The sequence below is a fragment of the Acinetobacter sp. YH1901134 genome (assembly GCF_013416965.1).
GTDB classification, from domain to species: Bacteria; Pseudomonadota; Gammaproteobacteria; order Pseudomonadales; family Moraxellaceae; genus Acinetobacter; species Acinetobacter amyesii.
Genome location: NZ_VPEW01000004.1, coordinates 115,344 through 173,014, shown reverse-complemented (window position 1 = coordinate 173,014; position 57,671 = coordinate 115,344). Strand labels below are relative to the sequence as shown.

Here is a 57,671-nt window from a genome sequence, read left to right as displayed (position 1 = left end):
AACACCAAAGAATGAAAATGCTGAAATCAATATTGCTGAAAGTACACCACCCAGGCCATTTGGCATAAATCCATCATTTTTAAACAGATTTTCTACACCACTTACATTAGGTGCTAAGGGCCAAAACCCCAATATGGCGGTGAGTCCAATGGCGATAAAAATTACAATAGCCAAGACTTTTATCAGAGAAAACCAAAATTCAAACTCACCAAAACTCCGAGTACTAAAAAAGTTCGCTAAACTGAGAAGCACAATAAAGAATGTCGCAAATACAGCACTTGATATTGAAGGAAACCATGCATGCAGAATTTCTGCACCAGCGATTGCTTCAATTGGAATAACTAAAACCCAAAACCACCAATATAACCATCCGATGGTAAAGCCCGCCCAAGGCCCAATGGCTTTTCTTGCATAGGTTGAAAATGAGCCGGTGTCAGGTTGAGCTACAGCCATTTCTCCCAACATTCGCATGATTAAAAAAACCAAAATACTGGTAGTAATATAAGCAAGAACGGCGGCAGGCCCTGCTTTTGCGATAGCAGCAGAAGATCCAACAAACAGTCCAGCACCAATTACCCCACCGATGCTGATCATCGTGATATGCCGATTAGATAGCCCTGCACCCAGTTTTGCAGTTGAATTATGTGTGGCTAAGCTATCATCATGCATCGATTAGATTCCCTGTCTGCACGTTCAGTCGTACAAATCATTATTTCCAAGATCATTAGGAATAAAAAAGGGAAAACGCTGTGTTCTCCCTTGTTTTGTAACAATTTAATCTAGAAAATGAGTTTTTCATAGTTCTAATCAAAACTTTAAGATGCAGCTTAATACCATTTTTTTATCTAATTCACTGTTATTACTTATATAATTTATATTTATTTAAAAACTTATTTGACCATTTTCTAGATACAAAATATGGGCTTTTAAATAATCTAACTCATCGCCATGATGCGTAACATATATCATCGGCAGCGCCAACTGTTCTTTCACCGTGTTTAAAAATGGCAATATTTGATCTTTCAGCCTGCGGTCCAGTCCTGTCAGCGGTTCATCTAACAGCAGCAGATCAGGCTGTGACAGCAATGCGCGTCCTATGGAAACGCGCTGCGCCTCTCCGCCAGAAAGTTCATGCGCCCGCCGTTTGAGTAGTGGCTGCAACTCAAGCAGATTAGTCACTTGCTCAAATTTAAATTTCGTATTTTGCTGAGCGCCTAGGTTCTCCGCATATTGTAAATTTTGCTGCACATTCATATGCGGGAAAAGCCATGCTTTTTGGAAAATCAGCGCAATACGGCGTTTATGCATTGGCAAGTTAATCTTTTGCGCCGTATCGAACACATCACGCTGATTCAGCGATATATAACCTTGCTGCGGCTGCAGCAGACCGGCCAAACTTTTCAGCAGCGTAGATTTCCCACTACCAGATGGCCCCATAATGCCAAGCAGCTGATCTTGCATTTGCAGCCGAGCCTGCAATTGAAAATCTGCATATTGAAACTGAAAATCACACTGAAGCATGGCCGGCTCCGAGTTTTCGCTGATAGCGCTGTAAAATATAATAATTGGCAATCAATGCGCCAAAAGCCGCCAGCAGTGAAAGGATCACTAAACGCATTGCGGATTCTTCGCCATTGGGCTGCTGTATCAGCGAATAGATAGCAATTGGAATGGTTCGGGTTTCATCAGGAATATTACCCACAAAGGTAATGGTTGCGCCAAATTCGCCTAAACTTCGGCTAAATCCTAAAATGCTCCCGATTAAAATGCCCGGCAATGCCAGCGGCAGGCTAATTGATGCAAATACCCGTAACGGATGCGCGCCTAGTGAGCCTGCAACCTGCTCCAGCTGCTGATTAATCATTTGAAAAGACAAACGGATCGGCTGCACAATCAGCGGAAATGACACAATCATGGATGCTAAAACGGCGCCTTTCCAATTAAAAGCCAGTTGAATGCCCCATTCATTGAGCAGCTTGCCGATCCAGCCATTTGAACCAAACAGCACCAATAGCAGATAACCTAAAACCACCGGCGGCAGCACCATCGGCATTTGTAACAGCGCTTCGACTAAAAATTTCAAATGAAACTCATAGCGCGCCAGCACCCAAGCCAGCCCAATAGCAAATGGCAAGCAAAATACAGTGGCGCAAACGGCAACCTTAGCCGACAGAAACAAGGCGCTCCACTCTTCTGGGCTGAGCATGCTTTAGCCTTTCACACCAAAGCCATAATGCTTAAAAAGCATTTTGCTTTGCGCATGGTCTTTAAGATAACGGTAAAACTTCACGGCCTCAGGTTTAGCTGCGCCTTGATGTGTTAAAGCCAATGGATAAATGATCGGTTGATGAGTATGATTTGGAAAAATCCCGGCTATTTTAACTTTAGAACTGATCAGCGCATCGGTACGGTAAACAATCCCCGCTTGGCACTCACCGCGTTCAACAAAAGCCAAAGCCGATCGTACATCATCTGTCCCGACAATCCTTCCATTCAAACTTGATAGCCAGCCCAACTTGGTTAGGCTTTGTTTGGCATATTTTCCAGCAGGTACAGACTCTATTTGCCCTGTACATAAGTGACCTTTGAATGCCTTGGCAAAATTAAACTGCGGCACGGCTTTAAATTGCATATTCACCGCTTTAGGCGTAATCAGCACCAAATCATTGCTTAGCATGTTGAATACTTGCTTTGCAGGTATTTTCTGTTTTTGCACCAAATAATTCATCCAGTCCACATCTGCTGAAAAATACAAATCACTTGGCGCACCGGCTTCAATCTGTTTGGCTAAAGCAGATGACGCGCCAAATACCGGTACAATTTTGATGTCTGGATTTTGTGCCTGATATTGCTTTGCAATATCGCTGATAGCATTGCTTAAACTGGCTGCAGCATAAATTTTGACTGTTTCCGCCTGAGATGCGCCAGCAATGAAGCTCAGTCCTACTGCTAAAATAAATTTGAATCGCATAGCAAACTCCTAATGCTGAATAAATACGCCTTGAAGAATTTGTCCTGCTTGCACAGACTGCCCTGCAGGAATCCGAACAATGCAATTAGCTTGCATTAAATTGCTCAACATATGCGACTGCTGTTTAGACAGGCTGGTTAGTTGAAGCTTGCCTTGCTTATCAAAGTGCGCCGACATTCTTAAAAACCGCTCACGTGCATCTGCTTTTAGGTCATGTGTCATGACTGCGCTGAACCAGTCCAGCGCAGGTGTTTGACCTTGTAGGGCTTTCAATAATCTATCTGTATAAATTTGCATGCCGACATAGACTGCAGCGGGGTTGCCCGGCAGTCCGAGTAAATAACAGGAACTGCTGTCAGGACGTCGATATTGTGCAAACAGCATCGGTTTGCCGGGTTTTTGTTTCACTTTCCAGAAAATTTGCTGAAAACCGATGTCCAAGGCTGCCGGCCGAACAAAATCATAATCACCGACAGATACGCCGCCAGTCGTTAAAATTAAATCAAAGCTGTCTTTTAAACGGTTGAATAAATCTAAAACCGCCTGTTTTTCATCTGCAATATGAATCACTTCAACTTGGACGTGCTGCGACTGAAACCATACTAAAATCAGCGGCGCATTGGCATCAAATATTTTACCAGCACGGTAATCTTCTATATTTTGCGCAACTTCATCACCTGTAATTACGACCGCAATTTTCGGATAGGCAAAAACTTCGCAGTGTGAAATACCAGCCATACTGAGCGCTGCAATTGTTCCAACCGTCAGCTTTTGACCACGCGCTGCTAAACATTGTCCAAATGAAATTTCCTCACCTGCATCTCGAATATCTGCATGCGGGCTTAAGGCTGCAGTCAGTTCAATCTGCTGTCTATCCGCCTTTACAATTTCTTGCCGCGCTACAGTTGCCGTGCCTTCAGGTATCGGCGCGCCGGTAAATATGCGGACAGCTTGCCCTGCTTTTAAGCTTATTTCAGCCGTTTGCCCTGCACGGATTTCTCCAATCAGCTTAAATTGCGCGCCGGGTTTAATTTCACCCGCTGCGCAAATGGCATAGCCATCCACTGCGCTTTGCGCAAATAAAGGCAGCTGAATTGGTGAATGCACATCTGCCGCCAAATAACGGCCTAAAGCGTGCTGAAGCGCCAAAGTTTCATGCGCTAAACTTTGCGTATGTGTCTGAATCAGCGTAAGCGCTTCGTCCACTGAAATCAGTCCAGCCTCGGCCCCGCAGCCTGCGTGCAATACGGCTTGGTTCATTGGTAGCCTCCTGCATGCGGAATATTCTTCTGCACATCAAATAGATGCACCAAGGCAGGTAAAATGGCAATCAATGATTCTTTTGCGCCTTGTCTGCTGCCCGGCAGTGTAATGACTAAACTGTCATCAATATAGCCGGCAACACCGCGGCTGAGGGCCGCATAAGGGGTGCGTTTCTGCCCAAAACTGCGGGATGCTTCCATCAGCCCTGGAATTTCCCGTTTTAACAGCGGCTGAATGGTTTCAACGGTTAAATCTTTCTGGCCTAGACCTGTACCGCCCACGGTCAAAATCAGCGGATATTGCGTCTTATGCTGTTCAATAAGAGCCAAAAGCTGTTCAGGACTGTCCGGTATCACTTGATAGCTGATGTTGCTGAAGTTTGCTTCTTCTAAAATTTCGAGGACATTTTGCCCTGCAGTATCTGATTTTTTACCGGCAGCAACCGTATCTGAAAGCACAATAATCGACGCCGATAAGCTTTCTTTCAATACACGGGTAAAATGTGATTTACCGCCTTTTTTCTTTTGCAGTTTCACCTGATCTAGGCATAAATCTTCAGGCTCACAGTGCGGTTTCAGCATGTCATACAGCGTTAAACCGGCAAGACTGACCGCAGTTAATGCTTCCATTTCCACACCCGTTGGGCCAATGGTTTCGACCACAGCACTGATTTCGACATGCGCCTCAAATAATTCATATTCGACATCTGCACGGTAGATCGGCAGCGGATGACACAGCGGAATGAGTTCATCCGTGCGTTTTGCGCCCAATATACCTGCAATCCGTGCGGTTTTCAGCGCATCGCCTTTTTCTGTATTGCCATTACGCAGCAGTTCAATGCAATGTGGCGGCGCATGCAGAATTCCAGTTGCAATGGCTGTACGGTAACTTTCCGCTTTCATGCCCACATTTTTCATTGCTTTGTCCTTATCTTATTCATTTGTGTCTACAGTATTAAATTTGGAGTTTTATAGGTGCCATTGGTAAATATTGGCGTTCAAATGCATGGTCTGATGGCTGTTTTGATGTGCATGTTCACATGACTCGCCATGAATATGAGCATGCTGCGCTGCATGACTTGTCGCCTTGGGCACATGATCTTTACGAATACAGCAGCCCTCTACATATTGGCTGCTGCCGTCCATATAAAACTCTTCTTTCCAGACCGGAACTTCATGCTTAACCCGCTCAACCGCTTCTTCGCAGGCAGCAAAAGCCTCACGTCGGTGCGGCGCATAGGCCATGGCGATAATGGCGGTATCACCGACCTGCAGCGCGCCAATACGGTGTACAACCCGTACATATGACACGCCGTATTTGGCTTGAATTTCCTGTTCAATTTGCCGGATCATTTTTTCAGCCACAGGCGCATAAGCGGTATATTTCAAAGCTTTTACCGCTTTGCCTTCATGGTGATTACGCACCGCGCCTATAAATACACCTATACCGCCGCATTCAGGAAATGCCTTAATACTGTCAAAATCGGCTTGGCTGAATACCGTGTCTTGTATGCGTGAAATATGCTTGAGCTCCATATTCAGCCTCCCGCCACAGGTGACAACAGCACAACGGTACTGTCCTGCATCAATGCGGTTTGCCTTGGCACAATGTCTGCTCCCATAGCGCAGGCGCAGCGTTCAAGCATGTCGAATGACTGCGGAAATTGATCTGCGACCTGCAGCAAAACCTCTGCAATTGACTGCTGTTCGAAGCAAGTCAGACTCAAATTCTCTGGCAGCAGGCGTTCAATAGCGCCAAAAGATTCTATTTTGATGGTGATCTGACTCATCATTAACCTCCAATCATATGCATGCTGATTTTTCTAGATGGGCTGGATTGGGCAGTTATGGCATGAAAGCCTTGCTCCTTCTGCCAAATATAACTGCCTAATTTTTGCTGCAAAGCCATTGCATCGAGCGGCATTAACTCTGTTGTTTTACTGCTTTTCAGCTGCTGAATTTCATGGCTGAGATTTAAACCTTTTCGGGCAAACAGGCAGTTAAAAAACTCGCCTTGCGCATTCAGTCTCAAACGGTCGCAGCTGCCGCAAAAAGAATTGCTGATGGTTGAAATAATGCCTATAGGCAAGCCGTTGATTAAGTATGATCTGGCTGGCGATGTGCCTTGACCATGCAGTGTTTGCACTTCAAAAACAGTATTGAGTTTATCCAGTATGTCTTGTTCGGTAACGACCGCAGCTTTAGACCAGTTTTGATCACCATCCAGCGGCATAAACTCGATAAACCGCAGTTCGAAACCTTGTTGCAGCGCCCATTTTGTTAATGGAATGATTTGCTGTTCATTTAGAGCTTTCATTAACACGGTATTGATTTTTATTTCAAAGCCCGCTTGCTGAGCCGCTTCAATCCCGTCTAGTACAGGCTGTAATTGTTTTTGTGTCAGCTGGAAAAATTGCGCTTCATCCAAACTGTCCAAGCTGATATTTATGCCATCTAGGCCAGCTTGTTTTAGGGCCTGTGCATATTGCTTCAGATAATGTCCATTGGTGGTCATGGAAATACGTTTAAGGCCTAGCTTTCTGAGGTGCTGCAGCTGTTCAATAAAATGTACAACGCCTTGACGCATGAGCGGTTCACCACCGGTGATCCGGATTTGATCAATCCCGCGCAGCACCATAAACTCACAAAAATTGTAAAGTGATTCAAAACTAAGAAGATTATGTTTTTTCATCCATTCAGGATGTTCAGGCATACAATAGACACATTTAAAATTACAGCGGTCTGTCACTGAAATGCGCAATTTGCGTTTTTCACGGCCAAACTGATCCTTAAAAATGGTCGCTGGCTGTAATTGTGTCATGCTGTTCATGTTTATCTTCCATGGTGCTGTCATTTGCCCTGTCTTAGCTCAGTACAAATTTTGCGCCCTCTTTTCTTGCAGTAAAAATTGCAATAAGTGTTCCAACTTTGCGCTTTTTTGAATATTTATTTCAGAGGATTTGGTTTGTTTTTTTGACACACAAAATCAATAACTTATAAATAACTAATAGCAATTAAAAATATAAATTGCCGTTAAGCCCATTATCTAAGGTATAAAAGCAGTCTGTTTTATCTCTAGATATCATGCTCAAAAGCTTCATATTGGCTGTAGATTTTCTCTCTGGGTTCAAAAACAGCACATTAGGCTCATTATTTGAAATGAAAGCTCCGCAAAAGGTACAGCTTTTAGAGAAAATTCAGCTGACGGTGCTGCTGCAGCTCATCTAGAGAGTTAATGCTGTGAAAAAAGAGTGCATTATTTTGAAAGCGTGCAACTTGCATGTGCATTTTACTAAAACACCCCTTCAAACTGCGCTGTTTTTGATCAAGATGCACCTGCAGCATTGTGAGACTGCTTCGTTTCAGCAAACAAAATGGATACAGCGCTTTGCCATTAATTTCCACTACAGCTACTTCACACAAGGGATCCCGCTGCATGGCCTGATGCAATCTCGAAAGCACTTTCTTCGGGATATAGGTCACATCGCACGGGACAAACAAAACATAATCAGACTCAACATGTGACCACGCGCTTTTCATCCCCATCAATGGCCCTAAAAATCCGGCTTCATCATCTTGATAAAAGCGGATCGAGGGAATGAGCCGTTTATAAATCGAATGATCGCGATGGCTGTTGATCCAGACATTTTCAGCCCGTGATTTCAACTGCTGATGGATCTTAATCAGCTGAATTTCATTATCAAATTTTTGCAGCACTTTATTCATGCCGTTCATTCTGCGGGCCTGACCGCCCGCCAAAATAACCAAGTCTGTTTCTGGATAGCCTATTGATTTGGTGATTTTCTTCATCATTCTGCGTACTCCGTCTGACAGGCTTTAATTAAGCCTCGAATTTCTGATAAGCACGAACCGCAATTGCCGCCAGCCTTTAAACATGCAGTAACTTGTTTTTCATGGGTAATATTCTTTTCTTTAATGGTTTCGATAATGGTATTTTTACCGACTTTAAAGCAGCTGCACACCAGCGGACCTGCACTGTTGGTCATGTTCATCGGCTGACCTGCAAGCAGCGCTTTGCGGTGCATTGCGCTTAGTCGTTCACGCTTAAACATGCCAGCAATCCAATCACGGTCTGGCAGCATAGAGCGTTGCGCAATATATAGACTGGCAATTAAATGCCCATCTTGCAGCACCACGGTATGACTCAAATCGGCAGTTTGATCTTCCAAATTCAGCCATTCAAAACTTTCATCGGTAAATGGCAGTAATGTTTTCAGCTGCTGAACCGTGTTTCTAAATTTTTTACGATCTGCCAACTCAAAACGTGTCGCTTTCGCTGTTTTAATTTTGGTCCACCACACCGTGTTTTGAATGGTGTTTTGCACCATTTGCTCAAAGCCGTCACGTACATACAGTACACCTTGCCACTGTGTATAAAATGGCTGTACAAATACAGGTGTATGTTTAAATTCAGGCTCACCAGATAGTGCATCGACCACAGGATTCACCACTTTGCCAATACGCGCATCCGATGCGACTTGGTCATTCCAATGAATTGGCGCAAAAATTTGACCGCGTCGAATTTTACTGCTGACCTGTGCACGTAAAATACATAAGCCCCAGTTAGATTTCACCTCAACCAGTTCACCATCTTTAACACCAAACTTCAGTGCATCTTGCGGGTGTATTTCACAAAATGGTTCGGCGATATGTGCACTCAAGTTTGCAGATAAACCCGTACGGCTCATGGTGTGCCATTGATCACGGATACGGCCAGTATTTAAAACCAGCGGATATTCGCCGCAAATCTTGTTCAAAGGGTCAATAGCGGTTGTTGCTACAAACTTAGCTTTGGCATCGGCATGGCTGAATTGGCCTGCTGCAAACAAACGGCTGACTGCATCAGCGCTCTGATCTAACTGCCAAACTGGCCATTGCACGGGCTTTAATTCAGCATAATCTTGTGCAGATAACTTACTTAAACCCTGCAAGTTAAAGTAGCGAAAAGACTCAGTGGTATCACGTTGATCTAAAGGCGCATTTTGATAAGCAGATAATTTTGCATGTTCAATAAATATGTCATAGCTGCTGCTGTAGTCAAAACCGCTATAACCCATCTTTTTCGCAACTTGTGCAATAGACCACCAGTCTGCTCTGGCTTCACCCGGCGCATCTAAAAAAGCAGTTTGACGTGAAATACGGCGTTCAGAATTGGTAACGGTTCCGTCTTTTTCACCCCAGCCCAATGCAGGTAAAAGCACATCTGCATATATTGCTGTGTCTGTGTCTTTGCAAATATCCGACACCACTACAAACTCGCATTGCTCTAAGGCACGTTTGACTTGATCTGCATCTGGCAAGCTAACTACAGGATTAGTAGCCATAATCCAGATGACTTTTATTTTGCCGCTTTCAACCGCCTGAAACAGATCAACCGCTTTTAATCCCGCTTTATTGGCAATAAATGGACTTTGCCAAAACTCTTGTACTAATGCCTGATGCGCTGTGTTATCGACATCTAAGTGCGCAGCCAGCATATTGGCTAAGCCGCCAACCTCGCGGCCACCCATTGCATTGGGCTGACCTGTCATAGAAAAAGGCGCTGCTCCTAATTTTCCGATTTTGCCAGTCAGCAAATGGCAGTTAATAATACTGTTGGCTTTGTCTACACCGCGCGAAGACTGATTAACCCCCATCGAAAATAGCGACATAACTTTGTCAGTTTGCGCAAATTTTTCAAAAAATAGCTGTAATTTTTCTAAAGAAATACCTGCACGCTCAGCAACTGCTGTCATAGAAGCTTCTGTTTTACTTTGCTCCAGCGCTTGCGCCAAACCTTGAGTATGTTTGGTGATAAAATCTACATCACTATGATTATTTTGTACTAAATACTGCAGCAAACCGTTGAACAGTGCGACATCTTGCCCCGGTAAAATTGGCAAATGCAAATCTGCAGCCTCACAGGTACTGGTAAAGCGCGGATCAATGACCACCACGAACAAATCACGTTCTTCTTTGGCTTTCATAATGCGCTGATACAGCACGGGATGGCACCATGCTGTATTGGATCCGACCAGCACCACCATATCTGTATGCTCAAAGTCTTCATAGCTTGCTGGTACAAGGTCTTCACCAAATGCACGCTTATGTGCCGCCACAGCCGATGACATGCAAAGCCGTGAATTGGTGTCAATATTTGCAGTACCTAAATAGCCTTTGACAAATTTGTTAACGGCATAGTAATCCTCCGTCAGCAGTTGGCCCGACACATAAAAAGCGATGCTTTCACGTCCGTAAAGATCTATACATTGCTGAAATTTTTCGGCAATCAGTGCTGTTGCTGTGTTCCAATCTGTAGCCTGACGAGTATGAAATGGTGATGTTTGACGCCCAAGCATCGGCTGTAAAACACGTGTTTCTAATCCAATCGTATCGGCTAAGTTACTGCCTTTAATGCACAGCTTGCCATAGTTTGATGGATGGTTCGCATCGCCAGTCACGCTCACTCTTTGCCCTAAAGCTGTCTGTTCAACTGTTGCGCTCACGCCGCAGCCGACACCGCAATATGGACAAGTGGTTTGCGTTGTTTTAATTTTATTTTCTGTGGAGCTATGCAGTTCCACTATCGGGATGCTATTCACTTCTGCTGGCTCCTTTTCCAATTCTAACGAGGTATTGCAATAATTTTTAATATTAGACTACTTGCATAAGTAGATTTTTAATCAACACTTAATTCATATAGGAAGTTCCCTCTCCTTTTAAAGGATGAGGAACATAGTTCCGCAAGTGGGAGAGGATTTATATGAAAAGCCCCCTCATCCTAACCTTCTCCCAGTGGGAGAAGGGACTTTCAAAATTAAAGACGCATTAGCCTGCTTTCTTTAATGCAAAATCCTTACCAAACAGCAATTTGTTTCGGATACTTGAAATTGGAGTTTGATCTGAAATCAATTCTGCATACCATGCCCCATCTTCAGTATCGCCAAACAGCACAGCACCAATCACTCTATCTTTTTGAATAATAATGCGTTTATAGATTTGGCGTTTTTCATCATTCAAAATAATGTCTTCAAAATCATCCAACGGTTCAAAGTTGCCTGCAGAAAAAACATCACAGCCACTGACTTTTAACTGCGTCGGAACCGTAGGCGCTTTGAAGGTTAAGCTGCCATGTTCGGCCAAATGCGATGCACAAATGAATGCCTGTCCCCAAAGCGGTTCAACTAAACCGAAAGTTTGGCTTCGGTGTTCAATACATTCACCCACCGCATAAATACTCGGATCAAAAGTTTGCATGGTGTCATTCACCATGACACCGCGGCCGCAGCGCAGTCCTGCACTTTGCGCAAGCTCAATATTCGGACGAATACCCACCGCAAAAACCACAAGATCTGCATCTAAAACAGTACCGTCTTGCAAACGCAGCTGCTTCACATGGCCATCTTCACCCATCAACTCTTGGGTATTTGCTGCGGTCATGATTTTTATACCTTTTTGTTCAATCGCATGATTGAGCATTAAGCTGGCTTTTTCATCTAACTGACGGTCCATAATACGATCCATCAAATGCAGTACTGTAACATTCATGCCACGCTGTTTCAGGCCATACGCAGCCTCTAGGCCAAGTAAACCGCCGCCAATCACCACTGCATTTTGCTTAGATTTACAGTAATCCAGCATGCGGTTTACATCATAAATATCACGGAAGCTGAGAACACCTTTTAAGTCAGTTCCCGGTATAGGCGGAATAAATGGCTTAGAACCTGTCGCTAAAATCAGACGGTCATAATCGATGACCAAGCCTTTTTCTGTGTATACCTGCTTGCGCGGACGGTCTATGCGTACCGCCGCATCACCTGCTACAAAACGGATATTTTTGTCTTTATACCAAGCATGTGAATGCAGCATGATATCTTCAATGGTTTTATCACCTGAAAGCACAGGTGAAAGCATAATTCGGTTGTAATTACCCCAAGGTTCTTCACCAATGACCGTAATTTCATAACGCTCTGGCGCCATATCCAGCAGATCTTCTAAGCAACGCATACCTGCTAAGCCATTGCCGACCAAAACAAGTTTCATCAACTCAGACGATGGCGCGTTATTGGTAATATAGGTTTTTTGAGCAGTTGGACTAATCAGCACACGGCCATTTTCAATTTTGCTTGGAAAAACCAGGAGTTTTTGGTCTTTATCTTCTAAGCAGCGTCCAGTAGCAAGGCTGAAATGCTGTTTATAAATGGGTGATGCCACAACACGCTCACCCTGCAAGTCACCAATAATACCGCGGGACATAACATAGGCTTGGCTAAATGGGTCCTGATTGCTGAGCGCATAAACCCGCTTTTCTTCACCGACACGGAATATCGCAATTTGCTGATTTTCAATCAGTGCGCCCACACCTGTATTTGGCGTAATATCATCTAATGCACAAATATCAAACCAGTCTAAATCATTCATTTCTTTTAAAACTGTCATCTTTAAGTTCCTCTTATCATTCTTTAGCTTTATTAGATCTCTTACAGAAGTTCTTTTTATCCATAAATTCATTTAGATCTAAATTCCCTCTCCTTTTAGGAGAGGGTTAGGGAGAGGTATTTGTTAAAACTCTTCATCCTAGCCTTCTACCTGAGCCATATAAGGTCTAAGTAAAGGAATTTATACTTTGAAAAATAATGGAAAATTTTAATTTTAACTTTCTTAAGATCTCTATTGCTGTGATTAAGCTTCAACCACTGGAATGCGTGACGAATCGCGTTCAGCTTCTGTTTTGGGTCTGATTTGACCGCGAACGGATGCAAACTGAATATGCGGATCATTTTGCTGTTCTGCTTTTGCATTCACGAAAGTCACAAAGCGTTTACGTACTTCAGGATCTTCTACAGCAGTACGCCATTCATCTTGATATGTACCCACAACATGGCTCATACGGCGTTCAAGTTCACCCGCTACGCCAAGCGAATCATTCACAACGACATCTTTCAGGTAATCTAAACCGCCTTCCATGTTGTCGCGCCATACAGAAGTACGCTGCAAACGGTCTGCTGTTTGAATGTAGAACATAAAGAAACGGTCAATGTATTTGATCAATGTTTGCGTATCTAAGTCTGATGCCAAAAGCTCTGCGTGACGTGGCTTCATACCGCCATTGCCGCATACATAAAGGTTCCAGCCCTTTTCTGTCGCAATCACGCCCACATCTTTACTTTGCGCCTCAGCACATTCACGGGTACAGCCCGACACAGCCATTTTCAGTTTGTGCGGTGAGCGAAGGCCTTTGTAGCGGTTCTCTAAATAAATCGCCAAGCCGACTGAATCGTCCACGCCATAACGGCACCAAGTACTGCCGACACAAGATTTCACCGTACGCAGTGATTTGCCGTAGGCATGGCCAGACTCAAAACCAGCAGCAATTAATTTTTCCCAGATTTCAGGCAGTTGATGCACTTGTGCACCAAACATATCAACACGCTGACCGCCTGTAAGTTTGGTATATAGACCATATTCTTTGGCAATTTGACCCACGGCAATTAATCCGTCCGGAGTAACTTCACCGCCCGCCATACGAGGTACTACTGAATATGAACCGTCTTTTTGAATATTGCCGAGGTAGTAGTCATTACTGTCTTGCAGGCCCGCATGGCTCGGTTTAAGTACAAAGTCATTCCAGCATGAAGCTAGGATATTGGCTGCCGTCGGTTTGCAGATATCACAGCCTAAGCCATGGCCATGCTGCTGAATCAGGTCATCAAAAGTTTTGATTTTATTCACACGTACCAAGTGATAGAGCTCTTGGCGTGAATAAGCAAAGTGTTCACATAAATGGTTATTTACCGTTACACCTTGACGCTGAAGCTCCGATTTAAGTACTTGAGTGACTAATGGCGCACAGCCGCCGCAAGCTGTTGCAGCTTTAGTACATTTTTTCAATGCGCCTAAAGAAGTCGATCCGTCAGCAATGGCTGAACAAATATCTGCTTTAGAGACGTTGTTACATGAACAAATCGTTGCGCTGTCTGGCAGCAGATCGACACCGCTTCCGCCCGATTTACCTGCAGATTGTGCATAGCCAGGCATGATTAGGCTTTCTGGGCTTTCTGGAACTTCTAAGCCATTCAGCATCATTTGCAGCAGGTCATTGTATTCTTTAGCACAGCCCACCAATACTGCACCTAGCAGCTTAGTTTTCTCTGCATTCACGACAATTTTTTTATAAACCTGAGCTGCTTCATCTGCATAGAAATAGCTTAAAGAATTTGGTGTCATTGCATGCGCATCGCCTACAGATGCAACATCAACTCCCATCAGTTTCAGCTTGGTGCTCATATCTGCACCAGCGAAAAGCGTGCAGTTTTGTTCCATCACATGCTTTGCTGCAATACGTGCCATGTCATAGCCCGGCGCAACTAGGCCATAAATTTTATTTTGCCAAAGCGCACATTCACCAATGGCATAAATGTCAGGGTTTGAAGTTTGGCAATAGTCATTAATCGCAATTCCGCCACGCTCACCAATGGCTAAACCGCTTTGGCGCGCTAATTCATCGCGTGGGCGGATACCTGCAGAGAATAAGATGATGTCGGTTTCCAGTTCAGAACCATCACCAAACTTCATTACATGCTTCGAATTTGCACCGTCTTCAATGCAAGATGTTGCTTTTTGCGTATGGACTTTAACACCTAGATTTTCAATTTTTGAGCGTAAAACTTTACCGCCTAGATCATCAATCTGAACTGCCATTAAGCGTGGTGCAAATTCAACAACATGGGTTTCTAAGTTTAAATCACGCAGCGCTTTTGCTGCTTCCAGACCCAATAAACCGCCGCCGATCACCACACCTGTTTTAGCATTCAAGCTTGCGGCACGGATGGCATCCAAGTCTTCAATGGTACGGTACACAAAGCAGTTTTCACGTTCATTGCCTGGAATTGGTGGCACAAAAGCGTATGAACCTGTTGCGAGCACTAGCTTGTCAAAAGAAAGAATATCACCGTGATTGGTTGTGACCGTTTTATTGCGCTGATCAATTTCAACCGCTTTGGTGCTAAGGCGTAAATCTATACCGTATGCATCGGCAAAGTCGCTGCGGCATAGGGTTAAATCTTTAGCCGATTTACCGCTGAAATATTCAGTTAAATGCACACGGTCATAGGCTAAACGCGGCTCTTCAGCCAAAATGGTTAATTCAACATCATCACCTGCGTGTTCCAGTACAGATTCGATAAATTTATGGCCAACCATGCCATGTCCAATCATGATGATTTTCATATTCTTTCTCCGCAAGATTTTTTTATTTGCCCCTAAATCGCGATGTTTAGAGGCAACTTTTCAGTATTAGTTTTGAGCTTCAGCTAAATTTCGTTCATTTACAGCTTGTTCAAATAGGCGCTGTTCTTTTTCTTTATGCTCTACAGAGAAGCGGATCATCAGTACACAGCTGGCTGCAATCACCACCAAACCGCCAAGCACCATGAGCGTGGTTTGAATATCCAACATGCCTTTAAGCAAAAAACCTGCAGCTACCGCACCAACGTTACCGCCTGCGCCGATAATGCCTGCCACGCCGCCTAAAGCATCACGGTCAATGAATGGCACCAGCGCATAGGTAGCACCGCAAGCCATATGTGTGAAGAGTGCAAAGACTGTCATGGCAAGAATGGCGAAGATTGGCGTGCTCATTTGCGAGAACAGTATTAAAAACAGTCCTTCGAGCAGAATCATCGCAAACAGAACTTTGGTACGGCCATCCAAGCCTTTGGTAGTCGCGACTTTGTCTGAAACAATGCCGCCAAGCGCACGGGCAAACAGTGCCAATAGACCGAAGATCCCTGCTGCCATACCCGCTTCTTTTAATCCAAATTGGAAGTTGTCGACGTAATACAGCGCAATAATGTTGTGAATAAAGATTTCAATGCCGAAGCAAGCTGCATAAGCGCCAAATAGAATCCATACACGGTAATTGCGTGCTGCATGCATGAGAATGGCTACACCGCCTTTTTTATCTGAACCGACTGCAACACCTTGTTCACGCAGTTCTTTAAAGTTGCCTTGCGGGCAGTCTTGGGTAAATTTCCAATACAGCGCGCCTACGATCAACATCATCACACCAGGAACGATTAACGCTATGCGCCAGCCCATCGCTTGCTCTACACCAAACATAACGAGTGCGCTAAGCAATAAAGGCATGAGGGCTTGAGTTGCACCGCCGCCTGCATTACCCCAGCCTGCGGTTGCCGCATTGGCTGTACCCACCACATTAGGCGCAAACATAATGCTGGTATGGTATTGCGTGATGACAAAGCTTGCTCCGATCGCACCGATCAGCAAGCGGAAGAAAAGAAAGGATTCATAGCTATTTGCAGAAGCAACACCAAAGACTGGGATGCTGCCGACAATTAATAATGCTGTATATGTTTTACGCGGGCCGTATTTATCACATAAAGGCCCAACGATCAGACGAACTAAAATGGTGATTGCAACCGCAGCAATATTAATATTAGCGATTTGGTCTTTTGTTAGATTAAATTCACCTGCAATCACTGGCATCAAAGGCGCACAGGCAAACCATGCAAAGAAGCAAACAAAGAATGCGAGCCAACTCATGTGGAAGGCCCGCATTGCTGCTGAAGAAAAATTAAATAGACTTATTTTTGTGGCTTTTTTGGCATTTAAATTTGAAGACATAACCTTCTCCTGACTGAACTGAACGCATGAATTACTCGGTTATGTCGCTAACACATAACAGAGTCGATCAGAACGGACGTCGTTGGCCGTCTAACAAATTTTTAGAGTCTTCATTGACTCAACAAGTATTAAGCACGAGCCATGCCAAGTTTTTATTTTCGACTTCAATTCATCTTTACATTGCGGCTTTGAACGCCGACTTGTCAGAAATTAAGCGAATTAAGGTGAATAGATAGTCAATGTGCCTATAGAGATGCAGCTAAATGTTCAAGCGTGGTTCAGCCCTGCACAAGATCAGTGCATGGAAATGGTTCAATTTAAAAATGCGCACATAACTATGCTCAAACATAGAAGCAGATTTATATTTTGTATTGCCTTTAGATTTGGCATCTAATTTGCTTAGCAAGCTCAATACGTATCTGTTTGGCTCTGTCTGAGTGTTTGCATGCCAAAACTAAAAATAGCCCTGATTGATGATGATCAAGAACGCGCTGAATTTATTCAAGCCTCATTAATTCAGCATGACTTTGATGTGGTCGCCAGTTTCATGATTAATCATTTAAATATGTCATATCTGCAAAATATTCATGCAGATGTGATTTTATTGGATATGGATCATCCACATCGCGATGTCATTGAAAGCTGTGTCAGCCAATTTGACTTACCGACTGTTCTATTTACTAAAAATTCGAGTCTCGAAATTATCCGAAGCGCGATTGATGCAGGTGTGACGGCTTATATTGTCGATGGCATTGACCCTGCACGTTTGAATAGCATTTTAGAAATTTCAATTGAACAATATAAAAAGCATAAAAAACTGCTGAATGATTTGGCTGAAACCAAGTGCAAATTGGCCGATCGAAAAGATATTGAAAAAGCCAAAGTGCTTTTAATACAAATGCATGGATTAACCGAAGATCAAGCATTCAATTTGCTGAGAAAAAATGCCATGAGTCACCGTATGACAATGGGTGAAATGGCGCGTCGGCTGCTTGATGCGCAAGCGTTGTTACAGTCTCAATTTAAGGAATAAACCATGCAAAAGCTTGAAAAAACAGATATTCAATTGGGCTATATTCCTTTACTCGACTGTGTTGCTTTGCTCTGGGCAGAACATCAAGGATATTTTGCTGAACAAGGGTTAAATGTCACACTGACTCAAGAACCATCTTGGGCAAGTTTACGCGACCGTCTAGCTTTTGGTTTTTTAGATGCTGCCCATTGCTTATCGGCCATGCTGCCTGCGTCTGTGACAGGTAAAGACCATCTCGGCATTCCCTTACAAACCTCTCTTACACTCAGTACTAATTGTGCTTATATTAGTTTGAGTCAAAAGCTGTGCTATGAATTAAATATCCATGCTTTGGATCTTCCAAAAAATTCAGCAGAGAAAATCGTATCTGCGGTAAAACAGAATCAAACGATTCAGTTGGCGCATGTTTTTCAGCATTCGATTCATCATTATATTCTAAGAGAATGGCTGGCACTTGCAGACACAGAAATTGCTCAAACGCAAACGTTTTCAACTTTACCACCGCCTTATATGGTCGAAGCAATATCAACGCAACGAATTGATGTATTCTGTGTCGGAGAGCCGTGGAATACGCAAGCTGAAATACAAGGCTATAGTCGTATTATCGTCAATAGTCAAGATATTATTGATCATATTCCAGATAAAGTTTTGGCTTTTACCCATGATTGGGCAGAAAAACATCCTAATACCTTAAACGCAATCAATCTTGCCATCCAAAAAGCCCAAAACGATCTGCTTCAACAAACGCATTTTTCTGAAATATTTTCTTTGTTAAAGCAATATCACATCATCCGTTTTGATTGTTCTGAGCAGATTCACGTCGAGGCTTTTCATCGGATCAAAAGAATCATTCAAAATTTTGGTAAGACCCAAGCGCCACAAACTTCAGATTTTGAATGGATGATTCAAAAAATGCAGCAATATGATCAATTGAATATTGAAGATGAAAAGGTTTTTGAAATAGCTCAGTCTTGTATTTATCAGGATGCTTTGGGCTGAAGTGATTGATATTCCATAAGACCCTATCATCTGAATAGTGGATCTTGTGTTACATCGACCATGAAACCTTGACTTAGTTATGCATCTGCATCGATGGCGCGCAGATCGATATTTTCTTCAACAAAGACTTCACGAATGCAATCCAGTATCTTTGGAATGTAATTACTATGATCCATATTGCGTACCGACAAAGAGATTGGACTATAGGCTTCCAAATCTAAGATTGGGATATACATCAAATTTTTCATGCCAATATCACTGGCACTTTCAGGGATCAGAGAAATGCCCTCTCCCGACGCCACCAAGCCCAAAGCCATATGAATTTCACGCACTTCGGTTAAATGTTTAGGTACAAGTCCTAATTCGGTAAAAATGGATTGGATGAGGGTGGAAAAATTCGGTTTAGGTGTTGTTGGGTAGGCAAAAATTGGTTCATCTAAAATTTGAGAAAGATAAATGCCTTTGTCTTTAAATTCAGCCAAATGATGGTTTTTATGAATAGCTAAACGTAGCGCTTCTTTTCTTAATAAAACACGTTTAATGGACGGATCGGTTAAGCGAAGTCGTCCAAAACCAATATCAATTCGACCGGTTTTTAAGGCTTCAATCTGGTCGCGTGTACCACATTCTATGAGTTCAACATGAATATCTGGGTTGCGTTGTCGAAATAAATAAATAATTTGCGGCAATAATGCGTATAAAAGCGAACTGACATAACCAATACGGACAGTTTTATCGACGGCATTAATTCGCTGTGCCATGGTTGTGGCCTGGGCGGTATGCGTCAATATCTGTACAGCATGCTCATAAAAAAACATACCTGCTTCTGTGGTTTTCACGGGTCTAGAACCACGCTCAAACAACGTAATCCCCAGCTCTTCTTCAAGTTTTTGAATTTGGCGGCTCAAAGGTGGCTGAGCAATACATAATTTTTCTGCTGCCTTGGTAATACTTTGCTCTTCAACCACGGTGACAAAGTAACGTAAGTGCCTTAATTCCATTTATATACCTTTTAAGTATCTAAAAATACCAAAATCGCTCTAGTTAAAGATATTACATTAAATTAGGGTATATAAATAGTTGGATAGATAAGAAATATGCAAGATGTATAAGTCGATTGAAACCCTGCTCGTGGAAATCCCAACAATCCGTCCGCACAAGATGGCTGTTGCAACCATGCAAACGCAAACCCTTGTTTTGATTAAAATCACTACCGAAGATGGTTATATCGGTTGGGGTGAAGCGACGACGATTGGTGGTCTAGGCTATGGTGAAGAAAGCCCTGAAAGCATTCGTACCAATATTGAAACTTATTTTAGTCCTTTACTGAAAACCCTCACTGGTTTGAATGTTGCTCAAACCATGCAAGCCATTAAACGTAATATTAACGGCAATCGCTTTGCTAAATGTGCCATTCAAACGGCGCTACTCGATATTTTGGCGCAGCGTTTAAATTTGCCTTTAAGCGAAGTATTGGGCGGGCGCTTACGTGACAGCTTACCTGTTCTTTGGGTACTTGCGTCTGGCAATACAGAAAAAGACATTGCCGAAGCACAAAAAATGATTGCGGCAAAACGACATAATATTTTCAAACTTAAAATCGGTTCACGCCCCGTTGAAGCTGATGTTGAGCATGTATTAGCCATAAAAAAAGCGTTAGGTTCGGACATTTCTATTCGTGTGGATGTCAACCGTGCATGGTCTGAACTAGATGCCATTAAAGGCATTCAATTGTTACAAGATGGTGGTGTTGATCTGATTGAGCAGCCTTGCGCGATCGATAACATTGACGCGATGCGCCGTTTAACTCGTCGTTTTGATATAGCCATTATGGCAGATGAATCACTGATGGGCCCGCAAACGGCATATCAACTTGCGCGGCACAATTCTGCATCTGTTTTTGCAGTCAAAGTTGCACAGTCTGGCGGTTTAATCGAAGGCTGTGAGGTTTCTAAAATCGCCAAACTTGCGGGTATCGATTTATATGGTGGAACCATGCTTGAAGGCCCTGTGGGCACTATTGCATCGGCACATGCATTTTCTACATTTGACAATTTAGCTTATGGCACAGAGCTTTTTGGTCCATTGCTGCTAACTGAAGAAATTTTAAAAACCCCACTTCAATATCAAGATTTTGAACTCAAGATTCCGACCACAGCGGGTTTAGGGATTGAAATTGATGAAAACAAAATTGATGACTTACGTCGTAAATAACATTTAGCTAGGAGTGAGAAATGCTTTTCCAAGTACGCATGGATGTCAATATTCCATTAGATATGCCAGTAGAAAAAGCCAATGAAATTAAAGCTGTAGAAAAAGCTTATTCACAAGATCTACAACGTCAAGGCAAATGGCGTCATATCTGGCGCATTACTGGTCAATATTCAAATATCAGTATTTTTGATGTTGAAAGCAATGAAGAGTTACACAACATCTTACAAGGGTTGCCCCTTTACCCGTATATGAATATTGAAGTTATGGCTGTAAATCGTCATCCCTCTTCTGTTCGTAGTGATGATAGCTGATGCGATTGGATTCCAATTGTGTAGCACATGATTGGAGTCCATTGATCTGCATTTTTAAGTTTGTAAATATTTGAAATAAAAGATTATCTGCCTTACATGACTGAAGTGGTTAGTCAGGTAAATAGTTTTATCGTTCTTGATGAAGGATCGTAGCATGATTGATAAAAGTACCGCTTCCTTAACAGAAGCACTTTCTCAAATTAAGGATGGATCAACCATTATGATCGGCGGCTTCGGTACGGCTGGTCAGCCTGCTGAACTGATTGATGGATTGATAGAACTTGGCATCAAAGATCTCATCATCGTCAACAACAATGCAGGTAATGGTGACTATGGACTTGCTAAATTACTCAAAGCTGGTGCTGTCCGTAAGATGATTTGTTCTTTCCCTCGCCAATCGGACTCTTGGGTATTCGATAAGCTATACCGTGCAGGAAAAATAGAACTTGAGCTTGTACCACAAGGTAATTTGGCTTGCCGTATTCAGGCGGCAGGCATGGGTTTGGGTCCAATTTATACACCAACAGGTTTTGGTACGTTGTTGGCAGAAGGCAAACCTACACTCAATTATGAAGGCAAAGATTTTGTTCTCGAAAATCCAATTAAGGCCGATTTTGCTTTAATCAAAGCACATCAGGGCGACCGCTGGGGCAACTTGGTTTACAACAAATCAGCGCGTAACTTTGGCCCCATTATGGCCATGGCGGCAGATGTGACGATTGCTCAAGTCTCAGAAGTGGTTGAACTTGGTGCATTAGACCCAGAGCACATTATTACCCCTGGTATTTTTGTACAACATGTCGTGGCTGTTCAATCTGCACAGCTTGAGCAATCTGCATAAATCACGTGAGGAAAGAACCATGAGCTATACCAAATTAACCCGTGATCAAATTGCAGAACGTGTTGCACAGGATATTCCAGATGGTGCTTATGTCAATTTAGGCATTGGCTTACCCACTAAAATTTCAAATTATTTACCAACAGACAAAGATGTATTTCTACATTCAGAAAATGGACTTTTGGCTTTTGGTCCTCCTCCGGCTAAAGGCGAAGAAGACCCTGAATTAATTAATGCAGGAAAAGAGTTTGTCACTATGCAAACGGGTGGCTGCTTTTTTCATCACGGTGACTCTTTTGCCATGATGCGTGGCGGTCATTTAGATATTGCAGTATTAGGCGCTTTTCAGGTTGCCCAAAATGGTGACTTAGCAAATTGGCATACTGGTGCGCCAGATGCAATTCCTGCTGTAGGTGGTGCAATGGATTTGGCTGTTGGGGCGAAAAAAGTCTTTATTACTACAGACCATGTGACCAAAAAAGGTGAACCGAAAATTGTCGCCGAATTGTCATACCCTGCGACAGGCCTGCAATGTGTCGATCGTATTTACACAGATTTGTGCGTGATTGATGTAACAGTTGAAGGCATGAAAGTGATTGAAAAAGTTGAGGGTCTGAGCTTTGACGAATTACAGTCAATGACCGGTGCAAAGCTGATAGATACGACAGCATAAAGCAAAAAGTCTCTCCTTGATTAAAGGAGGGATTTTGGGAGGATTATTATTCAAAAATTAACTTCCTGTAAATCCCTCCCAACCTCCCGTTAAAAGGGAGGAGCTGAGTTTTTAGGATTTATAAAATGAAAAATGCCTATATTATTGATGCAATCCGTACACCTTTCGGTCGCTATGCGGGCGGTTTAGCAGCAGTACGTACCGACGACCTAGGTGCCTTACCTATTAAGGCACTGATGCAGCGAAATCCAAGTATTGCTTGGGAGTCTGTTGATGACGTGATTTACGGCTGTGCGAACCAAGCCGGTGAAGATAACCGTAATGTTGCACGAATGTCGTCGCTACTCGCAGGTGTACCTTTTCAAGTTCCTGCTACAACTGTGAACCGACTTTGTGGTTCATCACTTGATGCAATTGCGATGGCAGCCCGTGCAATTAAAGCAAATGAAGCAGACTTAATTATTGCTGGCGGTGTTGAAAGTATGTCCCGTGCGCCCTTTGTTATGGGTAAATCGGAAAGTGCTTATGGACGCAGCCAAAAGATAGAAGACACCACCATGGGTTGGCGTTTTATCAATCCAATCCTCAAACAAATGTATGGCGTGGAAACCATGCCTCAAACCGCTGAAAATGTGGCAGAACAATTCAATATTAACCGTGCTGATCAAGATGCTTTTGCCTTAGAAAGTCAGCGCCGTACAGCTGCTGCACAAGCCAATGGTTTTTTTGAGAAAGAAATCATCCCTGTAATCATTCCACAGCGTAAAGGCGACCCACTGATAGTCGATACAGATGAGCATCCACGTGCATCAACGACAGCAGAAGGTTTAGCAAAACTCAAACCTGTGGTGAAAGCAGATGGGACGGTAACTGCGGGCAATGCCTCAGGGATCAATGATGGTGCAGCTGCACTACTGATTGCTTCAGATGATGCTGTTAACAAATTTAAGTTAAAGCCACGGGCCAAAATTATTGCGGCAACGGTGGTGGGTGTTGAACCCAAAATCATGGGCTTTGGTCCTGCGCCTGCCATCAAAAAGCTATTAGCTCAAACAGGTCTAAGCCTTGAACAAATGGATGTGATCGAGCTGAATGAAGCTTTTGCGGCTCAAGCCTTAGCGGTTACCCGTGAACTAAGTTTGGAAGATGGCGCTAAACATGTCAATCCAAACGGTGGCGCTATTGCTTTGGGGCATCCTTTAGGTGCATCTGGAGCCCGTTTAGTTACGACTGCGTTAAATCAACTTGAGGCAATTTCAGGTCAATATGCCCTCTGTTCGATGTGCATTGGTGTCGGTCAAGGCATCGCTTTGATTATTGAACGTGTTTAATCCTCAATAAAAGTCCTCCTTCTGATAGGGGGATTTAGGGGATTTATAAAATTAAGGATTCAAAACATGCCTACATTTATATCCAATGATGCAACGATTAATTACGCAACTTTTGGTGACCACACACAACCTGCGATTGTCTTTTCTAACTCTTTAGGCACAAAGTTCAACATGTGGCAGCCTCAGATAGAGGCGCTGCAGCAGGATTATTTTGTCATTTGTTATGATACACGTGGTCATGGTGCATCTTCTGCCCCTCAAGGGCCTTATAGCCTTGATCAATTGGGTACAGATGTCATCCATTTATTGGATCATTTAAGTATTCAACAAGCCGCATTTTGTGGAATATCGATGGGTGGTTTAACAGGTCAATGGCTTGCAATACATCATCCTGAACGCTTTAACCATGTCATTATATGCAATACCGCTGCAAAAATTGGGCAAGAATCAGCTTGGAATGAACGTGCGCAGTTAGTCCGTCAACAAGGTTTGAAACCAATTGCAGAAACAGCAGCATCACGATGGTTTACAGAACCCTTTATCCAAAGTAACACGGCAACTGTACAATCTTTGAGTAACGACCTCGGAGCTGGCAGCCCAGAAGGTTATGCAAGTTGTTGTGAAGCTTTGGCTAAAGCGGATTTACGCAATGAAATCTCGTCTATTCACATCCCAGTATTGATTATTGCAGGTCAACAAGACCCTGTAACTACAGTTGCAGATGGTCAATTCATGCAAGAACGCATTGCAAATAGCCAATTATTTGAAATTAATGCATCGCATATTTCAAACATCGAACAGCCAGATGCATTTAATCAGGCTTTGCAGAATTTTATACAGCAATAATAAGCAGCTGAACAAATTCAATGTAATGTTATTAAAATAGAGCCTTGCCATTGTGCAGGGCTTTATTTCGTTTGAAGACTTATACTCTCGCCAATGGAGGTGGTATCGAGATCTTTCTGTGCAATTAGTAGACTTGAAAAATAGGCATATAAATGCTTATTGCCTGCAGCATTGCGGAAATTAGTTTGTGGATTCCAGAATTTTAAAGTTATAGCTTAAAGAAAAAATATCAAGGCGCAAAAGTATGGACATCTCTTTCATACGAAAAAATAAAGACCGTATTGCAGGCCCAAGCTTTAATGAATAATTATACTTTATCTAGAAAATTAACATTAAAAGCACTCCGTAAATGAATATTGATATTGAAAAAGACCGAAGTATTGGAGTCCTTCGGTCTAAACTTTTAACTCCACTCATTCCTCATAGGTGTTTAAGACCAGATATTGAAGAATAGTTTGAAGAATAATCCCATGAAATTTTAAGCTGCAGGATGATTGAGTTGATCAATGATACCTTGTGCAGCCAATTCATTTAATTCAGCTTCAGTTTTAAATTGGGACAAAATTTCGATTGTGTGCTGCCCTAACTGCGGCGGTGCATGACGGTATTCTACAGGCGTATCAGATAATTTCATCGGTGATCCAATCACTTTAAAATCATGATTTAAAGCATGTGGAATATTCACCACCATTTGACGATGTTGAATTTGCGGTTCATTTAATGCGTCTTCTACAGAGTTGATTACACCCACAGGCACTTTTACCGCATGAATCGCATCAACCCAAACTTGAGCATCTTGAGTCAGAAAATAGGCACTCAATAATGGAATTAATTCTTCACGGTGCTTCACTCGATCTTGATTACGTAAATAGTTTGGTTGATCTAGCAGTTCTGTATAGCCAATCGCAATACACAAATCTTTAAATTGTTTGTCATTACCACAGGCAATAATAAATTCTTTATCTTTAGCTTTAAAGGTTTGATACGGTACAATATTCGGGTGATTATTTCCCATGCGCTTGGGTGCTTTGCCCGAAGTCAAATAGTTCATACCTTGATTGGCTAGCGCCGCCACCTGTACATCGAGTAATGACATATCGATATATTGACCGCGTCCTGTATGCTGCCGCGCCAACAATGCCGCCTGAATGGCAATCGTTGAGTACAGTCCGGTCTGAATATCGACCACAGCGACCCCCACCTTTTGTGCGCCACCACCGATTACATCATCAGATTCACCAGTAATACTCATCAAACCGGAAATACCTTGAATAATAAAGTCATAGCCTGGTTCTTCCGCACGTGGACCATCCTGACCAAAACCTGTAATTGAGCAATATACGATATTGGGATTTAGTGCACTGAGCGATGCATAATCCAAACCATATTTTGCAAGTGAACCTGCTTTGTAGTTTTCAATCACGACATCTGCCGTCTGGGCAATTTCACGGACTAGGGCTTGCCCTTCTTCACTGGCAATATCAATGGCTACAGAATATTTATTACGGTTCGCACATTGGTAATAGCCTGATTCTCTCGTCGCTTGACCTTGCTGATTTGGCATCCAAGGTGGTCCCCACGTACGGGTATCATCACCCACTTTTGGACGCTCAATTTTGATTACCTCTGCACCTAAATCAGCCAAAATTTGACCGCACCAAGGACCTGCCAAAACACGGCTTAAGTCCAATACACGAATTCCTTTTAATGCACCCATAGTTCACTCCAGATGTGCCATAGTATTGAGCTATGGCACAGGTCTTTTTATTTATTTTACTGTTGCAGTTTTTGCAGATGCTTTTTGTTCTGCATCATCAACATATGTATCTACACTTGCCAGTTTTTCTTTTTCCGCATCTGAAGAAAGTGATGCTTGCTGGGGATCATATTGACGTTCACGAATGAACAAGCCCGGAATAACACCTGCAATAAAGTACGCAGCACCCATTACAATAAAGGCCATGGTGAATGATCCGCCAGCGGCAATCATACCAATGGTTGCTGGTGCTATGGCTGCGCCTAAACGTCCCATATTGTAAGCACCGCCAATAGCCGTACCGCGTACATCCGTCGAGAAGCTTTCTGCCATATAAGTTGCATTTACACCGTATGGAATACCGTATAAGAAACCGAAAGTTACGAGTAAATAGGCGATGTTGGTTGGTGTGTTATAGAAAATGATGATCGGTAAGAATGCTGCCGTAGCTACCGTACCAAACACAAAGGTAATACGACGTCCGAACTTGTCAGCGGCATAGCCTGCTAAAATTTTACCCAGAATCATGGCGGTATATGCGCCTACCATATAGCCTGTCATGGCTTTAAAGTTCATGCTGAGTTCGGTTTCTAGATACGTTGGCATCCAGTTGTTGACACCGTAGTAACCGAATTGTAGAAATGCAGCGGTCGACATCCAAAAGAAGAACATTTTACGATGATTGGTATGCCCAAAAATACGTTTATAAATACTTTCAGAAGGTGCATTTTGATTGACTGCAGCATGTTGCTGTACAGGTTCAAGTTTTAATTCACGGCGTTTTAGCTGCTCAATTTTTGCTTCCTGCCAAGATTTTGGTTCAGGAACAAAACGCATAAAGATCAGGGCAAAAGCAGCAGGAATAATGGTGACATAAAATAGCATGCGCCAGCCGTGATCTGGAATAATGGCACCCGCCAACAGCGTTGCAACGATATACCCCACAGTTTGACCCGTTTGCAAAGTCCCAAGTACTGTTGTGCGGTATTTGGTTGGTACATATTCTGCCATCAGCGTATTACACGCCATATAAAGTGAGCCCAGACCAAATGCGCCAATAAAACGTAAAATTAAAAATTGTTCATAGCTTTGGGTAAAGCCTAAAATACAGGTCATGATTGAGAAAAATACGACCGACCAAGCAATAGTTTTCACACGGCCAAATTTATCGCACGCCCATCCACCCGAAATACCACCCAGCGCCATCCCTGCTAAAGAAGAACTACCGAGCATTCCGGCTTGAAATGTACTTAAACCAAATTCAGCCTTTAAACTGGTCAGGCTGAATGACAGCAACATGATGTCTACACCATCAATCACCAAAGAAATAAAGGCAAAAATAAAAGCCATTTTCCAAGTGTTGCTGGTAATCCGATGCATCGTGCCCACGTTAGAAGGCAATTTGAGCGTTCCTGCTCCGTTTTGCATTTCGTTATTCATTTCCTTGTTCCTCATTTTCCCAAATGAGTCATCGGCATTCCTATGTCTGCACATTTGCCTTTTTTATTCTTTTTATTTCATCACTGCTCAGGCTATTGCACAGAGTTACAAGAGTGTTTCACGATGAATCCTTTATTGATTAAGTTTATTTTTGCATAAAAAGTCTCTAAGGCACTCTATGTAGAGCACCTTATCGATATATAATTCAATTAGTTACCAAAAGCCGCGATGCCTGTTTGCGCACGACCTAAGATCAGTGCATGTACATCATGCGTTCCTTCATACGTGTTGACTACTTCGAGATTGACCAGATGGCGGGCAACACCAAACTCATCAGAAATGCCGTTACCACCCATCATGTCACGCGCAACACGGGCAATATCTAAAGCCTTGCCACAGTTGTTACGTTTAATTAATGATGTGCCTTCTACAGCAGCAATGCCTTCATCTTTCATACGTCCAAATCGAAGCGCAGCTTGTAAACCCAAGGCAATCTCAGTTTGCATATCTGCCAGTTTCTTTTGAATCAGCTGATTCGCTGCCAATGGTCGGCCAAACTGTTTACGGTCCATAGTATATTGGTGCGCTGTATGCCAGCAGAATTCTGCGGCGCCCATTGCGCCCCAAGCGATACCATAACGAGCACTATTTAGACAGGTAAATGGACCTTTTAAACCACGTACTTCTGGAAAAGCATTCTCTTCAGGGACAAAGACATTGTCCATCACAATTTCACCGGTAATCGATGCACGTAAGCCAACTTTACCGTGAATTGCAGGAGCAGATAGACCTTCCCAGCCTTTTTCTAAAATAAAACCACGAATGTCACCAACATTACCTTCAGGCGATACTTCTTTCGCCCAAACAACAAACACGTCGGCAATTGGGCTGTTGGTAATCCACATTTTTGCACCCGTGAGACGATAGCCACCTTCGACCTTTTTTGCACGAGTAATCATGCTACCTGGGTCAGAGCCATGATCTGGTTCAGTTAAACCAAAACAGCCAATGTATTCGCCTGTTGCCAGTTTTGGTAGGTATTTCTGTTTTTGCGCTTCAGAGCCAAATTCATTGATTGGTACCATCACCAAAGAACTTTGAACGCTGGCCATTGAGCGGTAGCCAGAATCCACATATTCAATTTCACGCGCAACTAGACCGTAGCTAACATAGTTTAGACCTGCGCCGCCGTATTGCTCTGGAATCGTTGGGCCAAGTAAGCCAAGTTCGCCCATTTCTCGGAAAATAGATGCATCGGTTTTTTCATGGCGGAATTGTTCGAGTACACGTGGCTGTAAACGCTCTTGACAGTATGCATGCGCAGTATCGCGAATCATGCGTTCTTCTTCAGTTAATTGCTGTTCCAAAAGAAACGGATCTTGCCAGTTAAATTGTACTTTTGGTTTTTTTACATTGACCATTTGATTCATCGCATCCTCTGCTTTTTCGGGCTTTCTTTGTTTTATTTGATGCTATGTGTGAAAAGTGATTCATTCAAACGATTAATTTGCATGTAGATATGCGCCTTTCGCATACCTGAGCTTTGTTCACGGCGTGTTAAGCACTTTAGCCACTGATTTGAACTGCGGATTGCTTTATTTATAGACTATAGTGGTATATGAAAATCATTCTTATATGCCATTTTGTGATACCTCTCGATAAAAAGGACTTTATCTATGCGGCGTAATATTCCATCATTGCAAAGCTTAATTTGCTTTGAATCTGCTGCAAAACACGCAAGTTATACGCATGCTTCTCAAGAGTTATTTATTACGCAAAGTGCTGTGTCACGCCAAATTCAACAGCTTGAAGAATATTTAGGTGTAATGCTATTTAGCCGAACACGTCACGGTGTCGATCTCACAGAAGCAGGCAAACAATATGCAAAAAGTATTAAACCCTTTTTGCAAGGCATCGAAAAAAGCACCTCTGATATCATGACGCACAAAGGCTTAGGCGGTACTTTAAAGCTGGGCGTTGTGCCAACGTTTGCCACACGTTGGCTGTTGCCAAAATTAAATAAATTAAATGCACAGCATCCTGAAATTACCGTGCATTTGGAAACCAGTACCAAACCTTTTTTGTTTAATGAAAATGTCTTTGACGCAGCTATTTTTGCAGGAACGCAACAGCAAATTGAGCATTGGCCTGGCATTCAAGCGCATTATTTAATGGATGAAGAAGTGGTTCCCGTTTGTTCCCCCAAATTGATTGAAAACAATTTTCCCCATGCGGAAATGACGGATGATCATAGTTTTAATTTAAGTGATGAAGAATTGCTTCGATTACCCTTATTACAGCAAACAACCCGTCCAAGTATTTGGCAAGAATGGTTTCAAGCCCATCAAATTCAGCATCCCAAGCCTTTCGATGGGCAGAGGCATGAACTATTTTCTATGCTTTCTGTGGCAGCCAGTCATGGCATGGGTATGGCACTGATTCCACAAATGCTGATCGAAGCAGAACTGAGAAAAAAAGAATTGGTGATTGCATCAAATAAAAAATTGCACGGTAGCCGAAAATATTATTTAGTCCACTCGAGCCAAGACAGTTCACCGCAAATACAAAAATTTGTCGATTGGGTGCTACAAGAATTGCATCAGCTGAGTTGAAGTAGTCGCTATATTTTGAGTACAGTAAATTCGCTGCATTATTCGTTCAATACATGTAACCGTACCTAATGGAAGCATCAATTAAAATATAAGGCTATAATCTATGCAAAAAATTGTGGTGTTTTCAGGTGCTGGTATGAGCGCAGAAAGCGGCATCAATACCTTCCGTGACAGTGATGGTCTTTGGGAGCAGCATCGCATTGAAGATGTGGCCACACCTGAAGCTTGGGCACGCGATCCAGCTTTAGTACAGCGTTTTTATAATGAACGCCGTAAACATATTTTAGCCGCAGATCCTAATGCAGCGCATAAATTGATTGCTGAACTCGATGATTTTTTTGATGTACAAGTCATCACACAAAATATTGATGACTTACACGAACGTGCAGGCAGTCACAATGTACTGCATCTGCATGGCAATATTCGTTACGCAAAAAGCTCTGGCCCTCAGGCGCAATACACGCAGGAATTTTTCCCTATTGAAGGTACTGATTTAAACTTAGAGACCGACAAATGCCCTGAGGGTTATCCTTTACGGCCACATGTGGTCTGGTTTGACGAAGCAGTTCCTGCCTATGAAGATGCCAGTGTAAGTGTACAAACAGCAGATATTTTTATTGTGATTGGCACAAGTCTGGCAGTCTATCCTGTGGCTGGATTAATTCACGAAATCCCTGCCAACTGCCGTGCATTTTATATCGACCCGAAAGCAGACTATCAACGCGTACCTGAGCAGTATCAATTGATTAAAGCAGGCGCGAGTGAAGGAATGAAAAAACTTTTTTTGCAATTGGTTGCGCCATAAAAGCACATTTTGGCATCAGTATCGATCAAAAAAACTAATATTGCCTGCTTCTTTTGCAGGCTTTTTGCTGTTTATAGCCTATCTAACTTTGCATAAGGCCAATAAAACACGGCATACAAGCGTTTGGCATTCAAATTGCTTAATAGTATTACGTTTTATTAAAAAAGTAATATTGGGGCTTGGTCAGTATGGGTTATGTCGCAAGAGAGCTCAGTCCGAAAAGTAAGCTATTGCTTGGCTTAGGATCATTTTTAATTCCTGTGCTCATTTGGTGTGCAGTGAGTTATTTGCCATTTTTATGGCATCCACAGGTGCAAATAACGCAGTCTGGCAGTGTGCCGTATTTTCAGGTCGATAGCCGTGTAGACAAAGCGGTGTTTTATGCCGAAGCGCAATCTGCGGTCAATGCAGGTTTAGCACCACCTCAAGGTAAACTGGTCAATCCGATCTATCTACCAGCACCGCATAAAGTGGCAAAAGCGCTGGTTACAGCCTTTATCACCCCGCCTGCCCAACCTGATGCCCCATGGTTTCATCAAAGCTTATGGCACAGTATTAAAATTGTGTTCAGCGCTTTTTTTATTGCCTCTCTCATCGGTATTCCGCTGGGTATTCTTTGCGGTTTTTCTCAAAAAATATCACAACTGACAGAACCCTTTGTTGAGTTTTTCCGTTACTTGCCCGCTCCTGCTTTTGGTGCCTTAGCCGTTGCAATTTTAGGCATTAATGATGCACCTAAAATCGCCATTATTGTGATTGGTACCCTATTTCAGCAAATTCTAATTATTGCGAATACCACACGGATGGTAGACCGTGGCCTGATCGAAGCAGGTTTTACGTTGGGCACCAATAAATTGAAAAGCTTATTTCATGTGGTGATTCCAGCGGCACTACCCGATATTTACCGCGACTTGCGTGTATTGCTCGGCTGGGCTTGGACCTATCTGATCGTATCTGAACTGATCGGCACAACATCTGGGATTACATGGTTTATTACCCAACAAGCGCGTTACCAAAACTTTGACAATGTTTATGCCGCTATCCTCATCATTGGGGTGATTGGCTTGGTGTGTGATGTGGTTCTGATGAAACTCGGTCAACGTCTATTTAAATGGAAAGCAGGAGCAAAATAATGAACAGCACAGAATTTAATTCCAGCACGTATTTCGATGCAATTTATGCGCGACCTGTCATTTTAGAAGCAAAAAAACTCACACAAAGTTTTAAGCACGGCAAAACTGAACGCACTATTTTAAATCAGTTGGATTTAAAGATTCATAAACGTGAATTTATCTGCGTGATTGGCCCATCGGGTTGCGGTAAATCGACCTTTAGCCGAATTGTGGCTGGACTTGACCCTTACAGTAGCGGTGAATTGCTGGTCGATGGCCAAGCGATTGAAGGCCCAAGCCCTGAGCGTGGCAAGGTGTTTCAAGGCTACACGCTTTTTCCATGGAAAACAGTCAAAGAAAATGTGATGTTCGGCCCTTTAATGAAAGGTGCCAGCAATGCTTCGGCTGAATCCAGCGCCCGCGAATGGATTGATATTATTGGTCTAGAAAAATACCAAGATCAGTACCCGCATGAGCTTTCTGGCGGGATGAAACAGCGTGTTGCGATTGCCCGAGCATTGGTCAATGAACCCAAAATATTATTGATGGATGAACCGTTTGGCGCGCTTGACCCGCATACCCGTCAAAAAATGCAAAAACATTTAATGGATCTTTGGCAAAACATTGATATCACGATTATTTTTGTGACCCACGATATGGATGAAGCGATTCTATTGGCGGATCGTATTGTGGCGCTCAAAGCCAATCCTGGTGAAATTAAAGAAATTATTGAGGTCGATTTACCCCGTCCTCGTAATCCTGAACTCATGCTGAGTCCTGAATTTAAACAACTGCGCGAACGGGTGGATTTCTTGGTACATGCGCAGGAAGACGAGCTCGACCCAGCGATGGAAAACCTACCGAAAATTCCGCGTATGACCCAAGTCAGTACGCAAAAATAACTGGATTAATCCCTCTTCATCTTTAGGACGGCCTAAATGATGTACTACAGCGTTGGACGGCCAACATTATAGGAATTGAAGATGAATGAATCTTATGTTTTGCCACTTGTTGATATATCGAAAATACAAAGCACGCTACTGTCAGAACGCTTAGAAGTAGCCTCTGCATTGGATCAAGCCTGTAAAGATGTTGGTTTTCTTTATTTAAAAGGTGATCAGTTCAATTTTGATTTTGCGACATCACTGATTCAGGTTGCAAAGTGTTATTTTCAACAAGATACCGCCAGTAAAATGCAACACTATATTGGGCTGTCGAAAAATCATAGTGGCTATGTGCCAATTGGTGAAGAACAATTTGCAGGCAACAGCTACGACTTAAAAGAAGCCTATGACGTCAATTATGATTACCACGGTGAAACTACGGCATTTCCTTTGCTTGGCCCTACTTTATGGCCAAATGATGCCACATTTAAAAGTACCGTCAGTGATTATTACTGCCATTTACGCAGTATTAGTGAGCAGATTTTTCAGGCCTTTGCTTTAGCTTTGAATGTAGATGAGCATTTTTTTGAGCGCAAAATTACCCATGCGACCAGCCAACTGCGTCTAATCCATTATCCGTATAACCCTGAAGTGAAAGACGCTGAAGGTATTGGCGCACATACAGACTATGAGTGTTTTACACTGCTCTTGCCGACTGCACCGGGTTTGCAAGTATTAAATAAACAAGGTGAATGGATGGATATTCCATTGATTGAAAATACCTTGGTGATGAATATTGGCGACATGATGGAAATTTTGTCGAATGGCAAATATTTGGCCACCAAACACCGTGTTAAAAAAGTCTCTGAAGAACGTTACTCCTTCCCTCTGTTCTGCGCCTGTAATTACGAAACAATTATTGAGCCTGTACATTCTACTGAAGCGCCCAAATATCAGCCCCTAATTGGTGGCGAACATTTATTTAATCAAACCGCGCAAACCTTTAGTTATCTCAAAAAACGTATCGCTTCAGGAGAGCTAAGTCTTAGAAATGCTGTGCCATTGTCATCATTTGGTATGGATGAAAATACAGAAGCACAAGGAGCAAGCGCATGAATCTATTTCAGGCTTTAGCACAGCTTCCAGCCAGCCAAGAGGTTTCAGGTCCTATTCCAGACTATTTATATGGTGCTTTTCGCCGTAAAAGCATTAGTTTTTCAAATGGTTTGACGGATGAAAAGACCATTGTGTATTGGTTTCAGTCACGTAGTTTCACCATCGATCTACGTTTAAAAAGCCGTGAAAATACGCCAGTGAATGAACGTCAAGGCTGGATTGGCAACACTCTTTGGGATGCTGAACAGCAATTATTGTCTTGGGACGTTAAAGCACACTCAAATTATCAAAATCATGTGCATTGGCCAGAACCTGCAAAACTGCATGCGATTGGCAACTGTATTTTAGAATTCTCTCCAAGCAATGCCTATGTTGAAGACTGGCGTCAACAAGTTCATGAAGGGCTATTTTTAGGCCTGCGGTTGCAGTCAGCCCTCGATGTAGAAAGTCATCAACCCTTGCAGATGGATGGCGGTTTAATTATTTGTGATAAGCATGTGGCCTTCGCACTGAGCCGTTTACCTACAGATCAGCAAACAGTTGCCAGCATCAACATATCATCTGCACCTACTATGTATGAAACGGTGATTGAAAGCTTTGAAGTATCCATCGCTATTGATGGTCTGCATAAGCACCTTACAACGACTTCCTTTCAGCAAGATCAATCACTTAATTTTGATGATTTTAAAGTTATTGATGAAACACATTTGATGCAAAACGTCATTATTAATGGTCAAGCAGTACAGCTGATGTACGAGGTGGATATTTATGTTCCACATTATGCATTTCAGCATCACACTGATACCACGACAGAAAGTACAGATTGGTTACGAAATGAAAAACAGCACCTCTTGCACCATGCAATAGAATGTCTATAGGAAATCGATGTCGTTTATATATTTGCTCATCGCAATCATTGCTGAAGTGGTTGCCACGTCCGCCTTAAAAGCCAGCAATGGCTTTACTGAACTTGTGCCGACTATTTTTACCGTATTGGGCTATGCCATTGCGCTCTTTTTTTTAGGTTTGACCTTTAAATCGATTCCTATGGGATTGGCCTACGCCATGTGGTCTGCTGCAGGCATTGTACTGATTTCTTGTGTGGGCTGGATTGTGTTTAAACAAAATTTAGACCTACCTGCCATGATTGGTTTGGCCTTTATTTTATTGGGTATTGTGATTATTAATGTTTTTTCTAAAAGCACAGAGCTTTGAAATGTCAGTTTTAAAATGAATTTTTTAAATAATATCTCTGAAATTTTAAAGACTTAAATTGCTATAGATAAAAATGCTCTAGCTTGCTGTTGCACACTAGAGCATACGTTTCGAATGAATTAACTGTGATCAGTCTGCCACTATAAAATGCCTTTCACTAGAAAAAAGCATCCAACAATACATAACAGCACAGCAAAACATTTTTTCAGTACTGCTGGTGAAAGCGCATGCGCAGTTTTCGCGCCATATTTAGCCGTAAAGAAACTCATCACACTAATGCCCAAAAAGGCATAGATATGAATAAAGCCAATGGTATTTGGAATTTCAACATGCTGCTGCATGCCAAAGAACATAAAGCCCAATGCCCCAGCAATGGCAATAGGTAAACCGCAAGCGGCAGACGTCCCGACCGCTTTTTGCATCACCACGCCATTTGCCGTTAAATACGGCACCGTAATACTGCCGCCGCCAATGCCGAAGATGGCCGATGCAACGCCGATACCCGAGCCCGCTGCAATTTGCTTGCCTGTAGATGGCAGTGCTTTGTTTAGATCGACTGGCTTTTTTGCTCCCATAAACATGGTATAAGCCACCCAAAGTAAAAATACACCGACAATCATTTGCAGATGCAAGCCCGACAGCCATCCTGCAATGCCCGCGCCTGCAAAACAGCCAATCGCCATAGGCGGAGCTAAATTTTTAAATACAGGCCAAATCACAGCGCCATTTTTATTGTGCGCCATCAAGGAGCTGATCGATGTCACAACAATCGTAGCCAAAGACGTGCCGAGCGCCAAATGCATAATCACATCGGGGCTATAACCCATTTGGCTAAAAACAATATAAAGCAATGGCACAATGATAGTACCGCCGCCAACGCCAAACAGCCCTGCAGCAAAACCAGCAAATGCGCCAATAATTAAGAAAGTAATGAGTTCCACGAAATAGATACTTTTAAAAAGATGTATTGAAGAAGTCTGACTGGTTTAAGCCAACTCGACTTGACCCACAGCATGATAAGCGCGGTTGAAATATACCAAGCTTTCCTCCTGCTGACTTTGCTTGATTGCAACCACACGGCACATAAACACACTGTGCGTACCCACTTCTTGAATCTGTTCAATCTGACAGTCAAAACTGACCAAAGCATCTTTTAATATCGGTGAACCTGTTTCTAATACAGTCCAAGAACCCAATTTAAAACGCTCTTCCGAATTGAATTTGCTTGAAGCAAAAGCATTGGAAATTTGCTCATGCTGTGCGCCTAAAACATTGACAGAAAGAACTTTATTTTCAAGAAAATGCGCATGAGAACGAGATGATTGATTCATACAAACCAGCAAAGTTGGCGGTGTATCTGTCACACTGCATACTGCTGATGCTGTAAATCCATGCATGCCTGCTTCACCCTCAGTCGTAATCACGTTGACTGCCGTCGTCAATAAAGACATTGCATTTCTAAAATCAGTTGCTTCAATCATCTCTTCAATCTCTATGGTCTATATGGCTTATCTCTTTCTCAGGTTTGGGCAATAGGGAATTTCATTTCCTTCTTACCCCTACATGAAATTGAGTCAGCTCGAATTTATGCGGTCAATTCTTGACGAATAATGGCAGCGCCTGCGCTTAACGCATTTAGTTTGCCTTGCGCCACTTGGCGAGGTAAAGGTGCCATACCGCAGTTTGTTGAAGGATATAGCTTGTCGGCATCTACAAACTGAAGCGCTTTGCGTAATGTATTTGCTACTTCTTCTGCTGTTTCAACCTGATTGGTTGCTACATCAATGGCGCCAACCATCACTTTTTTACCGCGGATGAGTTCGATTAAATCCATCGGTACACGAGAGTTTTGGCATTCAAGCGAGATGATATCGAGCTTCGATTGCTGCAATTTCGGGAATGATTCTTCGTATTGGCGCCATTCATTACCTAAAGTTTGTTTCCAATCAGTATTGGCTTTAATACCGTAACCATAGCAAATGTGAACGGCTGTTTCGCATTTCAAACCTTCAAGCGCACGCTCTAAGGTCGCAATGCCCCAGTCATTGACTTCATCAAAAAATACGTTAAACGCAGGCTCATCAAATTGAATAATATCCACGCCTGCCGCTTCAAGCTCTAACGCTTCTTGATTCAGGATTTTAGCAAATTCCCAAGCCAATTTTTCACGGCTCTTGTAATGGCCATCATACAAAGTATCAATCATCGTCATCGGGCCAGGCAAAGCCCATTTGATCGGCTGATTGGTTTGGCTGCGTAGGAATTTTGCATCATCGACAAACACTGCTTTCTTACGAGATACTTCACCCACTACTGACGGTACACTTGCATCATAACGATTACGAATACGCATCGTTTCACGCTTTTCGAAATCAACACCTTCAAGATGTTCAATAAATGTGGTTACAAAATGCTGACGGGTTTGTTCACCATCACTGACAATATCAATGCCTGCATGGATTTGTTCATGCAAAGATAATTTCAACGCATCACGCTTTGCATCTAATAATTCTTCGCCTTCAAGTTTCCATGCTGACCACAATTTTTCAGGTTCAGCCAGCCAAGACGGTTTAGGTAAGCTGCCAGCAGTTGAAGTTGGGAGTAAAATGGCCATATTCGATCTTCTATCTCTATATTCTAAATTTTGCAAAAACCAAAAAGTTATCAATTGATTATTAAATTCATATTGAAAGTCCCTTCTCCCTATGGGATGAGGAGCATGCTCCGCAAGAGGATGAGGGAGCATTTCATATAAATCCTCTCCCTAACCCTCTCCTTAAAAGGAGAGGGAAATTTCTTTACGAAATAAATATTGATCACAAATTAACTGATGCATGAAACATATTCTTTTAAACAGCTGCTTTAAATCACAAGTGATTTAAAATTAAGCTGCGGCTGCATTTTCAATACTAAAATTAGCCGCCCACTCATTCAGAATGTCTTTATATGGCTGCATAAAGTTCTCTTCTGTCCATTTGCCCTGTTTAACCGCCAACTGACCACGTTCAACACGGTCATACACAATACGAGTTAATGAGTAATCGCCAAAGCTTAAGCTTGGTTGATACACTAAACCTGCTGTCGCATTGGTATTGTAAATTTCAGGACGGTAGATTTTTTGGAAGCTTTCCATGGTGCTGATCGCGCTGATCAATTCGAAATCTGTATAGTCGCTGAGCAAGTTATTTGCTGAATAAAATGCCAATGGTGCAGTCGCATTTTCAGGTTTGAAGTAACGAACGCTTAAGCCCATTTTTGCAAAATAGTCATCGGTACGTGAATAATCATCATTAGTGTATTCCACACCTAAGATCGGATGCACATTTGCAGTACGGTAATAGGTTTTTGTCGTTGAAATACTTAAACAGATGACAGGCTGTTTTTTAAATTCAGCTTTGAATACGTCAGAATTGATCAAGTGTTGATATAGCTTGCCGTGTAAATCACCAAAATCTTCAGGTTTTTCATTGAACTTACAGCCGAGTGCTGGTAATACCACACTGAAGTCATAGTCACGTACATACGATGAAAAACTGTTGCCGATCATGCCTTCAATGCGTTCATTGGTTTTATGGTCGATGATGGTGCTCTTTAAAGTTTCAATAAATGGGAAAGTTTGACCATTGCCTTCCACATCGAGTTCAGCCGAAATGATGTCAATTTCAAGTGAATAACGATCTGCATTTGGGTTGTCACAAGTAGCTAAACTATTGAAACGGTTATTAATCATTGCCAAAGTACGGCGCAGATTCTCTTCACGGTGTTCACCACGTGCCAAATTGGCAAAGTTCGTTGTTAAACGTGTATTGTCAGCTGGTTTATAGTTTTCATCAAAGCGGATACGTTTGATTGAACATGCAAATTTATGACTCATGGAGATTCACTACCCTAAAATTAAAAATAATCAAAATTTCTGTATGAAGTAATTTATACGTGAAACTTAAGATGAATAAAAATGATTTAACCTCAACTCAAAGTGAGATAAATTCATGTTTAAGATTTAAATACAATGAATTTTCTTCAACTATGCATCATTCAACTGGCGATAAAAAAACTGCCACCCAGGTAGCATTTAAATTTTATTTAATATAAATAAGGGCTTAAAAAAAATTCAATGAAAATTTTTTCATTCAAACACACATCTGAAATGTGTCGAATCGTACAGATTGGCTCAATATCTCAACTCTCAAAATTTAGCGATTTATTCATTAGGGTGAATTTTTCTAACTTTAAAATGAAAAAAGATCAAATCACTAATTGTTTTAATATTGAATCTGTAACACTAATATACTTTTGTCCTGAGCTATAAAGTTCTTAAACCTTGCCATAAATAGATAAACAAAATATGAAATAAGCATATATTCATGTCGTTTCAGCTTTTTAGTCAATATACTGAATATGACTCAACTTATACTTAGAAAAAATCAGCATATTCGAGCTTTGGTATGTTAAGGAATCGCTAAAATATTCTGTTTATACTTATACCTTCTTAAAATCATGTCTAATAAATTAGAACGTCAGACACTGACTCTCCCAGTAGGTCAGGTATGAAAATGAGCCTGAAAAAGGCATTCGTTGCACGATGTGTTTTGATATGCGCTTCGAGCGTACTGCACTTTATGCGGCAGAACATGGTTTTAGCTTAATTAGTAGCTCACTGGGAATTTCACGCTGGAAAAATAAGAAGTAGATTAATGACTGTGGTCATCGCTCCGCTTCATATTATGAAGGCATAAGTTATTGGGACATTAAATTGATGTTGTTAGCCCCGAAGAATTTACACCATTCAGGGCTTTTTTTAGTTATATTTCAAATTATTTTAGTTCTTCAACCAAAGCTGGATAGATTGATCCATCGACATCCATTTCGGTTTTATAAATGCCATTGGCAACATTAAATTTATTTACGTGGTAGCTAGAACCATAAATCGAGTCAAAACCAGTTCCTTTTTTAAAGACTTGTTTGTTGGCAGCTAAATCCAGTAAATGTGTCCCGCCAATAAACTGTTCATATTGTGCAGGATCAACACCAACACGGGTCGACATGATTTTCACTGCATCGGCATGCGTTGCAGGGGCGTTGATGTATTTAACTGTTTTATCCCAAACTTGAATGATTTTTTTCCATTCTTCTTTGTTAGCAGATAAATGCGCCATGTTGACGGTTAATGTGTCATAAATCAGACCGGGTTTATCTTTCGATGTATAAATAATTTTAGAGCCAGCAACAGCTTTCAGCGCTTGATTTGCGACTGGTTGCCACACGGCAATCGCTGCAATATCAGGACTTGCAAATACTTGTGGCAGCTCGTTGGTCATGGTGTTGACCAACTTCACTTCAGTAGCTTGAATTTTTGCATCATCCAAAGCCGTCGTCAAAAGCAAATGATCAACCAAGCCTTTTTCTGTCGCGACACTTTTTCCTTTTAGATCGGCAAGGCTATTGATGCCATCTTTAGCAATGATGACATCATTACCCGCAGAATAGTCCGTCGCCATAATCATGACGCCTTTCGTGCCGCCAGAACCTGTGACTAAGTTGTCACCATTGGTGACCAAAACGGCATCCAACTGATTTGCAGCAAATGCAGATAGTGAGGCTGAATAATCAAACCATTTAAAGTCTACATTGACACCGGCTTCTTTCAACCAGCCTTTTTCAATAGCAACTTGCCATGCGACAAAACCAGGCCAGTCGCTATAGCCGATCGTGATGGCTTTTGTATTGACTGTGCCTTCTGCTTGCGCGTTTGGTTCAGGTGTTTTGGCTGTATTGTCACACCCCCCCAGTAAGATAGCGGTCACAACGGATGCAGATAAGCAGGCTTTTTTGATCATAGTTCGATTTCCCCGATGGCATTACAGTTAAATTTGGTATTGGTGTTCAAAAACGATGGTGTATTCGGATTACTGACAGATTGAGCATTACGCTTTGCACGATTTGGTCTATGGTTGGCTGCATTAGCATGTGCTTGCTTTTGGTTTGTAATTTGATCTTTAAACTGACCTTGTGATCGATATAATTGGCCCATTTTAAACTCCTAAATCCTTTGCATTTTGCGGAATTGGCGGCATTACAGCGTCCATCAACTCCAAATGTCCTTTAATCACACCTTTAAGTGCTGAAAAATGCTGACTGATAACTTTGAGCTCTGAACTGACGCCTTGCAGAATCATGACTTCTAAAATTTTGTGGTCATCGAGTTGAATATGCAGCGAACTCACCACTTGTTCTAAAAACTGCTGCTGTAAATCTAAAAGCTGAATACGTAGCGCCGTACTACTTGCGTCATAAAGTAAGGTAAATGTGCCAACCATCACTTCGTTGCGCTGCTCCTGATCGGCAATCAGATGCTTATTGATCATGTCGACAATGGCCTGAGAACGGCTTTCATAATGCTGATCGACAATTTTTTGATCCAAAGCATCGACTGTTTTTTCAGGCACGGTAATACTGATACGCGCCAGCTTTTGTTTAGGCACTGTTTTTCCTTATTTTTTTTGCTGAATATAGAAACCCGCACGGGCGCTCAGTAGCTCAATAAAAAATTGCTTTAATTGATGCAGAAATGTTGCAGATTGATGGCGGTTCATATGCATCTCCTGTTTGAGTAATACAAAATATTTATTTCGTAATATCGATAGAAATGCAGAATCTGTGCCAAGTGAGAAATACAAAAAATGATCGATTATTTTGTTCTTTTAACTTTCTTTTAAATTTTACTGTTCATGATTTGTGCAATAAATGCACTCATCGAGACCCCTTTGCACTATTGCTGCGATGTATTATTTGATGAAAGACTATTTCTAAAGGTCGTTGTTCTTAAACAAGAGCATTGACCGGCATGTAACAAACTTGAAGTTCAATTTATTTCATCAACATTGAACATCATTTATACTGATTAATCTTACTATTAATCACTCAACGCCTATGAAGTATTTCAGCTGCGCGGTCTGTTCTAACCAAATATTTTTTGCCAATTCACACTGTGTCAATTGTCAGACTGCGCTGGGTTATATTGCCTCTGAAAAGCAAATGGGCTGTTTTGAGAAGCACAGCAGCACGTTATGGCTCGCCTTAAATCCTGAAATAAAGGGAAAACGCTTTAAACCTTGTCATAATTATCAGCACCACCATGTATGCAATTGGATGGTACCTGCCGACAATGAAGAAATTTATTGTGAATCTTGCTTGCTCACGCACACCATTCCCAATCTAGATAACCCAGACCATATTGTGTACTGGGCACGATTGGAACATGCCAAACGGCGTTTTTTATATTTGATGCAGCAGCTCAATACCATGCCGCGTCCTAAACGCAGTCAAGATGACCGTTTTGGGCTGCGTTTTGATTTTCTCATGCCAACAGAAAATACACCTGTCATGACTGGTCATGCCAATGGCATTATTACCTTAAATGCCAGTGAAGCAGATGTGATTTACCGCGAAACAACGCGTATAAAAATGGGTGAAAACTACCGTACACTTCTAGGTCATTTTAGACATGAAAGCGGTCATTATTATTTTGATTTGATTAAACATTTACACCCAGAGCTGATTGATGAATTTCGGGAACTATTTGGTGATGAACGACAAGATTATAGTGAAGCTTTGAAACGACATTATAATGACGGTGCGCCACAAAATTGGGCGGATTACTATGTCAGTTCATATGCCAGTACGCATCCTTGGGAAGATTGGGCGGAAACATGGGCGCATTATTTGCATATGATGGACACCCTAGAAACAGCCTACTATGCAGGATTAGTGGTCAAAACCAATAAGTCGGATTTGAATAATTTAGAATTAAAAGAAAACCCGATTGGCGCTCAGGATTTTGACCTACTACTGCAACACTGGATGACCTTGACCTTTAATTTAAATGCGTTGAACCGCAGCATGGGCTTAGATGATGCATATCCATTTACATTGTCGAATCCAGTATTGGATAAATTACGATTCATTCACCACAAACTGCTCAACATGACCTTAAAAAATCAGCAGCACAATTAGATTAAATTTAACACGTGACAGTGTTTGAATCTCAAATCAACTTTTCGGTATCACAGCATTCGAACATTAGCTTAGTTTGAAAGGATGTATACGTAGTAATTTTCTTGGATTGAGCGCTGTAACACCTGCCCTATTTTTACTATTTTATAAAGGTTAAAATAACAAAAAATAGATGCCTGTGACCTTTCCAATGATGCCTTTCACGCATTTACCCGCTCGTTTCATGTGTATCATCAGCCTGAGTTTGCTTAGTGGATGCCAATTGGTCAAATTACAAGAAAATCAACTCAGTGCGTCACTAAATAATAAAACAGATAGCATATTAACCCATCAGAAGCTCAGTACATTTAGCCATCAAATCCTGTTAATGGTGAATGAAAGCGACCAATCTTGTTTAAATGCGCTTGAAAGCTGTATTCACAAAATGCGTAATAATGAAACTTTAGATATTGCTCAAGTCTATGCCGCAGCAAGTGAGCTGTACATGGCACGTGCTTTAAGAGCCGATCAAAATCCACAATGCAAAAAAAGCTTAAAACAACACAGCGGAAAATTAGCTTCAAGCAAAATTAAAATGTGTATGGATCAGCAGCTTGCAGACTTTGATTTCAGTCTGCGTTACAGCTATGTCTATCTATTTAAATCCGCTCAAGCCCCTGAAGAACGGTTATTTGATTTGCGTCAGGGACAAGTCCGCACCTTTTATAATGTGGCTTTATCACGTTTAATCACCTCATCATTCAGCCGTTTTGACTATCAGCAAATGCCTGAAAGTTTAATGCTGGGTTCATCGCTTTATCATTTTAACTATGAACATTATCCAGAAATCAAAAATGCGGACATTGATAAATTACAGTCGAGCTATAATTTTAATTTTTCAGGCTTAAAAACCATTAACCGTCAGGAAGGCATAGGCTCTGAATTTGTCTTAGTCAAAAAAGCCACGGATCTGTCTGCTGCGCAGCCTTTTATATTAGATCCTGAACAATATTATTCAAATAAACCCAACCCCAATATCCATACAGCACGCTATTTATCAGTCAGTGCGATAGCAGAGCCTGCCAAAACCAATAGCAGCATTAGTGAAATTTTGTCGCCGCAATCAGACTTTAAGGTTGAATTATTTAATCCCTATCAATTTAAAAAGGCAAAAATTGAATCTCAGTCCTATACGCTAACAGCCAATTATTCTGTGCCTTATGGACTTTGGTTAGCCGAAAATAAATTAGGACAATCTGGCTATTGGACACTTCTGAATAAGGAAGAACATTTGCGCATGCCACATGTGTTTATGTTAGAGCCTTATCAACCCAATAAAAAGATTATTGTCATGGTTCACGGATTAGCCAGCAGTCCTGAAACGTGGATCGGCCTGACCAATAATATTATGGGTGATCAAAAACTACGTGATCATTACCAAGTTTGGCAAGTGTTTTACTCAACCAATATGCCAATATTTGAGAGTCGTTTTCAAATCAATGCTTTACTCAAACAGGCATTTGCAACTGTTCAGCCCAATACGCCTTCGGCTCAGGATGCTGTCATTATCGGACATAGTATGGGCGGCATCATTAGTCGTTTATTGGTTAGTGATGCAGATATTTCCGCTCAAGCTATTCCACTCATGAACTATGAACAAAATACACAGTTACAACGTCATCCAATTATCCGCGATCGTTTTGTCTTTAAAGCATTGAAGCCAGTTAGTCGTGCAATTTTCATTGCCGCACCGCATCATGGTACTGACTATGCAGACCGCTGGTTTACCAATTTGGCGAAAAAAATCGTGGTATTGCCTTTAAGTTTTTTAAATGATGTCAATGTTGAAATCCCGAATGCAAAAAATTCAACGATGGGCCTGATTAAGTCTGGGCCAGCAGATTTAAGTCAAAAATCACGTTTTATGCTGTTGTCTGCTGACATCATGCCAAATAAAGATATTCCTTATCATTCTATTATTGGGAATCAGACGCAAAGTAATGAACCGAGCAAAATGTCGGATGGCATTGTTCCCTATACAAGTTCTCATCTAGATGGCGCGGTGTCTGAAAAGATATTCAATGGTGGACATTCCATCCATGAGTCTCCAGATGCCATTTTAGAGTTGCGACGCATTTTGAGAGAGCATTTGGATAATGAAGCGTTGAATCAATAACGATTAAATTGCTTTATGTATTTATAAATTATCTTTTAAAAGCAGTGTTTTATTGCTAAATTAGCTCTATATTTTGGGGGCTATATGACAGAAAAATTATATTATTGGGCAGAAAATTTAGAAAACTACACATCAGATAATGATACTGAAACAGGCTATGATGAAGTAATCGAAATCAAACGACTTAATTTTTTCATTGGTAAGAATAATGCAGGAAAAAGTAGATTTCTTCGTGGACTTTTTATCTCTCCACATGACCTTAAGAATTATAACTATATCTCACCCAATGATACTTTAAGTGAGCTACAAACAGCGCTCATGTCTTGCCATTCAAGTTATATCGGTTTTGGTAACGGATATGGAGGAGATAACTATAATCAACTAAATAAATTAATTATGGATGTCATGACACCAGAACCACAGAGAACACGGCTCGATTTTGTTAAGATACTTACAGAAAAAATCAACATGATTTTTCAATACTATGATCAAAATAATAAGCTAAAATTTAATGAAATTACCGAAAAATATCGTTTTGATTTAGAGTTATTTTATAATAAATATAATTTCAAGCAGAAATTCTATATCCCTATCCTACGCGGTATGCGTCCTGTCACAGAACAAGAGAATACACAGCCTTATATTAAACGAGCCCAAAAAGATTATTTTTCAGATACGAATAAATTTAATTCTAACAATATTATTACTGGTGAATGCTTATACAATGAACTTAAAATTCATCTTTTAGGTGAACCTGAGCAACGTGAACTAATTAAAGATTATGAAGAAAAATTAAGTCAATATTTTTTTGACAATGAGACTGTTTCACTAATCCCTAAGCATGATCAAGATGTTGTAAATATTAAAATTGGTAAAGATAAACAATTCCCAATTTCTCAATTAGGTGATGGCTTACAACAAGCCATAATCTTAACTTATGAAGCTTATATTAAAAGTAAAGACACCGAAGAAAATCCAGAAACTCACGCATTTTTCATAGAAGAACCTGAACTGCACATGCATGCAGGTATGGTTCGTCAATTGATGAATTTTTATCTAAACGAAACACCCCATTATTACTTCTTTACAACTCACTCCAATCACTTACTAGATATGGCAGATGAATCTGACCAAGTCATGATTCAAAAGTTTGTTAAAGAACCTAAAAAGGAAGATCCTACTAAATTTGATTTCAAAATTTACCGTTGTGACCGAGATCGTGACCTGCTTGCTTCATTAGGTGTACGTCCTTCTTCTGTTTATTTAGCAAACTGTACGATTTGGGTTGAAGGAATTACAGATCGGCTGTACATCACTAAATATATGGAAAAATATTTAGCTGAATTAGAAAATTCAGATGAAAATCTTTATAAAAATTATCGTCGTTTCATGCCTAATTATCACTACACCTTTGTGGAGTATGCAGGCAGTAATTTATCTCATTGGTCTTTTGATGATGATTATCCTAAAACACGGGAAAAAAGAATCGAATTTTTAAAGCAAGACCGAGGTCAAAGTGCAACTGCAGTTGCAAGTGACATGCTATTAATTGCTGATGGGGACATACAAAAAAATTCTGAAAAAATTAAGTTATTAAGAAAGGAATTAAATAAAGAAAATTTAATTATTTTGGACTGTAAAGAAACTGAAAATACTTTACCTAAAGATTCAATTCTTCGAGTTGCAAAAGCAAAGTTTCCTCGACTTCAAAATGTAAAACAGAGTTATGATATTTCTTTAATAGACGGTATTACAGAAGATAATTATTTCGATAATAACCTATACGGCATTGGTCGATTGCTTGATGAAAAAATCAAAAAATCTACCTCACCTACAAAGTCAGCTTTTGCAGATGGCCCTGGCGTAGGTACAATTAAAGATAAATTAAAATTCTGCCGAGAGATTATTAAAGATTTTGATGAAAACTCTGGTTGGAAACTGACACCAAAAGCGAAAGCATTGTGTGAGCGGATTTATAAACATATCGAAAAATGTAATTCTTAAATTCCCCTAACCCCTCTTTAATAAAGAGGGGGAAATTACCTCCTTTTTCAAAGGAGGGTTAGGGAGGATTTTTTATGCCACTGGCGACAACGTAAACAACACCTGCCCCGTTTTCACCGTCTGCCCTTTTTCAATGGTAATTTCAGAAACCTTCATACGTTCAGGTGCAATAATTGGAATCTCAATCTTCATCGCTTCAATTACAGCAAGCGTTGCACCTTCTTCCACAATATCGCCTGATGCACATTCGATTTTCCAAATACTGCCCGGCATGTGCGATTCCACTGCACAGCCACCTTCTGGAATTTGAATATCGCTGTCTTCTACTACAGCATCCAAACTTTCAGAAACATATTCTGCAAGCCCAGCTTCATGCCAACGACGACGTTCTTCATCAAAATTGGCTTGTTGGACAGATTTAAATGCTGAAATAGATTCTGCATTTTCAGTCAAGAAGTCATTGTATTCTTTTAGATTCAGTACACCTTCTTCTACACGCAGTTTTAAGCGTCCTGCTTTAAAGTCCTCACGCATTTGCATGAGTTCAGTTTCAGACACTTCATAGAATTTAATTTGGTCGAAGAAGCGTAATAACCATGGCTTGCCTTGTTCAAAATCGGCATTTTTGCGGTAGCGTGACCACATTTGCGTGGTACGACCGACAAACTGATAGCCCCCCGGACCTTCCATGCCATAGACACACATATATGCACCACCAATACCGACAGCATTTTCAGGTGTCCAAGTTCGTGCAGGATTATATTTGGTGGTGACTAAACGCTGACGTGGATCAAGTGGGGTTGCGACAGGTGCACCCAAATACACATCGCCCAAACCCATGACCAAATAACTCGCGTCATAAACCACATCTTTGACCGCTTGTTTGTCTTTTAAACCATTAATACGACGGATAAACTCAATATTGTCAGGACACCATGGCGCATCTGGACGTACGGTTTGCATATAGCGTTCCGTTGCCAATTGCGTTTGCGAATCTTCCCAAGCGAGTGGTAAATACACAGTCCGTGAAGGTACTTGCATTTGGGTCACATCAGGCAGTTCAGCTTCAGCAACTTGTAATAAACGCAGTAAATCAATTTGATCAAGCTTGATCGAATCAAAATGAATTTGCAGCGAACGAATCCCTGGTGTGAGATCAATAATCCCTGTGATATTTTGCTTTTGAACCCATTGCATGAGTGCATGAATACGGAAGCGTAAGTTTAGATCAAGCACCAACTCACCATATTCCACCAACATGTAGTTGTTTCCGGCAGGACGATACACCACATCAGGCGCACCATTTTCACCTTTTAAGGTATCAAGCACGGCATTTTTTAAGGTTGCGAGTTCAGGATAGAACGACTCATCAAATACGACAGCTTGGGTATCTGAAGCTTCTAGTTGCGCATGATATTTTTCATTCAGCATTTTGGCTTGGTGATAGCTCACAGGCACAAATTTAACTTTGTCACCGGCTTTCAATTGACCTAATTTCCATAGCTCAGAATGAATCACCACCGCAGGACAAACGAAACCACCGAGACTTGGACCATCTGGACCGAGAATAATCGGCATATCACCAGTGAAATCAATCGCACCAATGGCATAAGCATTGTCATGAATATTTGATGGATGCAGACCTGCTTCACCACCATCCTCACGTGCCCATTCCGGTTTTGGACCAATCAAACGAATACCTGTACGGCTTGAGTTAAAGTGAATCTCAAAAGTATTGGCAAAGAAAGTATCAATGTCATTTTTGGTAAAGAAATCAGGCGCACCATGTGGGCCATACATCACCGCAATTTCCCATTCATGGCTAAATGAAGGCACTTGTTCAGGTGCAAGAGCTTTAATTTCATCGCTTGTGAATGCTGTAATTGGCAGCATATCGCCAATCAGTAAGTTACGCCCGGCATGACCACCAAACTGCCCCAAGGTAAAAGTCGCTTGTGAGCCTAAATATTCAGGTACATTCAAACCACCTTTAATCCCGATATAGGTACGACAACCTGTGGCGATTTTTCCACATTTTAGAATCTGTCCTTTACGCACATTCACGGTTTGCCACATTGGCACAGCCACACCATCAAGCGTTGATGGCATATCACCACCCGCCAATACAATTTGGCTATCACAGTGGAATTTTAAGCTTGGTCCTTGCAAAGTGCATTCAAGCCCTGCCGTGTTATATGCATTGCCTAACAATTGATTCGCAACATTAAGTGACAGTGGATCAATGGCACCTGATGGTGGTACACCCACATCCCAATAGCCCAAACGACCTGTGACATCTTGCACAGAAGTTTGAATGCCTGATTGCAACACTTCAATTTTTTGGGTTTTCCACTCAAATGTATTTAAGAATCGTGTGGTTTGCGTACCGGCTTTAAATACATCACAGTCGATAATGTTTTGTAGATATTCAAGATTGGTTTCGATACCTGCAACCGATGTTTTGCCGAGTGTTTCGGTCATTGCAGCAATTGCCAAGTCTCGATCATCCGCTGTCACAATGATTTTCGCAATCATCGGGTCATAAAATGATGAGACATTTGAACCCGTTTCAACCCAAGTTTCATTACGTGCATTCGCATCAAAATCAACGTGCGTTAAAAGCCCTGCACTCGGTTGGAAGTTTTTGATTGGGTCTTCCGCATATAAACGCACTTGAATCGAATGACCTTTCGATTCAAGTGGTGCCGTTGGTGCAATCCAATCGCCACTACCGAGAGTGACCATCCATTCCACAAGGTCTACACCAAACACTTGCTCCGTTACGCCATGTTCAACTTGCAGGCGGGTATTCACTTCCAAGAAATAGAATTCTTGTGTGTCGGTATCCATCACAAATTCTACTGTGCCTGCCGAACGGTAATTCACCGACTGCATCAACCCAATCGCAACCGATTGAATATAGGCACGTTGATCATCATTGATATGCGGTGCTGGGGTTTCCTCAATCACTTTTTGGTTTCGGCGCTGCACCGAACAATCACGCTCGCAGAGTGCTAAAACTAAGCCATTGCCATCACCAAAAATCTGCACTTCGATATGACGGGCATTTTGTACGAATTTTTCAAGGTACAAACCGGCATCTTTAAAGTTGGCTTGGGCAAGATAAGAAACCGTAGAATAAGCATCTTTCAGCTCTTCTTCATTCCACACCAAACGCATGCCGATACCGCCACCGCCTGCGGTACTTTTCAGCATCACTGGATAGCCAATGCGTGCTGCTTCAACTAAAGCTTCTGCTTCATCTGCCAAAAGCTGACTGCCCGGAAGCAGTGGCACATTGGCTTGAATCGCAAGCTCACGCGCGGTATGTTTTAAGCCAAAAGATTTCATTTGTGCCGAATTTGGCCCTAAAAATACAATGCCTTGCGCTTCACACAGATCACAAAATTCAGCATTTTCAGATAAGAAACCATAACCCGGATGAATCGCTTCAGCGCCTGTTTGCTTTGCGACTTCTAAAATTTTATCGACATTTAAATAGCTTTGGCTGGCAGGACTATCACCAATAAATACAACTTCATCGGCTAAGGTCACATGCAAAGAATCACGGTCTGCTTCGGAATACACAGCAACAGATTGAATGCCTAATTTTTTGAGTGTACGGATCACACGGCAAGCGATTGCGCCACGGTTGGCAATGAGGACTTTATTAAACATGCTATTACTCCTCACCTTCACGGATGATCAGTTGAATTTTTGTTGGGTTATAAGCATTACATGGGTTGTTTAGTTGTGGGCAATTAGAAATGAGGACAATTAAATCCATTTCGGCTTTAATCTCTACATATTTTCCAGGCGCAGAAATACCATCATCAAATTTAAGATGACCTTCCGCAGTCACAGGCACATTCATAAAGAAGTTAATGTTTGGGCCAATATGGCGGACATTTAAGCCATGTTTTTTGGCAATAGGATGCTGAGATAACGCAATCATGAAATTGTTACGGCAACTGTGCATTGGATATTTGTCATTTGCATAACGAACGGTGTTGCTTTCACATGAACATGCACCACCTAAAGTGTCATGACGACCGCAGTTATCATCATGAATGGTGGCAATTTTATTGCCAAAGTTGGTGTATAAAGCTGTGCCTTTTTCTAAATAGATTTGTTGATTAATCGCTAAGGTATCAGTTGCGCTATAGCGCTCTTCAGGGTTTGATGCCGAGATAAAGAGCGTATCAACCGCTTGATTGCCCTCTAAGTCTACTATACGGAAATATTGCCCTTTCTTCACTTCACACATCCATGCTTTACCGGCAGGACAAACTTCACTTAATACTGATTTTTCTAATTTCATTAATGCAATCATGTTGTATCCCCCAATTAAGCGCTAAGTGCGTAGTAACGATTGTTGTTTTGGAACGCACGCTGATTTTGCGGACATGAATCTCGGCAAATGTCGCTGTCGCCTAAAGATAGTGCTTTAAACAGTGAAAGCTGAACATCGGCAGGTGCATATTCAGTGCTGTTATCTAGAGCATGTGGTGCAGCAGATAAAAAGACCAAACAATCCATTTCAAAGCGAAGCTCAATGATTTGATTTGTATTGTCCGTAGCAACATAGCTTAAGTTGCCGTTGTCATCAGGTTGAACTTTAGAGAATAAATTTAAGGTACTGCTCAGGCCAGTTGCAGATAAACCAAACTTGGTCATTTCAAGCAGTAAGCTATCCTTACCACTGCGGTACATATCGTTACGGGCATCTTGGAAAGTTTTTGAACCAAATTGTTGTTCGATTTGTTGTGCTGTACTTGGTGCACAAAATGCATCGTTCCAAGCATGATCGTCTATGACTATCGAGATCATGGCACGACCTAAATCCGATGCCAAAATATGACCTGTACTTAAATATGCTGTGTGTTGACCTTTGAGACTATCTGGCATGTTGTAGCGTTCAAGCTTATCTTCACTATTTACACAGTACAGCGCCACATTGGCATTTTTTCCAAGGGATTTAAGCTGTAATACTGCCCCACGCTGAATACGCGCTGACCAGTGGTGTCCGCCCGGTAAAAGTTCAGTCCATAGTTCTTTATCATCATGATAATGTGTTGTGCTCATTGCAGCCTCTGCCTAATTCTTAACTATTTACCTCCCGGGCTTTTATCCCTCCGTGCAGCTTTGCTTTGAATTAAAACGAAGCCGTGAACTCTCGGTCGCAGTCATACATAGAAATGTATCGGAACCCTAGTTCACTTTATGATGTATATAGAAAAGCAAAGGCTGTGCCAATTTGGTATTACGGTTTGAATAAAACGTAATACTAAGGCTTTTAGGGTTCGTTTTTGATGCTTAAGCTGCAGTATTGGTTTTAAATTGCGCTATTTTTGAACTGTCCATCTGCTTAGGTATGCATCATCCTTGTGCATGTACAATCATGGTTAAGTGTTTTTGAATTTATATTTTTTAGATTTCTTCAAAATAAAAAGCCCAATTTTAGTATTGAGCCTTTCCTGTGATGTTGCATACAGCTGCTTTCGCTTTTAACTTGCTGCTTTATAAAATGGTACCGAGCCATTCACAGTTGCACGATGCATAATGCGGTGCGCATCACCATAGTCAAACAGCGCTTTGTGCTGCGTGCAGCGGTTGTCCCAAATGGCAACATCACCTTCTTGCCATTTCCAGCGCAAGTGAAATTCTTCCTTCACTGCATGTTCAAACAAGAATGTCAGCAATGCATCGCTCTCTTGTGCATTCAACTCATTAATCTGCGTCGTAAATCCTTCATTCACAAACAACACTTCAACGCCTGTTTCTGGGTGTGTACGTACGACCGGATGCACTACTGGCGGATTTTTACGGAAACTATTTTCAAGGCGTTCGCGGTCTGCTGCTGTAGTACCAAAGCGCTCTAATGGAAAAGACTTACGTATATCATGTGTCGCTGTCAAACCGCGTAGTTGCTGTTTTAAATCTTCACTGAGCGCATTAAAAGCTGCTGTACCGCTGGCCCACAGCGTATCCCCGCCAAATTCAGGGATTTTAATCGCTTGCAACACACAGCCCAATGGCGGTGTCTGACTAAAGGTCACATCAGTATGCCAAAGGTCATTGTCTCTTAAATCTTGTCTGTGGCTATCCAGTACAATCACTTCCGGTGCATCATCCATCGCAGGGTAAATCGGATGAATATGTAAAGTACCAAAAGTTTTTGCCAACGTCACTTGCGACTGTGCGCTAAGCGCCTGCTTTCTAAAAAAGATCACTTGATGCTGCAATAGTGACTGTTTTATTTCCTGCAGCAACGGTGTATCGGCATGGTTTAAATCGATACCTTCAATAACAGCGCCAATGTTTGGGTTAATTTGCTTTGCTTGCAATGACATAATTAAATCTTCTTCAATCTCTAGATCTGTTTACAGCTGTTGGCCATACCAAGGCGCCAACTGCTTTTGCAGCCAACGTAAAAATAGCTCAAAACTTACTGCGACAATCGCGATCACAATAATCCCAAGAATCACGGTATCAGTAATTAGGAACTGAGCCGCAGACTGCACCATAAAACCAATACCGCGATCAGCAGCAACCAACTCTGCAGCCACCAGTGTTGACCAGCCCACACCCAAGCCAATACGCACACCCGTTAATATGTGCGGCAAAGCTGTTGGTAAAATCACATATTGCAAAACCTGCAACCGCGTTGCGCCTAAAGATAATGCTGCACGTTCACGGTTTTTTTGATGGCTGATCACACCATGTGCACTGCTGATAATAATTGGCGCCAAAATTGAAAAGAAAATCAGCAGCACTTTGGTGGTTTCACCAATACCAAACCAAATCACCAATAACGGTAAATACGCAAGCGGTGGAATGGGACGGAGTAGCTCCACAAGTGGATCAAATACAGCACGTACCCATTTGTTGAGTCCCATCCATAAACCTAAAGGCACACCAATCACAATAGCAGCAATGAGTGCGCTAAACACACGGCCAATACTTTCAGCCAAATGCTGCCAAAGCGTGGCTTTCATAAAACCTTGCTGGCTGACTTCAATAAACTTCTGCCATACCGCTGCTGGACTTGGTAAAAAAAGCTCAGGAATAATTTTCAAAGTGGTTACGACAAACCAAAGTACTAAAATGCTCAGCACGCTGCCGATGCTTACAATAAGTGGTAAATTTTTTCTAAATATAGAAGTAGAGGAACTTCTGTTTAATGTTGCTGCTTCTGCACGATTTTCGCTTAGATGAGCCTTATTTAATTTTTGAATTTGCGTATTCATATTAAGACTCCATCACATGTAATTTTTGCGCTTTTAAGCGTTCAAACAACATTTCACGCAGCTGAATAAACTGCTGATCAGACTTAATCGCTCGTATAGATTCGCCTTTACGGTAGCGCTCAGCAAAATCCAGCTTGAGCGTTTCAACAATCGTCCCCGGGCGCGCTGTCATCAGCACCAATTGATTGCTTAATAAAAGCGCCTCTTCAATATCATGGGTAATTAAAAAGAAGCCCTTTTTATCTTTAATCCATAAATCCAGTACGAACTCCTGCATGCTTTCTCGGGTAAATGCATCGAGTGCTGCAAAGGGTTCATCCAGCAAAATAAATGGTGCATGACTAATCAAGGCTCGTGCAATACCGACGCGCTGTTTCATACCGCCTGAAAGTTCCCAAATATTGGCATTTGCCACATGCGACAGCCCTACGGTATTTAAAATAGATGCAACTTGTGACTTTATCTCCGTACTTTTTAAGCCTTTTAATTTCAAGGAAAATGCCACGTTATCTGACACATTGAGCCAAGGCAGTAAGGCATGTTCTTGGAAGACCACAGCACGTCTTGCATCTGGGCCAGTTAGAACTTCATCATCGATTTTGACGTGGCCAGCGCTCACCGGTTGAAAACCCGCCAGAATATTTAAAAGCGTCGTTTTGCCGCAGCCAGACTCGCCAAGTACAACCGTTAAAGTCGATTCAGGTACGTCCAAATTGGTATTTTTTAGTACAGCCACCTCATGTTCAGGATAGGTCAGGCTAATATTTTCCGCTTTTAAGATACTCATTTTCACATCCTTAAGGCTGAACAAATAAGGCTGTTACATTGTCCTTGTAATCAGCTTTAACTTTATCTACTTTGCCTTGGGCTTTTAAAAAGGTTGCTGTATCTAAAATATTCTTGGCAAAATCTGTGCTGAAACTTTGAGCTTGCTGCTGTTGGTTCAAATAAATATTGCCAGATAGCAGCAATGGAATATCTTTCGCATCAGAACCGGTTAATTGCGCAATGCTATTGATATAAGCAGTATTCGCTTCAAACGCTTTCGGATCTTGATTGTATTCATCTATTTTCTTTAAAGAAGTTTGAACGAAAGATTTTAAAAACTCTGAATTTTGCTCTGCAAAGTCTTTACGAACCACCCATACATCAAAGGTTGGTGTGCCCCATTCTGCAACTTGCTTAGAATCGGTCAGAACTTTACCTGTGGCACTCGCCTTACTTAAAGCGGGTTCCCATACATAAGTCGCGTCAATATCACCACGTTCCCACGCTGCTGAGATTTCAGGCGGGCGCAAATTAATAATTTTGACCTCAGCCTCAGATAAATTCCAATGCTTTAATGCAGAAAGCAGGCTGTAATGTGCTGTAGAAACAAAAGGGACAGCAATGGTTTTACCCTTTAAGTCTTCAGGTTTTTGAATGCCAGATTTATTGCTCACCACTAAGGCTTCTGAAGCACCAAGTTTTGCTGCGATAAAAAACACTTCAATAGGTAAATCACGGCTGGCGGCAGCAGCTAAAGGACTTGTCCCAATATTGCCAATACTGACATCACCTGATGCCAAAGCATTTACAACGTCTGCGCCCGTATCAAATTTTTTCCACTCAATTTTTTGTTGGCTGTCTTTTTCATAATCGCCATTGGCCTGCGCCACTTTGCTCGGATCAACACCCGTTTGATAGGCAATGACTACCGCTTTCTGCTCTTTTTGCGCAGCCGTTGAAGTGTCAGGAGTAGATTTTTTAGCTTGGAAATATACGAAAGCAGCGATCGCCACAATGACGATCGCCGTAATAATTAAAGGTTTTGATTTGCCGCTCATATTTTTTTCATAAAAAGTGATAACTAATTCACATACTAATCAGTCAGCTTTATGATTAAAAATAAGTTAATTGACAATATTTATCACAAAATTGCATTTATCGATTAGTGGAATACTTATGCTTTTATTCACTAAACGTCTAGCAATCAATTTTCTGCACGAGATCTTTTAATGGTATTTTTTACTTCACTAAGATTTCATGGAACATATGACGTAGCCATTGATGGCTGGTTTTATGATGGCAGGACATATGCCAATATTGCTTCACGCCATAGGTTGGAAATGCAATCGGTGCGTCAAATATTTTTAAGTTGCCGCGCGAAAGCAATACTTCACTCAAGTAGTACGGCACAGTTGCAA

51 protein-coding genes, 1 pseudogene and 1 riboswitch (2 of these 53 cut by a window edge) are annotated in these 57,671 nt (G+C 41.7%); of the genes and pseudogenes, 19 read left to right on the top strand and 33 right to left on the bottom strand.

Going from position 1 to position 57,671, the window contains the following annotated elements; all coding sequences use genetic code 11:
- The 14 genes from FTV50_RS04705 to FTV50_RS04640 all read right to left on the bottom strand — a co-directional run.
- A protein-coding gene (locus FTV50_RS04705; RefSeq protein WP_180023680.1) for an amino acid permease crosses the window boundary here: on the bottom strand, positions 1 to 669 show its 5' portion. Its footprint begins 735 nt before the window's first position; 669 of the gene's 1,404 nt are visible here — the first part of the coding sequence; it begins with the start codon at positions 667 to 669; its stop codon lies off the left edge, out of view.
- A 213-nt stretch (positions 670 to 882) separates the two neighbouring features.
- Positions 883 to 1,521, bottom strand: coding sequence for an ATP-binding cassette domain-containing protein (locus FTV50_RS04700; protein WP_180023679.1), 639 nt, complete (start codon positions 1,519 to 1,521; stop codon positions 883 to 885).
- Complete coding sequence (modB, locus tag FTV50_RS04695; protein WP_180009449.1) at positions 1,508 to 2,206, bottom strand: molybdate ABC transporter permease subunit; 699 nt, start codon at positions 2,204 to 2,206, stop codon at positions 1,508 to 1,510. The genes FTV50_RS04700 and modB overlap by 14 nt, the downstream gene beginning before the upstream one ends.
- 3 nt (positions 2,207 to 2,209) lie before the next feature.
- Positions 2,210 to 2,971, bottom strand: a complete 762-nt coding sequence (gene modA / locus FTV50_RS04690) for a molybdate ABC transporter substrate-binding protein (RefSeq protein ID WP_180023678.1) — start codon at positions 2,969 to 2,971, stop codon at positions 2,210 to 2,212.
- A 9-nt stretch (positions 2,972 to 2,980) separates the two neighbouring features.
- Positions 2,981 to 4,231, bottom strand: a complete 1,251-nt coding sequence (locus tag FTV50_RS04685) for a molybdopterin molybdotransferase MoeA (protein WP_180023677.1) — start codon at positions 4,229 to 4,231, stop codon at positions 2,981 to 2,983.
- The gene (gene moaCB / locus FTV50_RS04680) at positions 4,228 to 5,151 is read right to left on the bottom strand and encodes a bifunctional molybdenum cofactor biosynthesis protein MoaC/MoaB (RefSeq protein WP_180023676.1); all 924 of its coding nucleotides are present in this window, start codon (positions 5,149 to 5,151) and stop codon (positions 4,228 to 4,230) included. The genes FTV50_RS04685 and moaCB overlap by 4 nt, the downstream gene beginning before the upstream one ends.
- 51 nt (positions 5,152 to 5,202) lie before the next feature.
- A complete protein-coding gene (locus tag FTV50_RS04675) occupies positions 5,203 to 5,769 on the bottom strand; it encodes a molybdenum cofactor biosynthesis protein MoaE (protein ID WP_180023675.1) in 567 nt (188 codons plus the stop codon).
- A 2-nt stretch (positions 5,770 to 5,771) separates the two neighbouring features.
- Positions 5,772 to 6,023, bottom strand: coding sequence for a MoaD/ThiS family protein (locus tag FTV50_RS04670; RefSeq protein WP_180023674.1), 252 nt, complete (start codon positions 6,021 to 6,023; stop codon positions 5,772 to 5,774).
- Positions 6,024 to 6,025: 2 nt separating this feature from the next.
- Positions 6,026 to 7,063 (bottom strand): GTP 3',8-cyclase MoaA, encoded by a 1,038-nt coding sequence (gene moaA / locus FTV50_RS04665; RefSeq protein ID WP_180023673.1) that lies wholly within the window; start codon positions 7,061 to 7,063, stop codon positions 6,026 to 6,028.
- Between the two features lie 356 nt (positions 7,064 to 7,419).
- Positions 7,420 to 8,043 carry an NTP transferase domain-containing protein gene (locus FTV50_RS04660; protein ID WP_143221703.1) on the bottom strand — a complete coding sequence of 208 codons (624 nt, stop codon included), beginning with the start codon at positions 8,041 to 8,043 and terminating at the stop codon, positions 7,420 to 7,422.
- Positions 8,043 to 10,835: a nitrate reductase gene (locus tag FTV50_RS04655; protein ID WP_180023672.1), complete on the bottom strand. Its 2,793-nt coding sequence runs from the start codon at positions 10,833 to 10,835 to the stop codon at positions 8,043 to 8,045. The genes FTV50_RS04660 and FTV50_RS04655 overlap by 1 nt, the downstream gene beginning before the upstream one ends.
- Before the next feature lie 226 nt (positions 10,836 to 11,061).
- Positions 11,062 to 12,672 carry a nitrite reductase small subunit NirD gene (gene nirD, locus FTV50_RS04650; protein ID WP_180023671.1) on the bottom strand — a complete coding sequence of 537 codons (1,611 nt, stop codon included), beginning with the start codon at positions 12,670 to 12,672 and terminating at the stop codon, positions 11,062 to 11,064.
- 243 nt (positions 12,673 to 12,915) lie between these two features.
- Positions 12,916 to 15,462 (bottom strand): nitrite reductase large subunit NirB, encoded by a 2,547-nt coding sequence (nirB, locus tag FTV50_RS04645; RefSeq protein WP_218950707.1) that lies wholly within the window; start codon positions 15,460 to 15,462, stop codon positions 12,916 to 12,918.
- 66 nt (positions 15,463 to 15,528) lie between these two features.
- Positions 15,529 to 16,878: an MFS transporter gene (locus tag FTV50_RS04640; RefSeq protein ID WP_180023670.1), complete on the bottom strand. Its 1,350-nt coding sequence runs from the start codon at positions 16,876 to 16,878 to the stop codon at positions 15,529 to 15,531.
- A 445-nt stretch (positions 16,879 to 17,323) separates the two neighbouring features.
- Between FTV50_RS04640 and FTV50_RS04635 the strand changes: the two genes are divergently transcribed.
- The gene (locus FTV50_RS04635) at positions 17,324 to 17,911 is read left to right on the top strand and encodes an ANTAR domain-containing response regulator (RefSeq protein ID WP_180023669.1); all 588 of its coding nucleotides are present in this window, start codon (positions 17,324 to 17,326) and stop codon (positions 17,909 to 17,911) included.
- Between the two features lie 3 nt (positions 17,912 to 17,914).
- Complete coding sequence (locus FTV50_RS04630) at positions 17,915 to 18,910, top strand: ABC transporter substrate-binding protein (protein WP_180023668.1); 996 nt, start codon at positions 17,915 to 17,917, stop codon at positions 18,908 to 18,910.
- A gap of 77 nt (positions 18,911 to 18,987) precedes the next feature.
- On the opposite strand, the gene catM is transcribed toward FTV50_RS04630, so the two are convergent.
- Entirely contained in the window at positions 18,988 to 19,911 is a 924-nt protein-coding gene (gene catM / locus FTV50_RS04625) for a cis,cis-muconate-binding transcription regulator CatM (protein WP_180023667.1), read from the bottom strand.
- A 103-nt stretch (positions 19,912 to 20,014) separates the two neighbouring features.
- Here catM and FTV50_RS04620 point away from each other — a divergent pair, with 103 nt between their 5' ends.
- The 6 genes from FTV50_RS04620 (at position 20,015) to pcaD (ending at position 25,123) form a co-directional block, all read left to right on the top strand.
- Positions 20,015 to 21,124: a muconate/chloromuconate family cycloisomerase gene (locus FTV50_RS04620; RefSeq protein WP_180023666.1), complete on the top strand. Its 1,110-nt coding sequence runs from the start codon at positions 20,015 to 20,017 to the stop codon at positions 21,122 to 21,124.
- Positions 21,125 to 21,144: 20 nt separating this feature from the next.
- The gene (gene catC / locus FTV50_RS04615; RefSeq protein WP_180023665.1) at positions 21,145 to 21,435 is read left to right on the top strand and encodes a muconolactone Delta-isomerase; all 291 of its coding nucleotides are present in this window, start codon (positions 21,145 to 21,147) and stop codon (positions 21,433 to 21,435) included.
- 154 nt (positions 21,436 to 21,589) lie between these two features.
- Positions 21,590 to 22,276, top strand: a complete 687-nt coding sequence (locus FTV50_RS04610) for a 3-oxoacid CoA-transferase subunit A (protein ID WP_180023664.1) — start codon at positions 21,590 to 21,592, stop codon at positions 22,274 to 22,276.
- Positions 22,277 to 22,295: 19 nt separating this feature from the next.
- Positions 22,296 to 22,946: a 3-oxoacid CoA-transferase subunit B gene (locus FTV50_RS04605; protein WP_078193766.1), complete on the top strand. Its 651-nt coding sequence runs from the start codon at positions 22,296 to 22,298 to the stop codon at positions 22,944 to 22,946.
- Between the two features lie 125 nt (positions 22,947 to 23,071).
- Positions 23,072 to 24,277: a 3-oxoadipyl-CoA thiolase gene (pcaF, locus tag FTV50_RS04600; protein WP_180023663.1), complete on the top strand. Its 1,206-nt coding sequence runs from the start codon at positions 23,072 to 23,074 to the stop codon at positions 24,275 to 24,277.
- Between the two features lie 66 nt (positions 24,278 to 24,343).
- Positions 24,344 to 25,123, top strand: a complete 780-nt coding sequence (pcaD, locus tag FTV50_RS04595; RefSeq protein ID WP_180023662.1) for a 3-oxoadipate enol-lactonase — start codon at positions 24,344 to 24,346, stop codon at positions 25,121 to 25,123.
- A gap of 478 nt (positions 25,124 to 25,601) precedes the next feature.
- Here the strand turns inward: pcaD and FTV50_RS04590 are convergent, their stop codons facing one another.
- The 3 genes from FTV50_RS04590 to FTV50_RS04580 all read right to left on the bottom strand — a co-directional run bounded on the left by FTV50_RS04590 (position 25,602) and on the right by FTV50_RS04580 (position 29,749).
- Positions 25,602 to 26,840 carry a CaiB/BaiF CoA-transferase family protein gene (locus tag FTV50_RS04590; protein WP_180023661.1) on the bottom strand — a complete coding sequence of 413 codons (1,239 nt, stop codon included), beginning with the start codon at positions 26,838 to 26,840 and terminating at the stop codon, positions 25,602 to 25,604.
- A gap of 51 nt (positions 26,841 to 26,891) precedes the next feature.
- Positions 26,892 to 28,319 carry an MFS transporter gene (locus tag FTV50_RS04585; RefSeq protein ID WP_078193770.1) on the bottom strand — a complete coding sequence of 476 codons (1,428 nt, stop codon included), beginning with the start codon at positions 28,317 to 28,319 and terminating at the stop codon, positions 26,892 to 26,894.
- Positions 28,320 to 28,528: 209 nt separating this feature from the next.
- On the bottom strand, positions 28,529 to 29,749 hold the full coding sequence (locus FTV50_RS04580; RefSeq protein WP_180023660.1) for an acyl-CoA dehydrogenase: 1,221 nt from the start codon (positions 29,747 to 29,749) through the stop codon (positions 28,529 to 28,531).
- A 246-nt stretch (positions 29,750 to 29,995) separates the two neighbouring features.
- Between FTV50_RS04580 and FTV50_RS04575 the strand changes: the two genes are divergently transcribed.
- From FTV50_RS04575 to FTV50_RS04545, 7 genes are all read left to right on the top strand, one after another.
- Positions 29,996 to 30,931, top strand: coding sequence for a LysR substrate-binding domain-containing protein (locus FTV50_RS04575; RefSeq protein ID WP_180023659.1), 936 nt, complete (start codon positions 29,996 to 29,998; stop codon positions 30,929 to 30,931).
- Positions 30,932 to 31,034: 103 nt separating this feature from the next.
- Positions 31,035 to 31,736, top strand: coding sequence for an NAD-dependent deacylase (locus FTV50_RS04570; RefSeq protein ID WP_180023658.1), 702 nt, complete (start codon positions 31,035 to 31,037; stop codon positions 31,734 to 31,736).
- 188 nt (positions 31,737 to 31,924) lie between these two features.
- Positions 31,925 to 32,869 carry an ABC transporter permease gene (locus FTV50_RS04565; RefSeq protein WP_111884691.1) on the top strand — a complete coding sequence of 315 codons (945 nt, stop codon included), beginning with the start codon at positions 31,925 to 31,927 and terminating at the stop codon, positions 32,867 to 32,869.
- Positions 32,869 to 33,750: an ABC transporter ATP-binding protein gene (locus FTV50_RS04560; RefSeq protein ID WP_180023657.1), complete on the top strand. Its 882-nt coding sequence runs from the start codon at positions 32,869 to 32,871 to the stop codon at positions 33,748 to 33,750. Before FTV50_RS04565 ends, FTV50_RS04560 begins: the two co-directional genes overlap by 1 nt.
- Positions 33,751 to 33,831: 81 nt before the next feature.
- Positions 33,832 to 34,848 (top strand): isopenicillin N synthase family oxygenase, encoded by a 1,017-nt coding sequence (locus tag FTV50_RS04555; protein WP_180023656.1) that lies wholly within the window; start codon positions 33,832 to 33,834, stop codon positions 34,846 to 34,848.
- Entirely contained in the window at positions 34,845 to 35,726 is an 882-nt protein-coding gene (locus FTV50_RS04550) for a hypothetical protein (protein WP_180023655.1), read from the top strand. Before FTV50_RS04555 ends, FTV50_RS04550 begins: the two co-directional genes overlap by 4 nt.
- Positions 35,727 to 35,733: 7 nt before the next feature.
- Positions 35,734 to 36,063 carry a multidrug efflux SMR transporter gene (locus FTV50_RS04545; protein ID WP_180023654.1) on the top strand — a complete coding sequence of 110 codons (330 nt, stop codon included), beginning with the start codon at positions 35,734 to 35,736 and terminating at the stop codon, positions 36,061 to 36,063.
- A 140-nt stretch (positions 36,064 to 36,203) separates the two neighbouring features.
- Here the strand turns inward: FTV50_RS04545 and FTV50_RS04540 are convergent, their stop codons facing one another.
- From FTV50_RS04540 to FTV50_RS04525, 4 genes are all read right to left on the bottom strand, one after another.
- Positions 36,204 to 37,004, bottom strand: a complete 801-nt coding sequence (locus FTV50_RS04540) for a sulfite exporter TauE/SafE family protein (RefSeq protein WP_180023653.1) — start codon at positions 37,002 to 37,004, stop codon at positions 36,204 to 36,206.
- Positions 37,005 to 37,049: 45 nt separating this feature from the next.
- Positions 37,050 to 37,544, bottom strand: coding sequence for a flavin reductase (locus FTV50_RS04535; protein WP_180023652.1), 495 nt, complete (start codon positions 37,542 to 37,544; stop codon positions 37,050 to 37,052).
- A gap of 104 nt (positions 37,545 to 37,648) precedes the next feature.
- Positions 37,649 to 38,677 (bottom strand): methionine synthase, encoded by a 1,029-nt coding sequence (locus FTV50_RS04530; RefSeq protein WP_078193780.1) that lies wholly within the window; start codon positions 38,675 to 38,677, stop codon positions 37,649 to 37,651.
- A 270-nt stretch (positions 38,678 to 38,947) separates the two neighbouring features.
- Positions 38,948 to 39,937, bottom strand: coding sequence for a putative oxygenase MesX (locus tag FTV50_RS04525; protein ID WP_180023651.1), 990 nt, complete (start codon positions 39,935 to 39,937; stop codon positions 38,948 to 38,950).
- 675 nt (positions 39,938 to 40,612) lie between these two features.
- Between FTV50_RS04525 and FTV50_RS04520 the strand changes: the two are divergent.
- Positions 40,613 to 40,750: pseudogene (locus FTV50_RS04520) on the top strand (epoxyqueuosine reductase QueH); the annotation flags it as partial.
- Between the two features lie 127 nt (positions 40,751 to 40,877).
- On the opposite strand, the gene FTV50_RS04515 reads toward FTV50_RS04520, so the two are convergent.
- From FTV50_RS04515 to FTV50_RS04505, 3 genes are read right to left on the bottom strand one after another with little or no spacing between them, the layout of a single operon-like run.
- Complete coding sequence (locus FTV50_RS04515) at positions 40,878 to 41,900, bottom strand: ABC transporter substrate-binding protein (RefSeq protein WP_180023650.1); 1,023 nt, start codon at positions 41,898 to 41,900, stop codon at positions 40,878 to 40,880.
- Positions 41,897 to 42,094, bottom strand: a complete 198-nt coding sequence (locus FTV50_RS04510) for a hypothetical protein (RefSeq protein WP_180023649.1) — start codon at positions 42,092 to 42,094, stop codon at positions 41,897 to 41,899. The genes FTV50_RS04515 and FTV50_RS04510 overlap by 4 nt, the downstream gene beginning before the upstream one ends.
- A gap of 1 nt (position 42,095) precedes the next feature.
- Entirely contained in the window at positions 42,096 to 42,545 is a 450-nt protein-coding gene (locus FTV50_RS04505; protein WP_180023648.1) for a ribbon-helix-helix protein, CopG family, read from the bottom strand.
- A gap of 448 nt (positions 42,546 to 42,993) precedes the next feature.
- Between FTV50_RS04505 and FTV50_RS04500 the strand changes: the two genes are divergently transcribed.
- The 3 genes from FTV50_RS04500 to FTV50_RS04490 all read left to right on the top strand — a co-directional run bounded on the left by FTV50_RS04500 (position 42,994) and on the right by FTV50_RS04490 (position 48,235).
- The gene (locus FTV50_RS04500; protein WP_180023647.1) at positions 42,994 to 44,076 is read left to right on the top strand and encodes a putative zinc-binding metallopeptidase; all 1,083 of its coding nucleotides are present in this window, start codon (positions 42,994 to 42,996) and stop codon (positions 44,074 to 44,076) included.
- A 172-nt stretch (positions 44,077 to 44,248) separates the two neighbouring features.
- The gene (locus FTV50_RS04495; RefSeq protein WP_373683672.1) at positions 44,249 to 46,231 is read left to right on the top strand and encodes an esterase/lipase family protein; all 1,983 of its coding nucleotides are present in this window, start codon (positions 44,249 to 44,251) and stop codon (positions 46,229 to 46,231) included.
- 84 nt (positions 46,232 to 46,315) lie between these two features.
- Positions 46,316 to 48,235, top strand: a complete 1,920-nt coding sequence (locus tag FTV50_RS04490; protein ID WP_180023646.1) for an AAA family ATPase — start codon at positions 46,316 to 46,318, stop codon at positions 48,233 to 48,235.
- Positions 48,236 to 48,307: 72 nt separating this feature from the next.
- Here FTV50_RS04490 and uca read toward each other — a convergent pair whose 3' ends face one another.
- The 8 genes from uca to FTV50_RS04450 all read right to left on the bottom strand — a co-directional run.
- A complete protein-coding gene (gene uca, locus FTV50_RS04485; RefSeq protein ID WP_180023645.1) occupies positions 48,308 to 51,913 on the bottom strand; it encodes an urea carboxylase in 3,606 nt (1,201 codons plus the stop codon).
- Between the two features lie 4 nt (positions 51,914 to 51,917).
- A complete protein-coding gene (locus FTV50_RS04480) occupies positions 51,918 to 52,568 on the bottom strand; it encodes an urea amidolyase associated protein UAAP2 (RefSeq protein WP_180023644.1) in 651 nt (216 codons plus the stop codon).
- A gap of 14 nt (positions 52,569 to 52,582) precedes the next feature.
- On the bottom strand, positions 52,583 to 53,320 hold the full coding sequence (locus FTV50_RS04475) for an urea amidolyase associated protein UAAP1 (protein ID WP_180023643.1): 738 nt from the start codon (positions 53,318 to 53,320) through the stop codon (positions 52,583 to 52,585).
- 29 nt (positions 53,321 to 53,349) lie between these two features.
- Positions 53,350 to 53,461: riboswitch (guanidine-I (ykkC/yxkD leader) on the bottom strand.
- Positions 53,462 to 53,742: 281 nt separating this feature from the next.
- A complete protein-coding gene (gene tauD, locus FTV50_RS04470) occupies positions 53,743 to 54,588 on the bottom strand; it encodes a taurine dioxygenase (protein ID WP_180023642.1) in 846 nt (281 codons plus the stop codon).
- A gap of 30 nt (positions 54,589 to 54,618) precedes the next feature.
- On the bottom strand, positions 54,619 to 55,485 hold the full coding sequence (tauC, locus tag FTV50_RS04465; RefSeq protein ID WP_078193790.1) for a taurine ABC transporter permease TauC: 867 nt from the start codon (positions 55,483 to 55,485) through the stop codon (positions 54,619 to 54,621).
- Position 55,486: 1 nt separating this feature from the next.
- Complete coding sequence (locus FTV50_RS04460; RefSeq protein ID WP_180023641.1) at positions 55,487 to 56,272, bottom strand: taurine ABC transporter ATP-binding protein; 786 nt, start codon at positions 56,270 to 56,272, stop codon at positions 55,487 to 55,489.
- 10 nt (positions 56,273 to 56,282) lie between these two features.
- On the bottom strand, positions 56,283 to 57,311 hold the full coding sequence (tauA, locus tag FTV50_RS04455) for a taurine ABC transporter substrate-binding protein (protein WP_180023640.1): 1,029 nt from the start codon (positions 57,309 to 57,311) through the stop codon (positions 56,283 to 56,285).
- A gap of 181 nt (positions 57,312 to 57,492) precedes the next feature.
- On the bottom strand, positions 57,493 to 57,671 hold the final stretch of the coding sequence (locus tag FTV50_RS04450; RefSeq protein WP_078190935.1) for a LysR substrate-binding domain-containing protein. It continues 715 nt past the right edge of the window; the window shows 179 of its 894 coding nt (coding positions 716-894); its start codon lies beyond the right edge, outside the window; the stop codon is at positions 57,493 to 57,495.

Bases quoted from the DNA above. Each gene is read 5' to 3' on its own strand.
- FTV50_RS04700 (WP_180023679.1), bottom strand. From the start codon at position 1,521: ATGCTTCAGTGTGATTTTCAGTTTCAATATGCAGATTTTCAATTGCAG.
- modB (WP_180009449.1), bottom strand. From the start codon at position 2,206: ATGCTCAGCCCAGAAGAGTGGAGCGCCTTGTTTCTGTCGGCTAAGGTT.
- modA (WP_180023678.1), bottom strand. From the start codon at position 2,971: ATGCGATTCAAATTTATTTTAGCAGTAGGACTGAGCTTCATTGCTGGC.
- FTV50_RS04685 (WP_180023677.1), bottom strand. From the start codon at position 4,231: ATGAACCAAGCCGTATTGCACGCAGGCTGCGGGGCCGAGGCTGGACTG.
- moaCB (WP_180023676.1), bottom strand. From the start codon at position 5,151: ATGAAAAATGTGGGCATGAAAGCGGAAAGTTACCGTACAGCCATTGCA.
- FTV50_RS04675 (WP_180023675.1), bottom strand. From the start codon at position 5,769: ATGGAGCTCAAGCATATTTCACGCATACAAGACACGGTATTCAGCCAA.
- FTV50_RS04670 (WP_180023674.1), bottom strand. From the start codon at position 6,023: ATGAGTCAGATCACCATCAAAATAGAATCTTTTGGCGCTATTGAACGC.
- moaA (WP_180023673.1), bottom strand. From the start codon at position 7,063: ATGAACAGCATGACACAATTACAGCCAGCGACCATTTTTAAGGATCAG.
- FTV50_RS04660 (WP_143221703.1), bottom strand. From the start codon at position 8,043: ATGAAGAAAATCACCAAATCAATAGGCTATCCAGAAACAGACTTGGTT.
- nirD (WP_180023671.1), bottom strand. From the start codon at position 12,672: ATGACAGTTTTAAAAGAAATGAATGATTTAGACTGGTTTGATATTTGT.
- nirB (WP_218950707.1), bottom strand. From the start codon at position 15,462: ATGAAAATCATCATGATTGGACATGGCATGGTTGGCCATAAATTTATC.
- FTV50_RS04640 (WP_180023670.1), bottom strand. From the start codon at position 16,878: ATGTCTTCAAATTTAAATGCCAAAAAAGCCACAAAAATAAGTCTATTT.
- FTV50_RS04635 (WP_180023669.1), top strand. From the start codon at position 17,324: ATGCCAAAACTAAAAATAGCCCTGATTGATGATGATCAAGAACGCGCT.
- FTV50_RS04630 (WP_180023668.1), top strand. From the start codon at position 17,915: ATGCAAAAGCTTGAAAAAACAGATATTCAATTGGGCTATATTCCTTTA.
- catM (WP_180023667.1), bottom strand. From the start codon at position 19,911: ATGGAATTAAGGCACTTACGTTACTTTGTCACCGTGGTTGAAGAGCAA.
- FTV50_RS04620 (WP_180023666.1), top strand. From the start codon at position 20,015: ATGTATAAGTCGATTGAAACCCTGCTCGTGGAAATCCCAACAATCCGT.
- catC (WP_180023665.1), top strand. From the start codon at position 21,145: ATGCTTTTCCAAGTACGCATGGATGTCAATATTCCATTAGATATGCCA.
- FTV50_RS04610 (WP_180023664.1), top strand. From the start codon at position 21,590: ATGATTGATAAAAGTACCGCTTCCTTAACAGAAGCACTTTCTCAAATT.
- FTV50_RS04605 (WP_078193766.1), top strand. From the start codon at position 22,296: ATGAGCTATACCAAATTAACCCGTGATCAAATTGCAGAACGTGTTGCA.
- pcaF (WP_180023663.1), top strand. From the start codon at position 23,072: ATGAAAAATGCCTATATTATTGATGCAATCCGTACACCTTTCGGTCGC.
- pcaD (WP_180023662.1), top strand. From the start codon at position 24,344: ATGCCTACATTTATATCCAATGATGCAACGATTAATTACGCAACTTTT.
- FTV50_RS04590 (WP_180023661.1), bottom strand. From the start codon at position 26,840: ATGGGTGCATTAAAAGGAATTCGTGTATTGGACTTAAGCCGTGTTTTG.
- FTV50_RS04585 (WP_078193770.1), bottom strand. From the start codon at position 28,319: ATGAATAACGAAATGCAAAACGGAGCAGGAACGCTCAAATTGCCTTCT.
- FTV50_RS04580 (WP_180023660.1), bottom strand. From the start codon at position 29,749: ATGAATCAAATGGTCAATGTAAAAAAACCAAAAGTACAATTTAACTGG.
- FTV50_RS04575 (WP_180023659.1), top strand. From the start codon at position 29,996: ATGCGGCGTAATATTCCATCATTGCAAAGCTTAATTTGCTTTGAATCT.
- FTV50_RS04570 (WP_180023658.1), top strand. From the start codon at position 31,035: ATGCAAAAAATTGTGGTGTTTTCAGGTGCTGGTATGAGCGCAGAAAGC.
- FTV50_RS04565 (WP_111884691.1), top strand. From the start codon at position 31,925: ATGGGTTATGTCGCAAGAGAGCTCAGTCCGAAAAGTAAGCTATTGCTT.
- FTV50_RS04560 (WP_180023657.1), top strand. From the start codon at position 32,869: ATGAACAGCACAGAATTTAATTCCAGCACGTATTTCGATGCAATTTAT.
- FTV50_RS04555 (WP_180023656.1), top strand. From the start codon at position 33,832: ATGAATGAATCTTATGTTTTGCCACTTGTTGATATATCGAAAATACAA.
- FTV50_RS04550 (WP_180023655.1), top strand. From the start codon at position 34,845: ATGAATCTATTTCAGGCTTTAGCACAGCTTCCAGCCAGCCAAGAGGTT.
- FTV50_RS04545 (WP_180023654.1), top strand. From the start codon at position 35,734: ATGTCGTTTATATATTTGCTCATCGCAATCATTGCTGAAGTGGTTGCC.
- FTV50_RS04535 (WP_180023652.1), bottom strand. From the start codon at position 37,544: ATGATTGAAGCAACTGATTTTAGAAATGCAATGTCTTTATTGACGACG.
- FTV50_RS04530 (WP_078193780.1), bottom strand. From the start codon at position 38,677: ATGGCCATTTTACTCCCAACTTCAACTGCTGGCAGCTTACCTAAACCG.
- FTV50_RS04525 (WP_180023651.1), bottom strand. From the start codon at position 39,937: ATGAGTCATAAATTTGCATGTTCAATCAAACGTATCCGCTTTGATGAA.
- FTV50_RS04515 (WP_180023650.1), bottom strand. From the start codon at position 41,900: ATGATCAAAAAAGCCTGCTTATCTGCATCCGTTGTGACCGCTATCTTA.
- FTV50_RS04510 (WP_180023649.1), bottom strand. From the start codon at position 42,094: ATGGGCCAATTATATCGATCACAAGGTCAGTTTAAAGATCAAATTACA.
- FTV50_RS04500 (WP_180023647.1), top strand. From the start codon at position 42,994: ATGAAGTATTTCAGCTGCGCGGTCTGTTCTAACCAAATATTTTTTGCC.
- FTV50_RS04495 (WP_373683672.1), top strand. From the start codon at position 44,249: ATGCCTGTGACCTTTCCAATGATGCCTTTCACGCATTTACCCGCTCGT.
- FTV50_RS04490 (WP_180023646.1), top strand. From the start codon at position 46,316: ATGACAGAAAAATTATATTATTGGGCAGAAAATTTAGAAAACTACACA.
- uca (WP_180023645.1), bottom strand. From the start codon at position 51,913: ATGTTTAATAAAGTCCTCATTGCCAACCGTGGCGCAATCGCTTGCCGT.
- FTV50_RS04480 (WP_180023644.1), bottom strand. From the start codon at position 52,568: ATGATTGCATTAATGAAATTAGAAAAATCAGTATTAAGTGAAGTTTGT.
- FTV50_RS04475 (WP_180023643.1), bottom strand. From the start codon at position 53,320: ATGAGCACAACACATTATCATGATGATAAAGAACTATGGACTGAACTT.
- tauD (WP_180023642.1), bottom strand. From the start codon at position 54,588: ATGTCATTGCAAGCAAAGCAAATTAACCCAAACATTGGCGCTGTTATT.
- tauC (WP_078193790.1), bottom strand. From the start codon at position 55,485: ATGAATACGCAAATTCAAAAATTAAATAAGGCTCATCTAAGCGAAAAT.
- FTV50_RS04460 (WP_180023641.1), bottom strand. From the start codon at position 56,272: ATGAGTATCTTAAAAGCGGAAAATATTAGCCTGACCTATCCTGAACAT.
- tauA (WP_180023640.1), bottom strand. From the start codon at position 57,311: ATGAGCGGCAAATCAAAACCTTTAATTATTACGGCGATCGTCATTGTG.